We start from the raw sequence: 57,671 nt of genomic DNA on the forward strand, positions 1-57,671 counted from the left end.
CGTCGCGCCCTGCTTCATTTCTGGATCTTTTTTCTCCAGGCTGTCATTGGGAACCACCACATCTATGTTACCCACACATTCCAGCAATGCCGGAATGCCATCCAGGCTCAAACTGCTGGTTCCCTGAATCGGAATTCCATAAAACAGTCTGCTCACCGCTTCCTCTACCAGCCTGCAGCTTTCATAACCTCCATCGCCATACGCATAAGCCAGGCTGATGTGATCCTCGGTCAGCCCCAGGCTCCCGCCGGCTTTATCAAAAACTTCTATCTGCGTCATGGTATCGCGCGGAATAGAGATAAGCTTTACGCTCTTTTCTACCCGGTCATAACTGACAAGATACAGCGCGTCAGACTGTCCGGCGTCTGCCTGTCCGGTTCTGGTCTCCATGCGTTCCCTTGTATCGATTCCTAGAAAAAGGAAATTGCTCAGGTGATCATTGTATTGATACTGCTCCCCCTGCCAGATAACCGCGCCGTCCGCCGCTGCCTCTTCTTCCGCAATCTCCTGGGGCTCTGTCTCTTCTGCATTTTCCTGCTGTTCTGCTTTTCCGCAGCCCGCCGCAAGCACCAGAGCCAGCAAAAAGCCGCCGGCTGCCTTTTTATATTGTTTACGCATTTTCTGTCTTATCATAATCGTATTTATAATATCCGTAATGCTTGTAATACTTGTCCTGTTCCAGATCCACTTTATTCAGCACGGCGCCCAGAATTTTACAATTTGTCTGCTCCAGCTGCCGCTTTACGCGCTGAAGGACCTTATAGCTGACACGCTTGTTCTCAATAACCAGAATGACGCCATCGCACCATTTCGCGGCAATCAGGGCGTCGCTGACGCTTCCCAGCGGCGGCGCGTCCAGGATAATACAGTCGTACTCGCCCCGGAGCTGCTGAATCATCTGACCAAAGGCTTCATCCTCCAGGAGTTCGGAAGGATTCGGCACACAGGGACCTGCAAATACCACATCCATGTCCGGAAAATTCGTCTCATAGCAGACTTCTTCCATATCCGCCTGCCCGCAAAGGTAATTGGATAACCCCTTCAGATTCTTTCCTTTTACCCGATAACGGCTGACAAAGGTGGATTTGCGGATATCCGCATCCAGAAGCAATACCTTTTTGCCCATATTGCCCATCTCCCTGGTCAGCTGAAAAGCTATATTGCTCTTTCCCTCATTGGGGAAACAGCTTGATATCAGAATGACACGGATACCTCTTCCCGCAAACTGCAGGTTGGTACGCAATGTCTTAATCGCTTCTTCATAAAAGCTGTCCGGCTTTTTTGGATCCGTCATAACTATGCTCTGTTTCATTTTTTCACCTTTTTTACTTTTTTCTTTTTCGGTTTCTGTTTATCGGACTTCCTCTTATTATTCAGGAAATCTTTTCGATCCGGTACAACCGCCAGAGTAGGAATACCCAGATAATGTTCCACATCCTCCTCCGACTTAATCGTATCGTCCATCAGCGTCAGAATCACAACAATACCGCAGCTTACCATCACCCCAAGCAGAATGCCCAGTGCTATGTTCTTTTTCATGCTGGGACTGGAGGGATATTCGGCTACCTGTCCCTCATCGATGATCTTCGGCGGAATTCCTTCCATCTTATCACCGATAAATTCCGATGTCACAGAAGCCACTTCATCCACGATCCGTTTCGCTTCCACCGCATTCGGATAGCTAATTGTAATTTCCATGATCCGGCTGTCTCCCGGATTGTTAATATTCAGATCCGCAACCAGCTCATCGTAGGTAATATCCAGCTTCAGATTCTCAATGACCTTGTCCACTACCTGATGGCTTGTGGTCAGAATCTCATAGTCCTTGGTCAGCTGCGTCCCCATCTGCAGATCCGCCAGGGAAGCCAGCGTTGTCTCCTTGGTAAGCACCAGCATGGTGGTGGTAGACTGATACATCGGTTTGAGCACCAGCCTGGTATACCCAAAGGCTGCCGCTCCACATATCATTCCTGCCAGACAGATCCAGATCAGCTTTCTCCGGAGCGCGTATAAAAGCTCTACCAGATCGATCTCTATTTCGTCATCGTACTCTTTTTCCATAACCAAACCCCTCAGTCTATCAGTATCTCTTCCGCGTTTTTCCAGAGCAGCTCCTGTATCGTATCCTCTTCCAGATGACGGAGCATCCAGCTTTCCGCGGCTTCTGTCACAGGCGGCCGATGCGCGGTACTGTGCATATCGGTTCCCAGGAACGAAATATTGCCTTTTTTCAACTGCTTTTTACACCAGCGCGCCGTCTCGTCCGTCCATCCGCCGCCTACGCTTCTGTAATTCAGCTGTACCCGGATATCCGAATCCAGCAGTTCTTCTATATAATCCTGTTTTCTTAGAACCGGATACCGCTCCGCATGTGCCAGAACCGGCACATACCCGCAAAGACGTACATTCCGTAACCCCCGGTACATTTCCGACCAGCTTATATGCGGTCCGAACTCTATCAATACATATTCACTGTCGGCCAGACTCAGAAGCTTACCTTTTTCCAGCTTCTCCGGCACTGCTTCTGTGTAGAAAATCTCCTGTCCCAGATATAATTTCATCTCCGGAAGCTCTTTTTGGATCTTTTCTTTCAGTTTCTGAAATAAATCCTTCAGTTTTTCCGGATCCTCATTGGGAAACTGCAGCGAACCATGCGGCGTGGCAATCAGTTTCCGAAAGCCCTGCTCTGCCGCCATTCTGACCAGCGCCAGACTTTCTTCCTCACTTTTCGCCCCATCATCTACTCCCGGTAAGATATGACAGTGGATATCTGTCTTTTCCATTTCTCAACACCCTGTTTCCCACAAATTTGTCAATTTGTGTAACATCTCAAAAACTACGGTCATTCTACCACTTTTATTATAGCTCAACAAGGTTTTTTTACACATTTTCACTTTTTAACCATTTTTCTACATAATGAGCAAAATAGGGGGCTTTTTCCAAAAAAAACGCAGGCATATTTCAACCTGCGTTTTTCCTGTTTCCTATCTTCTGGAATTATTTGTCATTTTCCGGCAGATCCTTGATGGAGAAGCTGAAGCGTCCCATCTTGTCCTTGCCCAGGCAGATAACCTTTACCACGTCGCCCAGTGTCAGCACATCTTCTACATGGTTGATACGCTGCTTTGCGATCTTGGAGATGTGTACCATGCCCTCTTTACCCGGAGCGAACTCCAGGAATGCGCCGAACTCCTTGATGCTGACTACCTTACCGGTAAGGATCATACCCTCTTCAAAATCGGTTACGATAGTCTGAATCAGCTCGATGGCCTTATCCATAGCAGCCTTGTCTGTTCCGCATACGGATACAGCGCCATTGTCGTCGATGTCGATCTTCACGCCGGTCTGCTCGATGATGGCATTGATAGTCTTTCCTCTCTGACCAACCACATCGCCGATCTTCTGCGGATCAATCTGGATCTGTACGATCTTCGGTGCATACTGGCCAACCTCTTTGCGCGGCTCGCTGATGCAGGGCTTCATACAGTTATCCATGATAAAGAGACGGGCCTCACGGCAGCGGGCGATAGCGCCCTCTACGATAGGACGGGTCAGGCCGTGAATCTTGATATCCATCTGGATCGCTGTGATTCCCTCGGTGGTACCTGTTACCTTGAAGTCCATATCACCGAAGAAGTCCTCCAGACCCTGGATATCGGTCAGAAGTACGAAATCCTCATCGGTCTCGCCTGTTACCAGACCACAGGAGATACCTGCTACCATCTTCTTAATCGGTACGCCTGCTGCCATCAGGGACATACAGGAAGCACAGGTAGACGCCATAGAGGTAGAACCGTTGGACTCGAAGGTCTCGGATACGGTACGGATTGCATAGGGGAACTCTTCCTCAGAGGGAAGTACCGGCAGCAGCGCACGCTCAGCCAGCGCTCCATGTCCAATCTCACGACGTCCCGGTCCACGGCTGGGCTTAGTCTCTCCTACGGAGTAGCTGGGGAAGTTATAGTGGTGCATATAACGCTTGCTTGTCTCATTTTCATCCAGGCCGTCCAGACGCTGTGCCTCAGACAGCGGAGCCAAGGTACAGATGTTGCAGATCTGAGTCTGTCCTCTGGTGAACATAGCGGAGCCATGTACCCGGGGAATCAGGTCTACCTCTGCGGACAGTGGACGGATCTGGGTAAGCTCACGGCCATCCGGACGCTTGTGATCCTTCAGAATCATCTTACGGACTGTCTTCTTCTGGTACTGGTATACGGCCTCGCCCAGAACCTCCAGCCACTCTTCCTTATCTGCAAACGCCTCTTCCAGACGGGCGGTAATCTCACGGATATTCTCCTCACGCTTCTGCTTCTCGTCTGTAAATACAGCCTCTTCCATCTCTGCGGGAGGTACGATCTCCTTGATAGCCGCGAACAGCTCTTCCGGTACCGCGCAGCTGGTGTAGCTGTGCTTTTCCTTGCCGCACTCTGCTACGATCTGATCGATAAAGGCGATAACCTGCTGGTTTACCTCATGAGCCTTGTAGATAGCCTCGATCATCTTTGCCTCGGGGATCTCATTGGCTCCTGCCTCGATCATGATGACCTTTTCTCTGGTGGAAGCTACAGTCAGCTTCAGGTCAGATACCTTATACTCTGCCTGTCCCGGGTTTACGATGAACTCGCCGTCGATCATACCGATCTGGGTGGTCGCGCAGGGACCTGCAAAGGGGATATCGGAAATCGCGGTTGCGATAGCGGATCCCAGCATAGCAGTCAGCTCCGGGCTGCAGGTGGGATCTACGGACAGAACCAGGTTGTTCAGGGTTACGTCATTGCGGTAATCCTTCGGGAACAGCGGACGCATGGGACGGTCGATGACACGGGAGGTCAGGATCGCGTTCTCGGACGCCTTACCCTCACGCTTATTGAAGCCACCCGGGATCTTACCTACGGAATACAGCTTCTCCTCATACTCTACGCTTAAGGGGAAGAAGTCGATGCCCTCACGGGGCTTGTCGGATGCGGTTGCTGTGGAAAGTACGGTCGTATCGCCGTAGTGCATGAACGCTGCGCCGTTTGCCTGCTTTGCTACACGTCCCACATCTACTGTCAGGGTACGTCCGGCCAGCTCCATAGAAAAACTCTTGTACATAATATTCTCCTTGTTTGATTAGAGGTAGGAGCTTCGCTACTATCCGCTTGCACAGAGAACAGTAACGGAGAAACCGAAACTACTGATCCGGCTACGATGGGCTCATATCCGCATCAGTGGTCTCGGAACATTTCTCCTACCGTGAATGGGTTACACAAAAACCGGGCGAAAGAACCCTGGGATTCCTCCGCCCTTTTGGAAACTTATTTTCTCAGTCCTAATCTCTCAATCAGGCTACGATATCTCTCGATATCCATCTTCTTCAGGTATGCAAGCATATTACGTCTCTGACCTACCATCTTCAGAAGTCCTCTTCTGGAGTGATGATCCTTCGGGTTAGCCTGCAGATGAGCAGTCAACTCCTGGATACGTGCGGTCAGGATAGCTACCTGTACCTCCGGTGAACCGGTGTCTCCCTCTTTTAAACCGTACTCTGCAATAATAGCCTGCTTCTTGTCCTTTGCGATCATGATGTTTCCTCCTTAAAATTTTTTATACGCTGGGTATCAAGCAATGGTCGGAGTGTCCAATAACCGGATACCAGCAAACTCATACTATAATAAGATACCATAGGGGTTTTATGGTGTCAAGGGTGATTTTTCAAAATCAGTCCTTCAGGATCCGCGCCGCGCTCACCGGGCTTCTGTAGTACATATTGGAAATGGTGATACCGGTTCTCGCGTTGCTGGCATGTACGACCCGGCCGCCGCCAATGTACATGGCCACATGGTTGATACGCTTGCCGCTGCCGTAGAAAATCAGATCGCCCGGCTTCACATCTCCCACCTTGATCTTCGTTCCGCAGTTGGCCTGGGCTCTGGAGGAATGGGGCAGGGAAACGCCGAAATTCCGGTATACCGCCAGGGTAAAGCCGGAGCAGTCCGCTCCCTTGGTCAGGCTGGTGCCGCCCCATACGTAGCGGTTGCCCACATACTGCTTGGCAAAATCACAGATGGCAATCCGCACGTCGGTAACGCCCTCGCCGTACAGCGCCTCAGACAGGGTCATAGCCGTATCCAGCTCGCTTTTCACATCCACGTACTCAGAGGCCACATAGCCGTCCTCGCCGTCGATATCTACCTTAATCCAGTCTCCCTGATCCTCGAGTACCTGCAGCTCTTCACCCGCCGGAACCTTGGTCCAGTAATCCGCGTCTGTGCTGGGCTCCATGCGCACATAAAGGGAATCGGTATTTACCTTCGCCATAGTCTGTCCCAGATCAAAGGCCAGATCGATAGCTTCCTGTCCGGTGTACAGGTATTCCGCTTTCACGTACCCCTCTACCTCGCCGGACTTGATATGAGCCCACTCTCCGTCCATATCCAGCACCTCGCAGGCGCCGTTTTTACGAAGCTTTCCCACCAGGGAGCTATCGCCATCCGCGCTCTGGCGGATATTCAGGCTGTCCTCCACTCTGGCGATGGCAATATTTACATAGCCCTCCAGGGGAGTTCCGGTCCATACCACCTCTGCGGTGGCCTGAGTCTGCTCCTCCGTATCCGTGGTCTGATCAAAATTCGTCGCGATTCCTTCTCCCAGGCTTCCGCTAAGCGGCGCGGCCTGCACCTGCATGCCGGTCATCGCCATCAGAATCGCTCCTATCATAAATCCTGCTTTATATCTTCGAAACATAAAATCCTCCGTCAGATTTTGAATTATTACAAAAATGTTAAGAACCTTTTACACTTTATATCAATCCCACGGATTTGTCAAGCCATTCTTCTGTTTTTTCGGTTATTTTTGCGGGATTTTGTGGATTTTTTTACCATACGGTTCAGTTCCTCCCGATCCCACAGTTCCACGCCGATTTCGTCCGCCAGCTCCTCTGCAGACGGGGTGAAATAGCTGTTGGTGACCACCACCGGCACGTCGCAGCCGTAAAACTCTGCTCCTGCATAGGCCTCCTGAACTGCTTTATTGCTGATCTTCGCCTGGTAATGCTTACACTGAATCGCGTAGGAAACCCCATCCCGCTCCGCCAGCACGTCCACGCCCTGATCCCCGCTTCCCCGGGTGACCTCCACATGGATATAGCCGTCCTTTACCAGAAGCTCTCCCACATATTCCTCAAATTCCCAGCCGTCCATGTCGTCGTAATCGGCCCGGCGGAACCGTCTCCGTTCTTTTCTCCAGCGGTGCAGCCATCCGGCACAGCGCAAAACTGTCCGGAAAGGCCAGAACAGCACCCGCAGAAGAAATAATGCAGGTGCTGCTATCAAATAATAAAAAAGTCTCATATTTTATACTCCGGCAAAATATTCTCTGCCCCAGATCACATCCAGCTGAATCCGCTCCTTCAGAGCCTCCAGCGAATCAAATTTCTGCTCCGGACGCTCATAGCCGTAGAAGCTCACAGTCAGGATTTCCCCGTACAGGTTCCGGTCCAGATCAAACAGGAAAGTCTCCACACCCGGCCGGGTCTCTCCGCCAATGGTAGGCTTGTAGCCGATATTGGTGATCCCCTCGAAGATCTCGCCGGCAATTTTCGTCCGGGTGGCGTAGACGCCGTTTGGGGGCAATAGCTTTGTAAGCTCCGGCTGCTGATTGACCGTAGGAAGCCCTAAGGTCCGTCCTATCTGATGTCCGTACAGCACCTCTCCGGTGACGGAAAAGGTATAGCCCAGAAGCTGGTTGACCAGTTCCATATTGCCCCGCTCCAGCTCCTTCCGGATCCGGGTGCTGCTGATCTCCTCGCCGCCGTAGCAGGCCTTCTCTATCACTTCCACCTGAAAACCGCACTCCTCCTGCATATCCAGGAGAAGCTGATAGCTGCCCTTCCGGTTGTGCCCGAAATGGAAATCCGTTCCCACGGCCAGATACTTTACATGCAGCCGTCTGACCAGAATCTCCCGGACAAAATCCTCTGCCTCCATGTGAATCAGTTCTTCCACGAAAGGACATTCCACCAGGTAATCCACGCCCCATTTTTCCAGAAGGGCTCTGCGCTCCTCCGGAAGCAGAAGCTGGGGCCGGTCTCCGAAATCAAAGGTAAAAATCAGGCTTTTTAAGCCCTCCTTCTTCTTTTTTAAAATGCGTTCCACCAGAAGCTGATGACCCATATGAAGCCCGTCAAATTTTCCCAGGGAAATGGCCGTGGGCTCCGTGATCTCAAATTCTGTCGTTCCGGTTATTACTCTCATCGTAAGTCCTTATCCTAAAAACATTTTCTCTGGCTTATAGCGCTTCCCGCCCTGCTCCCGCCGGTACAGGCCCATAAAGCCGCCCCGGGAATTGTATACACGAACGCAGGTCCGCTCAAGCTCTGTCCCCTCTGCCGGAATCTCTCCGGTATGCTCCGCAACATCCTCCCGGGTAAAGGGATTGCCGTTCTGAATCAGCCGGTCGCTCTCCGGGCGGATCCTCACAGCCGGGCAGGCCGCGAACACCTGATCCACCGGAAGCAGCACCTCTTCGATCCGTCCCCCGCGCATCAGCTCCTCCAGCTCGGAAAGCTTATAACTCTCGGAAAGCCCGAACCGATCTACCTGAGTCCGCAGCAGACTTTTCATACAGCCGCCGCAGCCCAGCTTCTCTCCTATATCCTGACAGAGGGTCCGGATATAGGTGCCGCTGCTGCAGGTCACCGTAAACGTAACCTCCGGCAGACGGATCTCCTGAATCTCTATCTCCAGAATCCGCACCCGTCTGGCCTGCCGCTCCACCTCTTTGCCCTCCCGGGCCAGCTCGTAGAGCTTTTTGCCATTGACCTTCAGAGCCGAATACATCGGCGGGATCTGATCGTAATCCCCAAGGAAGCTTACGATCGCCTCACGCACCTCTGCCTCATTCGCCGTCACAGCCGCCTCTGTCAGCACCTTTCCCGAGGTATCCTGGGTATCGGTGGTCTGTCCCAGCAAAAGAACGGCTCTGTACGTCTTCTCCTTTTCTGTCAGAAGTCCGCAGAGCTTTGTGGCATTTCCCAGACATACAGGAAGAACTCCCTCCGCATCCGGATCGAGAGTTCCCGTATGGCCTATCTTTTTCTGTTTTACAATTCCGCGGAGCTTCGCCACCACATCGTGGGAGGTGAAGCCCGCTTCTTTATAGACGTTGATTACACCATTCATGTTCGTTTATATATCCTGTGTTTGGTTGAGCTGCTGCTCAATATGCAGGGTCAGATTGTTGATTACATCGTAAATCGTACCATGCATGGTACAGCCGGCCGCCTTCACATGTCCGCCGCCGCCAAAGTAAGCGCAGATCGCACTCACATCCACCGGCCCGTTGGAACGGAGACTGACCTTATACTCGTGGTTGCCTGTCTCATAGAGGAAAATAGCTACCTCCACGCCCTCGGTGACCTGAAGCTGGCTGACGATGCCATCCAGATCTGCCGGAGTAGCTCCGTAGAATTCCATGTCCTTTTCCCGAAGCCGCCCTGCAATCACCCGACCGTCCAGCAGGAGAATACTCTCTACCAGCGCCCGGCCCAGAATCTGATTCTGGACATAAGTCTTCTTATTGAAGGTATCGTCCACGATGCGGCTGAAATCAATGCCCTTGGCAATGAGACTTCCCGCTATCTGCATGGTCTCGGGCGAGGTGTTGGAATACTGGAAGACGCCGGTGTCATGGGCAATGCCCATATACAGCGCCTCCGCCGTATGTTTGGAAATCTTTTCCTCTTCCATGGTTTTCCATACCAGCTCCGACGTACTGCTGGCGTCAGCTACAATCCAGTTTACCTCCGCAAAGCCCCCGTTGGTAATATGATGATCGATACATACCGTATGCTTTGCCGTATCCAGATATTTCACAGCCGCTCCCAGCCGCTCCTTATCACTGGCGTCCAGGGAAAGGAACAAATCGTAGGTTTTCTCTGCGCTGCAGTCCGTCTTCACCTGATCCGCCCCGTTCAGGAAGCGGAACTTGGGAACTACCTGCTCCAGGTATACGTCTGCCTCAATCTCCGGATAGTGCTCCCGGAGATAGTTCCACACGCCCAGACAGGAACCCACACAGTCCCCGTCCGGACGGATATGTCCGGCAATCGCCACGGTTTTCACATTTGCCAGCTCATCCTTAAGTCTGATCATCCTCTTCATCCTCTTCTTTACTGCTGCCCTGATTTACATCATCAATAAGCTTAGACATATGGACGCCATACTCGATGGACTGATCCATAACAAAACGGATCTCCGGCGTATTGCGAAGGTTGATGGACTTGGCCAGGGCGCGGCGGATATAGCCCTCCGCGCTCTTAAGGCCCGCCAGGGTATCCTTCTGGGCCTCGGCGTCGCCCAAGACACTGATATAGGCCTTTGCAGTCTTCAGGTCCGGAGCAACCTCCACCTCTACGACCGAAGTCATGGGGCAGATACGCGGGTCCTTGATCTCATTTAAAATGATATTACTCAGCTCCCGGCGTACCTCGCCGTTGATTCTTGTATTCTTAATACTGTTCTTTCTCATCTATCATTCACCTCAGCTTGTGCCTATCTGGGCACCTCTACCATGGTGTAAGCCTCTACGATATCCAGCTCCTTGATGTCGTTGAACTTCTCGAAGACCAGACCGCACTCGTAGCCAGCCTTTACTTCCTTCACATCGTCCTTGAAACGCTTCAGGGAAGCCAGCGGGCCCTCAAAGATCTGCTCGCCCTCGCGGGTGATACGGCACTTGCAGCCTCTCTGGAATACACCGTCCAGTACATAGGAGCCTGCGATATTGCCCACGCCGGAGGCCTTGAAGATCTGGCGTACCTCTGCGTGACCGATGACCTTCTCCTCGAAGATCGGATCCAGCATACCCTTCATGGCTGCTTCCACGTCGTTGATCGCGTCGTAGATGACACGGTACAGACGCAGATCCACCTTCTCGCGTTCCGCGGTTTCCTTGGCTGTGGCGTCAGGACGCACATTGAAGCCGATGATGATCGCATTGGACGCTGCCGCCAGGCTCACGTCGGACTCGTTGATAGCGCCTACGCCGCCATGGATAATCTTTACTACAACCTCTTCGTTGGAAAGCTTCAGGAGACTCTGCTTTACAGCCTCCACAGAACCCTGTACATCGGCCTTTACGATGATATTCAGCTCCTTTAAGCTGCCGGACTGAATCTGGGAATACAGATCGTCCAGAGACATCTTCAGCTTAGTATCCTCGATCAGCTTCTCTCTGCTTTCCTTTACATAGGTCTCGGCAAAAGCTCTTGCCTCTTTATCTGTCTCCGGAGATACGAAGATCTCTCCGGCGTTCGGTACGTCGTTCAGACCCAGAATCTCAACGGGCTTGGAGGGACCTGCCTCCTTCACACGACGGCCGTTGTCGTCCATCATGGCGCGGACCTTACCATGGCAGGATCCTACGGCAATGGGGTCGCCCACATGCAGGGTACCCTTCTGTACCAGTACGGTAGCAACCGGGCCCTTACCCTTGTCAAGCTCTGCCTCGATGACCAGACCTCTCGCGCGGCGGTTCGGGTTGGCTTTCAGCTCCAGAACCTCGCTGGTCAGAAGAATCATCTCCAGCAGGTTGTCGATACCCTCATGGGTATGAGCAGATACCGGACAGAAGATGGTGCTGCCGCCCCAGTCCTCGGGGATCAGTTCGTACTCGGTCAGCTCCTGCTTTACACGCTCGATATTAGCGCTGGGCTTATCGATCTTATTGATGGCAACGATGATCTCGATGCCTGCGGCCTTGGCATGGTTGATGGCCTCGATGGTCTGGGGCATTACACCGTCGTCGGCTGCCACTACCAGGATGGCAATATCAGTGGAGTTAGCTCCACGCATACGCATGGCAGTGAACGCCTCATGTCCCGGTGTATCCAGGAAGGTAATCTTCTGGCCGTTGATGCTGACCACGTAAGCACCGATGTGCTGGGTAATGCCGCCTGCCTCCCGGTCGATGACATGGGTATCACGGATCGCGTCCAGAAGGGAAGTCTTACCATGGTCTACATGACCCATAACGCAGACTACCGGCGGACGGGAAACCAGGGTCTCCTCGCTGTCCTCTGTATCCTCCAGCATCTTCGCGATAACGTCCTCTTTCTCCTCCGGAACCGGATCAAAGTTCATCTCCATAGCCAGCTCGCCTGCTGCCTCGAAATCCAGCTCAGAGTTTACGGTTACCATCTTGCCCTCCAGGAACAGCTTCTTGATGATCACAGACGGCTGAATCTTCATCTTCTCCGCCAGATCATGGATGCTGATCATCTCCGGAAGCTCGATTACCTTAGGTGTGTTGTCTTCCTTCTTGGGTGCCGGTGCCGGCTGATGATTCTGCACAGCGCCCTTGCCTCCCTTGCCGCCCTTCTGATTCGGGCGATTGCCTCCCTGGTTCGGACGACGTCCGCCCTGAGACGGCTTACCGTTCCAGTTATCATTGAACTTGGTGTTCTTGTCTTTCTTCGTATCATCATTCCGGTTTCTATTCTCCGCTCTGCGGTTCTCGGTCTTGCGAAGCTCTGTAGGCGCTGCCGGGATATCCATGGAAGAAGAACGGCGATTGTCTCTTCCCTGGCCTCCTCTGTTCTGACCGTCGCGGTTCTGGTAGCCGCCTCTCTGGCCGTCACGGTTCTGATAGCCGCCCTGACCATCTCTTCTCTGGCCGTCACGGTTCTGATAGCCGCCCTGACCGTCTCTTCTCTGACCGTCGCGGTTCTGGTAACCGCCCTGGCCGTCTCTTCTCTGGCCGTCGCGGTTCTGGTAGCCGCCTCTCTGGCCGTCACGGTTCTGATAGCCGCCCTGGCCATCTCTTCTCTGACCGTCACGGTTCTGATAGCCGCCCTGGCCGTCTCTTCTCTGGCCGTCACGGTTCTGATAGCCGCCCTGGCCGTCTCTTCTCTGACCGTCGCGGTTCTGGGGACGGGTCTGGGGAGCTGCCGGTGCTGCTGCCGGAGCCGGTTTTACCTCCGGCTGGGGAGCTGCAGCAGTAGTTGCCGCAGGCTTCACAGGCGCTGCCGCAGGCTTCGCGGGAGCTGCCGTGGGCTTTGCTGCCGGACGCGCCGGAGCGGTCTTGGCTGCCTGCTTCTTTTCAGCTCTCGGATCCTTGATTCCTGTCTTACTGTTGTGGGTATTGTATACAGCAATGATTTTTTTCTTCTTCTTTACTTCCTGTTGTTCTTCTCCATTTGTATTCATATGGCTGTTTCCCTCCAAAATCTCTACCTCCGTTAAAGTTTTAGATTTTTCTCTATACTCTTTGCAAGTCCCTCATCCAGAATCGCCAGAGACGCGCGGAATTCCTTTCCCATCGCGTGACCCAGCTCTTCCTTTCCACCATAGAAATACACGGGTACTTCGTAGTAGTCACACATATTTTGGAACTTTTTCTTTGTATTATCGGACGATTCATCCGACACAATGACAAGCGCCGCCTTTCCGGCCTTGACCGCGTGCTCGGTGGCGAATTCGCCGCTGGCGGTCTTTCCTGCCTTCTGGGCCAGGCTTATCAGGGATAATACTCTATTCTGTGCCAAGCTCATCCAACTCCTTTTCCAGGCTGTCATATACGGCGGGAGGAATATTCATCTTCAGAGAACGCTCCAGGCCCTTATTCTTTCTGGCCTTTGCCAGGCATTCCCTGGAAAAGCAAAGGTACGCGCCCCGGCCGTTCTTCCGGCCTGTGGCGTCCAGTACAATCTCATCCTTCGCGGTCCTAAGGACCCGGAGCAGCTCTTTCTTGCTCTTCATCTCCTGACAGCCGACACACTGGCGCATGGGTACTTTTTTATTCATCCTGACTCTCTTCCTCTGTCACGGCTTCGCCTTCCGCAGCCTCTGCCGCTTCTGCTGCTTCTGCCTCTTCCTGAGCCTGGGATTCCTTATACTCCTCGAAATCCTCGTACTCCTCATACTCCTCGTCTACGTCCAGCCAGCCCTCGATCTCTCTTGCCTGGGTCTCACTCTTAATGTCGATCTTGAAGCCGGTCAGTCTCGCTGCCAGTCTTGCGTTCTGGCCTTCCTTACCGATAGCCAGGGACAGCTGATAATCCGGAACAACCACCTTGGCCGTCTTATCCTCGGGATCTGCCAGGACAGCGATTACCTTCGCCGGGCTCAGCGCGTTCTCAATCAGAAGCGCCGGGTTCTCATTCCAGTTGATGATATCAATCTTCTCGCCCCGCAGCTCATTGACAATGGCGTTGACGCGGGCTCCGTTCATGCCGACGCAGGCGCCTACCGGATCTACGTCCGGATCGTTGGACCATACGGCAATCTTGGTTCTGGATCCTGCCTCGCGGGCGATACATTTAATCTCTACGATACCGTCCCGTACCTCGGTTACCTCAGACTCAAACAGACGCTTTACCAGCTCCGGATGCGTTCTGGACAGCAGAATCCGCGGTCCCTTGGTGGTATCCTTTACTTCCAGGATATAGACCTTGATACGCTCGGTGGGCTTAAATACCTCGCCCCTTACCATCTCATTTTCATTGAGAATCGCGTCTACTTTACCCAGGTTTACGCTGACGTTGCGGCCTAAGTATCTCTGGACAACTCCGGTCACAACCTCCTTCTCCATGCTGTAATACTGGTTAAACAGAACCTTACGCTCCTCCTCGCGGATCTTCTGCAGGATCACGTTCTTCGCGTTCTGTGTGGCGATACGTCCGAACTCCTTGGACTTCACCTCCACATTTACCACATCGCCCAGCTCATACTTCGGGTCGATCATCTTGGCGTTGGCCAGGCTGATCTCCGTGGTATCGTCCTCCACATTCTCTACTACCTTCTTCTCCGCAAGCACGGAAAACTGGCAGGTTACCGGGTCGATATTCACCTTGATGTTATCGGCTTTGCCAAAGTGCGCCTCGCAGGCTTTCAGCAGAGAATTCTCGATGGCCTCCAGCATGGTCTCCTTGCTGATATCCTTTTCCTTCTCCAAAAGCTCCAGCGCTTCCAGCAGTTCTGTGTTCATTCTTTTCTTTCCTCCTGATATTTTATACGTTTATGGGATTCTGCGGGTGATTCCGCGAATCAAAAGTCAAAAGCCAGACGAATCAGCGCAATGTTGTCGCGGTCAAATACCCGCTCCTGTCCGTCCTCCTGCTCAATCGTTACGGTGTCCTTATCCCAGGCCTTCAAAAAACCCCGGAATTCCTTCTGCTTCTCAACCATGCGATAAGTGCGGATCTCCACCTCTTCGCCCTCGCTCCGGACAAAATCCCGCTCTTTCTTCAGCGGCCGGCCCAATCCCGGGGAACTGACCTCCAGAATATAGGAGTCATCGATGAAATCGTCCCGGTCCAGCAGATCGCCAAGCTCCCGGTTCACAACCTCACAGTCATCCACCGTGATTCCGCCCGGCTTATCGATATAAGCGCGCAGATACCAGTTCCCGGCTTCCTTTACATACTCCACGTCCACCAGTTCGAAGTTATTCTTCTCGATGATGGGTAAGAGGAGCTGCTCCGTCTTCTGTTCATACTCTTCTCTTTTTGTCATATCTTTCCTTTCACCTGGGGCGGTCTGTTGCATGCTTTTCTTCAAAAACAAAGAGTGAACTTTCGTTCACTCTTTTCGGCCGCGCATTTATTCTATATCAATGTATCACATTTTCTCAGTAAATGCAAGGGGTTTATACGTTAATTTCCGCTTTTTCTCCCAGAATATCACTGTATTTCGCAAGAATCGGACGAACCACCTGGGAAAGGAAGGCGTCTACCTGCTCCGGGGCGCGTCCCACGTAACGGGAGGGCTCCATGGTCTTCTTCAGATCCTCCAGGGAAAGTCCGAAGGCCGGATCTGCTGCAATCAGCTCCAACAGGTTATTCTCCTGACCGTTTACCTTCACGTTTCTGCCTGCTTCCATGGAAAGCTCACGGATACGCTCATGCAGCTCCTGACGGTCGCCGCCTGCCTTTACCGCATCCATCATAATATTCTCTGTCGCCATGAAGGGCAGCTCTGCCATCATGTGCTTCCGGATAACCTTCGGGTATACCACCAGACCGTCTACCACGTTCAGGCACAGATCCAGGATACCGTCGATGGCCAGGAAGCCCTCGGGAATGGACAGACGCTTGTTGGCGGAATCGTCCAGGGTTCTCTCAAACCACTGGGTCGCGCTGGTGATAGCCGGATTCAGGGCGTCCACGATCACATAGCGGGACAGGGAAGCGATACGCTCGCTGCGCATGGGATTCCGCTTGTACGCCATAGCAGAGGATCCAATCTGGGATTTCTCAAAGGGCTCCTCTACCTCCTTCAGGTGCTGTAAGAGACGGATATCGTTGGACATCTTGTGGGCGCTGGCCGCAATTCCCGCCAGTACGTTCAGCACACGGGTATCTACCTTACGGGAATAGGTCTGTCCGGATACCGGATAGCACTCCTTAAAGCCCATCTTCTCCGCAATCATGGGATCAATTTTATTAATCTTCTCCTCGTCGCCCTCAAAGAGCTCCTTGAAGCTGGCCTGGGTACCTGTGGTTCCCTTGGATCCCAGAAGCTTCATGGTGGAAATCACATGCTCCAGATCCTCCAGATCCAGGCAGAACTCCTGCAGCCACAGGGTAGCGCGCTTTCCGACGGTGGTCGGCTGTGCCGGCTGGAAATGGGTAAACGCCAGGGTCGGCAGATCCTTATACTTATCCGCGAAATCTGCCAGCTCATTTAACACATTCACCAGCTTCTTATGAACCAGCTTCAGGGCCTCGGTCATGACAATGATGTCTGTATTGTCTCCTACGTAGCAGGAGGTTGCTCCCAGATGGATAATGCCCTTGGCCTTCGGACACTGGCAGCCGTATGCGTATACATGGGACATAACGTCGTGGCGGACCTCCTTCTCCCGTGCCTTCGCCACATCGTAATTGATATCGTCCTGATGAGCCTTCAGCTCGTCGATCTGCTCCTGGGTAATGGGCAGGCCCAGCTCCATCTCTGTCTCCGCCAGGGCAATCCACAGCTTTCTCCAGGTGCGGAACTTCTTATCCGGGGAAAAGATGTACTGCATCTCCTTGCTGGCGTAACGCTCAGATAAAGGGCTTACGTATCTGTTTGTACTCATGGTATTCTCTCCTCTTATTGATCTTTTTGCTTCTAAAAAAGGGGAAGCCTTTCTGATAGAAGCCGCTCTTCTTTCATTCTACTATATTTAGAGCTATATCTCAATCCTATTTTTCAAAGCTGCCGCGGATATCCTCGGTGGGCGGCGCAATGGGATACTTCCCGGTAAAGCAGGCCGTACAGTGTCCAAGCCCCCCGACCATCTCGCCCAGACGCTCCTTGCGCAGATAAGCCAGGGAATCGGCTCCGATAAGACGGCACACCTCCTCCACTGTCCGGTTGTGGGCAATCAGCTGATCCTCTGCCGGTACGTCCGTACCGAAGTAGCAGGGGTGCAGGAAGGGCGGAGAGCTGACGCGCATATGAACCTCTCGGGCTCCCGCCTCCCGGAGCATCTTCACGATCCGGTCGCTGGTGGTGCCCCGGACGATGGAATCATCGATCATGATAACCCTCTTGCCGTTCACCGCCTCCCGGAGCACATTCAGCTTTACCCGGACGCTGGATTCCCGGCTGCTCTGTCCCGGCTTGATAAAGGTTCGTCCCACATAGCCATTCTTTACAAAAGCAGTTCCGTAGGGAATTCCGGACTGCAGGGAATATCCCAGGGCCGCCGCATTGCCAGACTCGGGCACACCCACTACCAGATCTGCCTCCACCGGGCTGTCCATAGCCAGGAATCTTCCCGAACGAATCCGCGCCTGATAGACGCTGACACCGTCGAAATGGGTATCCGGCCGGGCGAAATAAATATATTCAAAGATACAGCGGGCCTCCTGATCCTTGGGCAGGCAATGGCTCCGGTCGGATTCCACGCCCTTTCCCGGCGTAATGGTCACGATCTCGCCGGGCTCCACGTCCCGCACAAACGTGGCACCGATGGTATCCAGGGCGCAGGTCTCGCTGGCCAGGATATAAGCGTTGTCACGCTTGCCGATACACAGGGGCCGGAAGCCGTAGGGGTCTCTCGCCCCGATCAGCTTTCTGGGGGACATGACAATCAGGGAATAGGCTCCCTTAATCTTGTCCATAGCCCGGGACACCGCCTCCTCCACGCTGGCGGAATGAATCCGCTCTCTGGCGATATGGTAGGCAATCACCTCAGAATCAATGGTCGTCTGGAAAATCGCTCCCGTATACTCCAGCTCCCGCCGAAGCTCCGGCGCATTGACCAAGTTGCCGTTGTGGGCTAACCCTAAGGTTCCTTTTACATAATTCAATACCAGGGGCTGGGCGTTCTCCCGGGTGCTGCTGCCAGCCGTACTGTAACGGGTGTGTCCCACGCCGATATCGCCCTTCAGGGCGTCCAGCTGCTCCGGAGCAAACACTTCATTTACCAGTCCCATGCCCTTATGGCTCTTCACCACGCCTTTGGGTCCCTTCGTATCGCTGACCGCGATACCGCAGCTCTCCTGTCCTCTGTGCTGCAGGGCAAATAAGCCGTAATAAATCGTAGAGGCTACGTCGTTGCCGTCGAAATCATAGATTCCGAATACGCCGCATTCCTCCCGCAGCTTCTCCTCTTCTTCGTATTGTTCATGGATCATCTCATTATTCATAAGGTACCTCCCGCTGTCCTGGCTTCTTGTCATTTAGTACGTAAGAAAGTATAAACCATGATTTTTTGAATTGCAAGAACGGATCCGGCCCCGATTATTACTTATTCTAATGGATTTTTTCCCCACTTTCTTATAAAAACAGTCAAAAAAAGCCGCCGCCTTTTCCTTTTTCGGAAGAAGACGCCGGCTTCTGAAATGTTTTTGGTTTTATGCTTCGCCAAGGAAATATTTTCCGTACCGGTCTGCAGCCAGGATAGCCGCATAAACGGACTCCGGCGTTACCTCAAAGGGCATATTGTGCAGAGTATCATTTTCCGCGCAGGCAGCCTCGGCAACCGCCATCAGCTTCTCCTTCGTGGGATTCTCAATTCCAAGCTCCTTCAGGGTCACAGGCAGACCCAGCTCGATACACCAGTCGATGATATCCTCCAGCTCGTCTGCCGGAATATTCTCCAGCACCAGCTGGGTAATGGTACCGAAGGCAACCTTCTCGCCATGGTACATATGATGGCACTCCTCCAGAACGGTAAAGCCGTTGTGGATAGCGTGGGCTCCGGCCAGACCGCCGCTCTCGAAACCGATGCCGCTGAGCAGGGTATTGGCCTCGATCACCTTCTCTACTGCCTCGGTGCAGGCTCCCGCCTCCAGAGCCAGCTTCGCCTTTACGCCCTCATCCATCAGGGTATCAAAGCACAGCTTAGCCAGAGCCATCGCCGCTCCCGTCACCTTGCCGCCTGCGCAGGTCATTGCCCCGCTGGTCTTGCAGGCACGCGCCTCAAAATACGTCGCCAGCGCGTCGCCCATACCGGACACGGTCAGACGAACCGGGGACTTGGCGATGATTTCCGTATCCATCAGAACCATATTCGGGTTCGCCGGAAGGAACAGATACTCCTCAAATACCCCTGCGTCCGTATAAATCACAGACAGTGCGCTGCAGGGAGCGTCTGTGGACGCGATGGTCGGGCAGATCAGCACCGGCGCCTTCTCATAATAAGCTACCGCCTTGGCTGTATCCAGAATCTTACCGCCGCCGACGCCAATCACCAGGTCGCAGCCGTTCTTCTTCATTACCTCCATCAGACGGTTGATCTCTGTCTTGCTGCACTCTCCGTTGAAATAATCCAGAACCGGTTCGCAGCCGGAATCCCGGAATGAATCCTCCAGGATCGTTCCCAGTCTCTTATGACCGGACGCTGTCACCAGCACCAGAGCCTTCTTTCCATAGGTCTTTGCGTAGGTACCAAGCTTCTTCAGTTCGCCTGCTCCCTGTACATACTTGCCGGGGCTTGTCAAAATCTTTGCCATGATAAAAATCCTCCTGTCATATGATTGCTTTCCATTTATAGTTACCAGATAGCAGCATCACCATACGGCCTGCAGCGTTGATCTGTTATCTTTCCAAGGAGTATTTTAACGCTGGCAGGTGAGATTGTCAATATTTTAACAGTTTTTTTGTGAGCGTTTCGGGTTATATATGTTTTCCGTCTTACGATTTTCTCCAGACCATCTTATCCACGACTCCCGTGTAGCTCTGAATAATCTTCACAACCTTTGTACTTACATTTTCTTCCACATAATCCGGAACCGGAATACCGTAATCATGCTCCTGATTCAGTTCTACCGCTGTATCCACCGCCTGCAGAAGGCTCTTTTCATCAATACCGGCCAGAATAAAGCAGGCCTTATCCAGAGCCTCCGGACGCTCTGTACTGGTACGGATGCAGACCGCCGGAAACGGACGTCCTACAGAAGTAAAAAAGCTGCTCTCCTCCGGCAGGGTGCCGCTGTCCGATACCACCGCAAAAGCGTTCATCTGCAGATGATTATAATCATGGAAGCCCAGCGGCTCATGCTGAATCACCCGCTTATCCAGCTGGAAACCACTGGCCTCCAGACGTTTTCTGGAACGGGGATGACAGGAATAGAGAATCGGCATATCGTATTTCTCAGCCAGCCTGTTGATAGCTGTAAACAGGGAAAGGAAATTCTTCTCTGTATCAATATTCTCCTCCCTGTGGGCAGACAGCAGGATATACTTCTGCGGTTCCAGGCCCAGCTTCTCCAAAATATCCGACTTCTCAATCTCAGCCAGATTCTGGTGCAATACCTCCGCCATAGGAGAACCCGTCACATAGACCCGCTCCTTCGGCAGCCCGCACTCATGAAGATACTTTCTGGCGTGCTCTGAATAAGCAAGATTCACGTCGGAAATGATATCCACGATTCTCCGGTTCGTCTCCTCCGGTAGACATTCATCCTTACAGCGGTTTCCTGCTTCCATGTGAAAAATCGGGATATGCAGGCGCTTCGCCGCAATGGCAGACAGGCAGCTGTTGGTGTCGCCCAGGATCAAAAGCGCATCCGGCCTGATCTGATTCATCAGCTTATAAGAACAGTTGATAATATTCCCAACCGTCGCGCCCAGATCATCGCCAACTGCATCCATATAAACCTCCGGACTGGCAATCTTCAGGTTTTCAAAGAAAATGCCATTCAGATTGTAATCATAATTCTGTCCCGTATGGGCCAGAACCACATCAAAATACTTCCGGCACTTGTTAATCACAGCCGCCAGACGGATAATCTCCGGCCTGGTCCCCACAATAATCAGAAGCTTCAGCTTCCCGTTTTCCTTAAAATGCACATCGGAATAATCCGTTCTGATCTCCATTACGCTTTTTCCTCCACAGGTTCAAAAAAAGTATCCGGATGCTCCGGATCAAAGGATTCATTGGCCCACATGACTGTCACCAGGTTCTCTGTCTCCGACAAGTTGATAATATTGTGAGTATATCCCGGCAGCATATGCACTGCCTCAATCTTCTCCCCGGACACTTCAAAATTCCGTACCGGATAGGGCTGTCCGTTTTCATCCACGCCGATTTTACGCTCCTGAATCAGCCCATGTCCCGATACTACGATAAAAAACTCCCACTTGGAATGATGCCAGTGCTGTCCCTTCGTAATTCCCGGCTTACTGATATTCACAGAAAACTGTCCGCATTTCTCTGTCTTTAAAAGCTCTGTAAAGCTGCCTCTGGCGTCACAGTTCATCTTCAACGGAATTTTCGTTTTCTCCTCCGGTAAATAAGACAGGTACGTCGAATACAGCTTCTTCACGAAGGAAGCCTGCGGAATCTCCGGCAGCATCAGCGACTGGGGCTGCAACTGAAAGCTCTTCAAGAGCTCCACGATCTCCCCCAGCGTCACCTTATGGGTCGTCGGAGCAAAGCAATACCGTCCCTCTGTCCGTTCCACTGCGTCCACACCATCGAATTCACAGTGATGCTCCCTTCCTTCCAGCGCATCCAGCATCTCTGTCACCAAATCGTCAATGTACAGAAGCTCCAGCTCTACTTTCGGATCGCTGACCTGGATCGGCAGATCGTTAGCTATATTATTACAGAAAGTGGCTACTGCGGAATTATAGTTGGGACGGCACCATTTTCCAAAGAGATTGGGGAAACGATACACCAGCACCTTCGCCCCGGTTTCCGACCCATAGCTGAAAAACAATTCTTCCCCGGCCAGCTTCGACTTTCCATAATCAGAGCCTGCATAACGGCCCAGAAGCGTAGCCTGAATCGACGAAGAAAGCATCACCGGACAGGTGTTCCCATGCTTTTTCAGGGTTTCCAGCAGGGTCGTGGCAAAACCGAAATTTCCCGCCATAAACTCCGCATTGTCCTTCGGCCGGTTCACACCGGCCAGGTTGAACACAAAATCCGCCTTCGCGCAATATTCCTCCAGGAGTGCCGGATCCGTCTGGATATCATATTCATAAATCTCATCCACACTCAACTCCGGGCGGGTACGGTCCTTTCCATCCCGGATATTTTTCAAGGACGCAACCAGATTCTTACCTACAAAACCAGCTGCGCCAGTTACTAAAACCTTCATCTCATCTCTCTCCTATTTCTTCCAATTTTCAAGAGCTTCCTTTACATAGTCCGTAGTCAGAATCTTCCTTACGGTTCCCTCCACATCCAGGCGCTGCGTATTGTGGCTGGTATAAGCTTCATTTGCCATGGTCTGAACCTGTCCCTTTACAAAGAACTTATCATAATTCAGATCCCTGCCGTCCGGAAGTACCCGGTAATAATCGCCCATGTCCACGCTGCGCATGCACTCCTCATTGGTCATCAGTGTCTCAAACAGCTTCTCTCCATGGCGTGTTCCAATGATATGCGTACCCGTATCGCCAAAGAGCTGCTGTACCGCCTTCGCCAGATCTCCGATGGTGCTGGCGTCCGATTTCTGTACGAAGAGATCGCCCGGTTCCCCATGCTCAAAAGCAAACATAACCAATGCCACTGCCTCATCCAGATTCATCAGGAAACGGGTCATGTTCGGATCTGTGATGGTCAGCGGATTACCTGCCTTAATCTGATCGATAAAGAGCGGAATTACCGAACCGCGGCTGCACATGACATTCCCGTAACGGGTACAGCAAATCGTGGTTTTTCCTGCTGCCACGCGGGCATTGGCTCCGATCACCTTCTCCATCATAGCCTTGGAAATACCCATGGCGTTGATTGGATAAGCAGCCTTGTCCGTGGACAGACACACGATACGCTGAACCCCCGCGTCAATGGCTGCGTGAAGCACATTATCGGTACCCTCCACATTGGTGCGGACTGCCTCCATGGGGAAAAACTCACAGGAGGGCACCTGCTTCAGGGCTGCCGCATGGAAAATATAGTCTACGCCGGGCATCGCGTCCTGTACGGAACGCATATTTCTCACATCTCCGATATAAAACTTTACCTTGCCTGCCAGTTCCGGATGCTTTGCCTGCAATTCATGCCGCATATCGTCCTGCTTCTTCTCATCGCGGGAAAAGATACGGATTTCCTTCAGAGCCGAATCCAGGAAATGCTTTAATACGGTAGAGCCAAAAGAACCGGTACCTCCGGTAATCATCAGGGTTTTGTCTTTAAAAAATTTTGAAGTTGCCATACTACAATCTCCTTTATTATAACATTTTAATTTATAAAAACGCGCACGAAAAAAGGACCTGACGGCCCTTTTCGCACACATATTTCCACATTCTTAAATTTCTCATTGAAAAAACATCGACGGATTATATGATATACATATAGGATTCATTCCTGTCTGACCAATCACCTTACGAAAGATACGCCTCTTGAGCAGCTCGGTCTGGCCTATAAAGCTCATGAGGACGACCCGTTATATCAGACCTTCTTAAATGCGGTAATCCGCGCCAATTCTATAAAAGAAGGAGATGAACAGCTTATGTGTGAAGCATTGGAAGAATTATTTGCTGGGAGGTTGGAAGCTCAGAAACAGCTTGGTATACAACTCGGCGTACAAAAGGGAGCTCAGGAAGCTTTATCTAAAATGTCTTCTCTCATCAACAAGCTTCTTAGCTGTAACCGCATCAATGATGCCAAACGTGCTACAGAAGATCCCGCTTATCGAGATACTTTGATGGCAGAATTCAAATTGTAGGGTTGAAGAGAGCCCCGCCGGATGGCGGGGCTCTCTTCATATTTCAAAATAATTCTAATCATACATTAATATACGAAATCTTTCCTCAACTTCACTTAGAAATCAATCATTAACATAACCATTATTTTCAAGACATCTATGCCCTCATTTTCCCTTAAGAATCGCAATTGTATGCTCAGCCCCTTCTTTCATTGAAAACAACCCTTCCCAACCTAATTTTTCGAGCTTATCTGACTTCAGGCTTGAATTTACCATCATATTATATCCTTCTTTCTCTGCATTTGATGGTATACTATATACTATTTTGCCTTTCCCTGCTTCAGTAAACATCTCCGCCATTTCCTTTATAGTTACAATGGAATTTTTATTAGAAATATTATATGCCTCTCCTGAAATTCCATTTATCAATACAGTCAGTATTGCAGATGCACAATCCAAAACATAACAATAAGACCTAATCTGCTCTCCTTTACTTTTCATATTAATTATTCCTGTATTCAAAATATCTTTGGGAAATTGTGACGAAGCTCTTGTGTCACTTTCAGACATCGTTGGGCCATAAATATGACCAGGTCGTACAATTACTGTGTCTACCTTGTATTCCTTTTCATATGCAATACATAAGGTCTCACCTGCTTGTTTTGAAATTGGATAGCATGCACGTGCATTCAACAAATCAATGTACCCGTAATCATTCTCCGAATATGGCATATTATCTTTTTTGTTTCCATACACCTCGCTTGAAGAAATGTATAATACTCTTCCTTTTTTTTGCTTTACTGCATGTTGAAGTAGTCCATTTATCCCATTTATATTGGTCAACATTGTCTCTACAGGTTCTTCCACATATTTTGCCGGATTAGCATTACTTGCTCCACAAATTATATAATCAAATTGAATTTCTGAACAAAATTCTTGATTTGCGTCATATGAAATAAAATGAAATTCTTCTTTGTCCATATATTCAAAGAATCTATTTTTTAATGATTCTTCTTTCCTTGCTGCTGCATATACTTGAACCTTATCGTTATCATAAAGATTTTTATTCATTATGATATCAACAAGTGCAGAACCTATCATCCCAGTTGCTCCTGTAATCAGGACCTTTGTATTGTTTAATTCTTCAATATTTCTTATATTTTTTTGAGCTTTAAGTAAGTCCTGCTCATATGTATTACTGTAAATCATACACAGCCTCTTTCTACTTGATCCATGATTCCTGTTTTGTATGTAACAATGCTTTAAATATTTTTAGGTCGTCTAATGTTGTAATTTTCAAATTTTCTTCTGATCCTTTCGAAAAATAACTTTCTCGTCCCAGTTCTTTCATCAACATACATGACGCTGCTGTATTTTCTATTCCCTTTTTTTCTGCCTCTAAATGTGCATGGTATAGATCGAAAAAATTGTAAGTATGTGGTGTCTGTGTTCTAAACAATTTTTCTCTGTTTGTTGATACGCATGATGAAATCTTATTGTCGCTCTCAAATACTACCTCTGTACAAGGAATAACTGCAACAGCATTTCCATATTTTGCATACGTAGCTAAGCTATCTGAAATTACTTCTGCTGAAACCATAGGTCTATTTCCATCATGAATCATAATAACATCTTTTTCACCCATTCGATCCTTAATTGCTTCCAAGCCATTTCTGATTGATTCCTGTCCTGTCTTTCCTCCCGGAACAACTGTCTTTAATTTTGTAATGTTGAACTGCTTTGCATATGCCATTAAAACTTCCGTCCACGACTCCAGTGTTACAACTACAATTTCATCAATTCCCGGATGATTTTGGAATGCTTCCATCGTATAAATAATAACTGGTTTATTATCTACATGAATAAATTGCTTTGGTATATCCTGGTGCATTCTTGTTCCATTTCCAGCTGCTGTTAATAACGCAATGTTCATTTTTTTTGCACAGTATTTTTTACTGTGCTCCTCCTTTCTTTTACACTATTGCCATATTTGCTTTATCTTACAAATAACACGGCAAATTTTCTGATATTTTTCATTTTTTTACATCCGGTTAGTTTCTGTTTTATCATATTATGAAAACATTTTTTCACTCGTCATAACCAAACCTGATAATGATTTATGTGTTCCATCAAATATAAATCTTATTATCTGTCTACAGTTATCTGACAAAACACAATTTCGAACATCACTATTGGGAATTTAAAATTGATTTATGATACCAATAATATAACTCTGTTCTTCATCAGTCATGCCATTGTACATGGGCAGGGAAAGCACCTGTGAAGCATACTGCTCGGTAATCGGCAGATCACCCTTCTTATGTCCCAGATACTGATATGCCTCGGACAGATGGGGCGGAATCGGATAATGGATAATCGTTCCAATCTCCTTTTCTGCCAGATACTGCATCAGCTTATCCCTCGCCTCGCTTCTTACCACAAACTGATGCCATACAGCGGTCGCTCCCTGCTGCACCTCCGGCAGAATCAGCTTGTCGTTATGGATCTCAGACAGATAACGGGCCGCGATCCGGCAGCGCTCCTCCTCGCACTCCTCCACATGGCGCAGACGCACACGCAGAAGTCCTGCCTGCAGCTCGTCCAGACGGGAATTGGCTCCGACCACTTTATTATAATAGCGCTTCTCGCTTCCGTAATTGCGGAATACACGGAAATCCTCCGCCAGGCCCGCATCCTTTACCACCACGCCGCCGCCGTCGCCGAAGGCTCCGATGTTCTTGGAGGGATAGAAGGAAAAGCAGCCCACATCTCCGAAGGTACCGGTCATCTGGCCGTCGAAGCAGGCTCCATGGGACTGGGCGCAGTCCTCCACCAGCTTCAGATTGTACTTTTCTGTCAGCTTCTTCACCTCTGCCATATTGGAGGCCTGACCGTAAAGATGAACCACCAGAATCGCTTTTGTGCGCTCGGTAATCTTCTCCTCAATCTTCGATACATCAATGTTGTAATATGCATTCGGCTCTACGAAAACCGGAGTGGCGCCGTTCATGGTAATTCCCATCACGCTGGCAATGTAGGTATTGCCCTGGACGATGACCTCGTCGCCTTTGCCGATCCCCAGCAGCCGGAAGGCAATCCACAGCGCGTCCAGGCCGCTTGCCAGACCTACGCAGTGATTGCCGCCTGTATAGGCCGCAAATTCTTCCTCAAAGCTCTTTACCTCGTTACCCAGCACATACCAGCCGGAACGGAGCACCTCCAGAGCCTTTGTCTCAAACTCCTCCTGATACCGGAAGAAGCCTCTATCCATACGATTTGCCATAATCTTCATCAAATTATCTTCTCCTTGTGTAATATAGCCTTTTAGATTTTATAGTCTGAATTATTTTATATATTTCTTGCCTGTTAGTGATTAACCAAACACCTCCCACAAACACTAATACAGCGCATTGTATATATATACTGCTTCTTGCGTATGCCATTAACGTACCAATTATCTCTATTACAATTACTCCTAGACATTTGATGCTTATATCAAGTTTTATATCTTTTATGCAAAACGCATATCTACAAATCGCTGCTACCGCAAACCCTATCATCAATGCTATATTTGAGCCTTGCAAACCAATCCTGCTAATTATAAGATTTGCTATAATTACATTACTGGCTGCTCCAATAATCGTTGATATTAACGTTTGCATAGTTTTTTTATTCACAGCAATGACAATACTAAATAACCCTGATATTTCAGATATTAAAGTTGCTCCAATTGCTAATGGGATAAAAATTCCCGCATTTATATATTCTTTCCCACCCAATATTGGAATAGTAAAATAAGAAGCCATAATAAATACTGGTACACCTAATCCTATTACATTAAAGAATTTATTAATATAAAAAGAATAACTTTCCGCTCTTGTTTCCTGTGAAGCTTTCTGGAAAGCAACTTCTTGCCATGCAAGAGAATATACCGAGATTATTATTGACAATATCGCTGAATATTTTAATGCAAATGCATAATATCCACTTGCCATTTCCCCCAGTTCTCTTAAAACGATATTTTTGTTATAAGTTCCCAAAAACAAAAATGAAAATGAATTTATCATAAGCGGAAAGCAATATAACAGCATTTCTTCTTTTTTTTGCTTATCTGTTATTTCTTTCATTCCATTCAATATTGAATGTGTTTTTATTTCAACATATAATACCGCAAATAAGAATCCAACTATTTCTGATAAAATCAGAAAAGATACTCCTTTATGCAGAACAACTATTCCATATATATTCATTCCGCACGAAACAATTGTTCTAATTACTCCAGACACAATATAATCTACATTTTTCCCCAATCCTCTGCAAATATTGTTAAAGCAATTAAACATCATATATGATATTCCATATATGACAGTCAGTATTGGATATCTGATTTCCATTATAAAAGATAATAAAATTACCCCTATTGCATAAAATATCATTAATATGGGTAATAACTCTATACAGGTCTTTATTGTTTTATAGGGTGACGTATCTGCCTCAAACATAAACCTGATAATTCCTGACCAAATTTCAATAAAAGAAATAGAAACTAGCATTTGCATATTTGAAATTAAAACATCATAATATCCATAATCTGTAGTTTCCAAAAATCTGGTATATATAGGAATCATGCAAAACACAAGAACTTTTGAGAAAAAGATTCCTATTCCATATATCACAATTTTCTTTTTCATATAGTAAGTGCTCCATTCATTGATCTAAATTAAATATATATGATATGGTACAATTCCTCCTGCATTTGTTATTAAGTAATAATAATAAAATAAAAGACTCATTCCCCAAACTGTAATTTCAGCTACCGCTTTATTTGTTCCGGTACTCGGAATTATTTCAGGGATAAATAGAAGTAAAAAATAGTCAAAATAATATCCCAGTCTAAAAATATGTGGTATATATTTTCCTAAAATTCCCACATATACTGAAAATATTACCATCAATGACAATAAAACTATTTTTCTACTATGATATCTTTTATTAGCATATACATAAATTACCATGGCTATTTCTATAATTATAAGTAACCATCTCAATTTTCCTATTGCCATATTTCCAAGCTCTTCTTGGGAAAAATAAATTCTATATTTAGGAAGATATTTTAATATACACTGTACAATTACTTCTATTACCGGTATACACAATAGCAAAAGCGTACTTATTCTAAGTATATTTTTATATGTATAGCTAATAAAATACATAATTATAAGCATCATGCTACAAATTATAGACGTTTTATGGAACAATACCCCTGTCAACACTACTACCATAGCTTTTTTATATTCCTTTTTTAAAAGCAATGGATATAACCATACCACTATCCCCATTGCTATATACTGTCGCCAGGCCGTCATAGAATTTGTAAAAAAATTCAATCCAACAAATAAAACCATGCTGAGCCAAACATTCTTTGAATTTGCATTTAAAAACCATAAATGTAAGCCTAATATTAATATACTAACAATTACTAATAAAATTCTTGGATTCTGTGTAAATTCAGCTATCAAAAGATTTAGTACTTTATATCCTATCTCAACATCTCTAGTTGGATGATATAAACTATTGGTCCAACCAGCTTTACTGTAATCTATAAACCAATTTATATAATTTATCGTATCTTCACCTATTGTAAAATCACGCAAGCACTCTATTGTACCAAATATTATTAAATTGAAAGTCAAAAATATTATTTTATAATTTTTTGAAATTCCTTTATTAAATATTATCTTTCCGTAAAAAGACATCATTATAAACACTGCTAAATAAATATGCATCTTCTACTTTTCCTTATTTCTGTATCCAGGCAATACAATCATGTCCTTTTCTTTCCCCAATCGGCGGCAGCTTCATATAATCGCCATATAAAGAGCTTAAATATATTTCTGGATTATTATATGTTGAAAATTCTCGTCCACAAAATTCTATTTTTCCGTCTAAGAGATAATCTTCTTTCTTTAAAACTTCTTTCATACCACTTCCCGTAACTACCGCTGCATATTGGCTGTTTTCATATGAATATTTCTTTGAAATTTTATCTAATTTTGTTATTAAAAACTCTGAAACATACGATGTATTTATTAGACATAATATTTTTGATATACATCTCACTATTCTTTTTTTATCTTCAATTCTATACTGCCCTCTTTTAATATACGCCCTTAACAATTGCCAGAAATGTACGCTCTTTAAATGTTGCTCTTGTTTCTTTCTTATATCTGGCATTCCATCTACCGGAAATATGTCAATATATACATGCGTATGTATTTTCTTTGTCTCTGGAAATTCAATCATAGTTGTTTCCATATCCACCACTTTTATATATTCATAGATATAATTTTTATCCGCATGAGGTGTTAATATTTTATACCTTTTGGGGCTTTCTTTAGAAAAAATCCCTATGAATTTTTCATAATCTCCCCTCGGCATTACAATATCTATATCATCGTCCCACGGTATAAATTCCCCATGCCTGACAGCTCCTAATAATGTTCCTCCTGCTAAAGAGTAATTCAAATTGTTTTTTTCACATATATCAGCGGTAACACATAAAATATCAAACTCTACCTTTTGTAACTCTTGCAAGGATAATTTTTTCATTATTTTCTCACCTAATAGCCTTTTCAATATTTTGATAATATACTTCCGACATATTTTCTAACGAATATACATTTGCAACTTTTAAACTTTCCTGCCCCATTTTTTTACACAGTTCTGGATTTTCCAACAAATATTTCATTTTTTCTGCTGCCGTTGATGCATCTTCGTTTCTTACAATATATCCATTTTCCCCATTTTCAACCATTTCCGTTGCTGCAATACATGTATCTGTTGATATTATCGGCAACCCCATAGCGCAAGCCTCATTTATAACCAATCCCCATATATCCTCTCGAGTTAATAAAACAAATATATCTGCCGCTTTCAGATACTCCATTATCTTTTCTCTATTTAAAAATGAAATAAAATGCACATTATTCAGCCTGTTGCATTCAACAAATTCCTTTAACTCTTGATATGGATCTCCTCCAATCAGATAATAACCAATATCATCAGTATTAATAATTTGAACTGCCTGTAATAAAACATCAAATCCTTTTCTTGGAATCATTTGTCCTATAGAAACAACAACTCTTCTTTCCTTAATCTGCAATCTTTCTCTATAATATGTTTTATCTGGCAACGCATCCAAAATTTCTTTTTTCCACACTGATGTAAATGGATATTTTATAATTTTTTTCTTGTCTGCACCATAAAATTTTAAGTATTTAGATGTTTCCTCTCCAGAGCTAAAATATATGCTTGCAGAGGATATTAAAAATTTTTTTATTTTTCTTTTAAATTTGTTTTCATCGAAATTAATAATTCCTCCATCTGCATGAATTGCAAAAGGAATTCGTTTACTCTTTAAAAATAACAATGCTAAGATACCCGTCGGTGAGGAATAATTTCCCAAAATATACATATCACTTTCTTTTCTCAACTGCCCGATAACCTGTGGGCAAAAAGCCATGTCATTTGAAACTGATAATCCTCTTAAAAAAATCCCTTTAAAATTTTTATATTCTCGCTTTAACCAACTGTTTTCTCTATCTTTTGCCCTGCTTCTCTCAAACACAACCGTTAATTCACACTTTTTTCCTATTAACTCAAAAAAATCAATTGTGTATGGTGCTGGAATATTTGTTAAAAACATTATTTTCATAGCCACTTTAATCTTTCAATTTTTTTAAATTTACAATGTCGCCAAAAGCTCTTAATCTATAAGGCATTATATTCCTTTGAATAAATGCCTTGACTACATTACTTGAATAACTTTTTTTACTTGAAAATACCAATCCATATCTTTCTTTCAGCATTTTTCTTATGCTTTCTATTTCTGTTAAATACGGTTTATATATTTTCATTTTCATTTCTTGGTCATTACACTGTGAATTGATATTAACAAAATCCTTGTTAATATATTTCACATTTTGAAAGTGGTAAAATACTAATTTAGTTTCCGATTTCTCTTCCTTATGTACCAAATAAATATTATTATCTTTTGTATTTTTCCCAAGCGAATATTGTTTCAAATTCCAAGGAGCAACTCCAGCCCCCAGATTTTCAAATACATGAACATTTGAAAATCTAAGTGGAAATTGCTCCAGATATTTTTGATCTCCATATTTTTCAATATCATTTACATCTGCTGGTTCGTACCTACTATAGCACCATTTAAAGCATTCCTCTTTCCACCATTTCAGTACATTTTGAGCATTTATCGAATTATCAAAATAATTATATTCGACGCAATATTTTCCTGCTCTGCGATATTTTTCCTTTTTCCAATCGCTCTCAGCAAATCTATGTTCCATAATTCCAACCTGAGCGTTTTCTTTTTTTATTTCATTCATTAACACAATAGGGTCTGAATAAAAATAAAGATCTGTATCAATATATGTGCAATTATCTAATTTAAATCTCTGCATCATATACTCTATTGATGCAGCAGTACATGTCCAACAATATTCCGGCCTATTTCTTTCAGCCTTTAATTTAAGTAACTCTGTTGTTTCAAATTCGTTTAAACGTACTGTTCTAAGATTATTCAAATGTAAATCTTCAAGAATTTGATATGTTTTTTCATCCATGCATAATACATACAGCATGTACTCAGATGCATTCCGCTCCAGGGAATAATAAAGAGCCAGCCCCTTGTCGATATATTTGCTATCAAATAATGTACAATAGTTTTGCATTATTTTATAACCTCTTCTAAATACTTTTGATAATCTCTTATGTATTCTGTTCCATCATAATGGGTACTTGCCAATACCAGCAAAACTGAATCCTTAGAAAAATCATACATATCCTTCCAGATCATTTTAGGTATATATAATCCCATCATTGGTTTATCCAATGAAATTATCATCTCTTCTTTCCCATCTGTAACCCTTACTTTAGATGTTCCACTGACATTTATTAATACAAATTCTGATTCTCGGTTTGCATGTTCGCCTCGAACTACACTGGAATCAGAATCATAAATATAAAAAACACGTTCAATTTTAAAGGGGATCGCTTGCTCTCCTTCTACAACTACCAACTTTCCTCTTTCGTCGCCCAAATCATTAAAATATAATATTTTACATTTTTCTCCTATACTCATACTTTTTTCTCCCTGTCTTTTACAACTTGCATTATTATGTTATAACCGTTTTCTGCAGAATACTCTTTGTTTAATTTTTGAAATTGCGGGGTTTTAATTTCCAATACATCTTTTATAGCTAGATTAAAATGCTCGACACTGTTACTCTCACACCAACAACCACATTCATTTTCAACAATAATTTTTCCCACATCTGTGTTAGGATCTGTAACTGCTAGAACAGGAATTTTAGCCTGCATATAACTCAAGAGTCTGCTTGGAAAATTTGGAATTGTAAACCTATGATCAAGAAAAATCATGCCCACATCGCAAGCCCCCACCATAGCGTCATAATCTTCCTTCGGAAGGCGTTTCATAAGCTTAAGATTTTTCTGTTTTAAACTTTCTACATAAGCTTCAAGCTTTCCAAATTCAGTACCATCTCCCACTACTAAGAAATAAAGGTCATCATTATCCTTCTGACTTGCCAGACACTTAATCAAAAAATCTATCCCCTGTGGTTTTCCCAAATTTCCACCATATATGAATACTTTTTTCCCCAATGGAATTCCGTATTTTCTTCTCATTATTTCACGTTCTTCCAATGAAACACTTTTATCCATTACTTCTACACTGTTGGGACAAATTTCTAACTTTTCCTTTGGTATTTCCGGATTATGCTTCAATACATAATCTACATTAGCCTGTGACATACAACCAATTTTATCTGATATCCCATACAAACGTTTCTCTTTATTTCTAAAGTATCTGTATAAAACTCCTTTTACTCCTGTTTTTTTCAAGAGCCCCAGATCAACTGCATTCTGTGGAAAAATATCTTTGAGCATTAAATATGTTTGCGCTTTGTCCCTTTTTTTTACGTATGATACTACTCTCTGAAATGTAATAGGCGGTGTAGAATATAAGACCAAATCAAATTTAACATCTGAAAAATATTTTTTTATTGCTCCTAAAAAAAGGGATTCTACTGTCAATGTAGAAATCCCTTTTTCGATACAATTGGTCTTTTGCATATTTCCAATCTTCAACTTAAGAATAGTTGCATTCTGCTCTTTTATAAGCTTTGTTATCTGTTTTTTTCTTCTTTCAACCGGTGATATTGCATATACCTGATTGTCACGTTTTGCAAACTCACGTAATAAATCTGTGTAAATATTATGTTCATCTATTGAATTAAAATCTAGCAGTGTGAGAAATAAAACATTCATTTCGTAAACTCCCTCTCTCTTATCTTCTTTACCGGAATTCCCACATATGTTCCTGCTTCTTCGATATTCTTTACTACAACTCCTCCTGCGCCTATCATGCAATCTCCACAAATAGAAAGATTATTACCGACTGCTGCTCCTATCCCTATCCAGCTTCTTCTTCCTATGTGTACAGTCCCTGCCAGTTTTGCACCTACAGATATATGAACAAAATCTTCCAGAATGTTATCATGCTCCACAACTGCTTCTGTATTGATAATGCAATGCTTTCCTATCTTTGCTCCCGCATTAATTACTGCGTTAGCCATAACAACGCTTCCTTCTCCGATTTCCGTATCTATTTGGGAAATAACTGCTCTTGGATGAATGGCCGTATACCATTCCGTTCCCTGCATTTGTTTTGCTATTCTCTCCCGAATTTTCGCATTACCGATAGCAATTACATATTTCGCATTCAGATAATCCTTATAACTTTCCACTGTTCCTAAAATAGGAATCCCAATAAACGCTTCCCCTATATCCGGAGCGTCATCCAGAAATCCTTTTACTTTATCTCCAGAGCACTCTACAATATCAGCCACAACCTTACCGTGACCACTTGCTCCAATGATAATTACTGTTTCATTCACCTTTAAATTCCTCCATCGTCATCGATGTTTCAGAAGAAATTCCTTCTTTTTTTAATACCGTTTTTACAGTATCTAAAATAATTCTCAAATCTCCTAAAAATGTAATATGCTGTACATACCACACATCCATTTCAAATTTCTTTTCCCATGACACATGATTTCTCCCATGTACCTGAGCATACCCGGTAAGCCCAGGTCGCACATCGTGACGATGATGCTGATATTCAGTATATAAAGGCAGATATTTTACCAATAACGGTCTTGGACCTATCAACGCTAAATCCCCTGTGAGAATATTCCACAATTCTGGAATTTCATCCAAACTGGTGCTGCGCAAAAATTTTCCATATTTTGTTAATCTCTGATCATCTGGCAGCAATTTCCCTTCCTTATCCTTCTTATTTGTCATGGTCCGGAATTTAACCAGTTTGAAAATTTTTTCATCCTTTCCTGGGCGCTCCTGGATAAAAAAGGGATTTCCTTGCATTTCTATAGCTCCGATAATAATCAGCACCAAAAATAATGGTGATAAAATAATCAATCCTGCACATGCCAACGCCGCATCCAAACATCGCTTAATAACTCTTGCATAAATTCCATATTGGGGATTCTCAAAAGCTTTTTCCATCACTCAAAACACTTTCTAATAATCTCTATAATCACATCCTGCTGCTCCACCGTCATCTTATTATCACTGGGCAGGCACAGGCCTCTCTGGAAGATGTCCATTCCCACATCCAGCGGTCTGCCGTCTTTGCCTTTTGCTCCGCCTGCGATATAAGCATTTGTTTTGGCTCTTCCATTTCCCTCTCTGGTCACAAAACCATTCATCCGGTAAATCGGCTGCATATGCATCGGTTTCCAGATGGGACGACCCTCTGCGTTATATTTTGCAATCATTTCCAGGATTTCTGTAGGACAGCTTTTTCCATGCTCCGGCACATACAGAGCCTCGCATTCGCCTCTGACCTGACGGCACATAGCTCCTTCATCAATCATCAGACAGCTCAGCCAGAAGTTCGGTTCAGAATTCTCCCCATCAAAGGGATTCATGCTGACCGGAAGCCCCTTCAGGCCTTCCTTGTACCGTTCATAAATAGCCTTTTTCTGCGCGATATGCTCTTCCAGATACCCAAACTGTCCACGGACTACGCCTGCGATTACATTACTCATACGGTAGTTGTAGCCTAACTCCTCGTGCTGATACCAGGGAGCATTTTCCCGGGACTGGGTAGACCATTTTCTCACTTTTTCAGCATCCTCTTTGCTGTCGGTGAGAAGCATTCCGCCCGAAGAACCGGTAATGATCTTATTTCCATTAAAAGAAATAGCACTTACATCTCCGAAAGTGCCTGTCTGTCTCCCTTTATAACTGGCTCCCAGCGATTCTGCTGCATCCTCCACAATCACCGCGCCATGTTTATCACAAATACTTCTGATCTCTTCCACTTTTCCCGGTGTTCCATAAAGGTGCGCTACTACGACCACCTTCACTTCCGGGTAGATCTCAAAGGCTTTTTCCAGAGCCATCGGATCCATATTCCAGGTGTCGTACTCCGTATCGATGAACACCGGGACACCGCCTTCATAAACTACCGGATTGACTGTTGCGTCAAATGTCATATCGGAGCAGAATACCTTGTCTCCCGGCTTAATACCTGCCAGCTTCATAGCCAGATGAAGAGCCGCAGTTCCGGCGGACAGGGCTACCGCATACTTGCAGCCAATTTTTTCTGCTGCAAGGCGCTCTACTTCATTGATATTTTTTCCTACGGTAGACATCCAGTTTGTCTCGTAGGCCTCTTTTACATATTCCAGTTCCGAACCATGCATGGTTGGGGATGAAAGCCATACCTTGGATTCAAATGCTTTTAAATCATGATTTTCCTTAAACATAATTCTGCTTCCTTTATTTCTATATTTTTCTCACAATCTCCAGCCCCGCCTTCAGTCTCCGCGCCTCTCCCAGCAGCTTCACCTTCAGCCAGGCAATCCGCTTATGCCGGTCCGCCCGGCATATCAGATGTTCCAGCCCCTTTAACGGGCCTTCCGTTACATAGATTCTGCCATCCATCTGATATCCCCGGGACATTTTCAAAAGCCGCTCCTGTCCGGATAAAAGCTCCAGCAGCAAGATGTCTTCTTTCGGAAGAGACGTCCATCTTTCGCCTGTGCCAAGCAGCCTTGTGAGCCTTGGAATGCGTTTCAATGTCTCGTAGAGCAATTCCGGCGTCTCTGTGATGACAAAGAGATAACCCGGGAAAATGACACCTGTAAGCTCTTTCCATTCTCCCTGTATCTTTTTCTGATTTTCCCAGTGTGGGGTAAAGATTTCTATCAGATACTTCGTCACCTCATACCTTTTTGCCTCTTCTATGATTTGTTCTTCCTGTCCCGTGGGAACCTGAATGACATACCACATAACTTCCTCCAAATGGGTGCGCTTCGCCACTCCGCGCGCAGCCCGGATTGTATTTTATGGATGACCGCCTGGATACAGAACGCGGCAATGCGACGATTCTGTACGTCAGGTTTCTTGTTAAAAATTAAATATCCTATACCAGAACTCTTCTTTCGAAGGTCTTCTGCTCTGCGGCGTTTGCAGGAAACCGAAGTAACGCTGCCTTTTCCCGTTTTTGCAGAAGCTTTTCTCCTTTACGGAGGTTGGCCCGCTCCAAGACCCTATAGAAATACGCCGGGATTTTCCCGACATGATTATCACAAATTTGTCAACCTGCTGCCTGCAGATATTCGGTCTGCAATTCCAGAAAACCGGCGTAATCCAGCCTGCAGGCCTCCTGGTCAAAATGCTTTAAATCCTCTGACACATGCCCCAGTAAAAAGGCGCTGTACAGCTTTTTATCCACCCGCTGCCCCTCTACGATGCGCCAGCTCTTCCGCAAGGGCATGTTTTGATAGGTTCCTGTGTGATGGTTGAAGCCTGCGGCCTTCAAAATGAACGGCTGTATGAAAATCAGTTCCTTATCCTGCTGCGTTAGCTTCTGCTCCAATACGGTCCGGAACCTGGCCGGGCTGTAGCTCTGTGCGTATCTGCCGTTGGGTTTTCTCCTCCGCAGCTTTGTGTACTGGATCGCTTCTATATAAAATTCGGTTCCGCTTGCCGCGATTGCTTCTGCCAGCCGGAACTGTTCTTCCTTCTGCAGCGCTCTCTGCTTTCTGCAAAGCTCCCGATAGCGTTTTCTTGCTCTCCGGTATCTGGCAGAGAGTTTCCACTCGCAGCTTCCCTTTCGAAGCGTCCCGTTTGCCTCGTAGTTGTCTGGATTCTGTGCCTTCCGGCTTCGCTCCATATATGCGGATAATTTCTTTTTTTCTGCTTCCAGCTTCTGTGCTTTTCCCGGAAGCGGATAGATAACTGCTTTTTCCCGGCTGACTACCGCGATTTGACGAAATCCCAGAGTCAGGCCAACCTTTTGAGCCTTCCTGCTCTGCAGATGTTTTACCGGAGGCTTTCCTTTCAGCACCAGTTCCGCAAAGTATCGTTTTTTTCCACGGATTTCTTCCCGCTTGATCCGACAGAACCGAAGTTCGTTTTTTAACGCTTCCGTTTCGTATGCATTGTGTTTCAGCCCTGCCGGAAGCTCTAAATTTTTCCACAGAAGCGTACCGTTCCGATACTTTATCGAGGTCTGATTGGTTTTCCCGGAAAGACTGTGTAATTCTTTCTTTTCCCAAACCTGCTCTGCCTGGCCTTTTACCAACGCATCCATGGCTCTCCATACGTCAGCCGCCAGGTTCTGTGTGATCGGGCTGTCTGTATGCTCTTTGTAATGGCGGCGATAGCTGGTCGCGTCTCTGCAGATATCTGCCCGGGTCAGCCGGTACTGTTTTACCAGCTGGTCCCTTTCCCTCAGCAGTTCTTTTCGCGCTTCTTTTTCTTCCTCTACCGCCAGCTGCTGACAGATTCTCCGATATGCTTTGGTCTGCGCCATTTGTCTGTATCGCCTGTATGCTTTTGAAAGCAGCGCATTGTATATCTGCCTGTTAATTTCAAACCGTTTTTCCAGAAGATGCTGCTGCCGGATATCCGGCTTTAAGGGCAATGTCAGCACAAAATACTGTTCTGATATCATCTGCCTACCTCATTTCTGAATTGTAACTGTGTGATTTCCATGGAGATTTCGTAGAGTAACATACTTCACGAAAAAAAAGAGAATATAGAAGGTAAATAGAAGTCGTTTGTTGCATAAATTATGGGATGTTTTTCCAAAGAATGTATGGAATCAAGAAAAGGGTTTACCTTTTTTGGAAATTGTGCTATCATAGACAAGAAAATTGGAGAAATAGCGGTTTTTATTTTCGTGAAGTATGTTACTTCACGAAATTTTTTGATTTTTTTCTATTTATACAGGTTCTTCTATACTGCTGTCACTTGTTCTTGACTTTCCTTCCCCCGCCCCCTATTCTATAAGTAATCTTACGTTTACAGAAAATCCGTTTTTTAGAAAGGAGTTTTTATGAATCCGCTTCGTATCGGCATTTTAAGTACCGCCTCTATCGTTCCGCGTTTTGTGGGCGCGGCCGGCACCCTGGAGGACTGTGTAATCACAGCCCTTGCTTCCCGAAACCTTGCCCGGGCAGAGGAGAAGGCTGCGCTTTTAAGTATCCCGCAGGCTTTTGGCAGCTTCGAAGATCTGCTCGCCTCCGATGAGGTTGATATCGTCTATATCGCCACAATCAACAGTGAGCATGCTTCCTGTGCCCGTCTGGCATTGGAGCATGGAAAGCACGTATTATGTGAAAAGCCATTTGCGCTAAAGCCCAACGAGATCCGGGATCTTTTCTCCCTGGCCCGGGCAAAAGGACTTTTTGTGATGGAGATGCAGAAGTGCGTCTTTCTCCCGGTGATACAGGAGCTGAAAAAGCGCATCCGGGCCGGGGAATTTGGCCGGATTACTATGGCAGATTTTTCCAGTTCCTTCGACGCAGGCTATAACAGTTGGATGTTTGACGCATCCAAGGGCGGCGGTCCGCTGTTCAGCAATGCCAGCTACAGTCTACAGCTGATGCAATATCTCTTTGATTCCTTTGCCGTGGAACAGACCGGGCTCTGCACCTGCGCGGACAGTCCTGTAGAAAATCAGTTCGCGGCTGTCATGCGCATGGACAATGGAATCCTCTTTACCAATAAGACCAGTACGGCCTCTGAAACCATTCACATGGGTTATCTCTACGGGGAAAAGGGCTATATTGAGCTTCCGGATTACTGGAAGGCGCGAAGGGCGGTTCTTCATTTTAAAGGCCAGGATCCGATAGAGCTTACCTGTCCCTGTGAGTTTGAGCTGCGCTATGAGCTGGAGCATGCCCTTGCCTGTATCCGCAAGGGGCTCAGTGAAAGCCCTGTTATGACGGAGGAAATGTCCTTCCGGGCTATGGAGACTCTGGACGCCCTGCACCGGATGTGGAATCCTGCGATGCGATCTCCGGAAGGTTTTTTATAGAATAGGGAATTCTAACGAAATTTCATATTCCATATTAAAAATGCATGCTATGTGGAAGCGGTATTCTCGCTTCCGTATAGCATGCAGCTAAAATTATACAGTATTAACCTCTATCCGCGTATCTCCTACATCTCTATCAGCTCATACTCCCTGCTTCCCAGGCCTATCTCTTCGCCATGCTCCAGGCAGCTTTTGTACTCGGAATCTACCGTCGTATTTTCGAAATGGTCGTGATGATCGCAGAAGTCTGCTTTCTTCATGTTGTCGGAAAGTACGCTGTTGGGAAGGGGCTGCTGCTTTAAGCACAGATCCGCGCAGGCCTGGTCAAGGGCCAACGGGTCGAAGGAGGCCAGCATTCCCACGTTGGGCAATATCGGTGCGTCATTTTCCCCATGGCAGTCGCAGTAAGGAGACACATCCACAATCAGGGAAATATGGAAATTGGGACGACCGTCTACCACCGCTTTGGCGTATTCTGCCATACGGCAGTTCAGCTCCTTTGTAGCCGCGTCGTTGGCAAACTGGATAGCGTCGAAGTTGCAGGCGCCCAGGCACCGGCCGCAGCCCACACAGTTTTCCGCGTTTACGTGCATTTTTTTCGTGGTTTCATCGAACTCCAGACCCTGGTTCGCGCATTCCCGCATACAGCGTTTGCAGCCACGACAGACCTCCGGGTCGATGGACGGCTTTCCATTGGAGTGCTGATCCTTCTTGCCGGCCCGGGAGCCGCAGCCCATGCCGATGTTTTTGATGGTACCGCCGAAGCCGGTGGTCTCATGGCCCTTAAAATGTGTCAGGCTGATGAAAATGTCCGCATCCATGATGGTACGGCCGATTTTCGCTTCTTTGATGTAGGTACCGCCCTTGACCGGAACCGCGATGTCGTCGGTTCCCTTAAGACCGTCTCCGATGATCACCGGACAGCCTACCGTCATAGGCGTAAATCCGTTTTCCCAGGCGCAGTACATATGCTCGATGGCGTTCTTACGACTGCCCGGATACAGGGTATTGCAGTCGGTCAGGAATGGGATTCCGCCAGCCTCCTTTACCATGTCTGCCACCGCCTTGGCGTAATTGGGACGCAGATAGCTGATATTTCCCAACTCGCCAAAATGCATTTTGATGGCTACGAATTTTCCTTCCATGTCCATGGAGTCAAAGCCGGCTTTTTTCATCAGCCGTTTCAGCTTCGTCGGAAGTCCTTCCCCGAGACGTGCCCGGAAGTCTGTAAAATATACCTTTGATTTTTCCATTTTTATCCTCTCCTTTACATTTGATGTCTTACAATCCGATACTCGTCCCCGTACTGGAAATAGGGACAGCTGTGAAAGCTTCCCTGGATAAAGAGACGCATTTCGTCCTCATCCAAATCCATTTCGCAGACATAATATCCATAATCGTCGTCGTACACATAGTTTCCACACATTTCACAGTTGGTTGCCTTTGGTTTTTTCTTCGTCATTGTTCTCTCCTCACCGCACCGGCGCCAGCACCTTCTGCATGTTCCGCTTCATTTTTTCAGACAGGCGGGCATACTGAATCAGGTCTTCCTCCTCGAAGCCTGCAAATCTGGCCTCGTCGTAATCCTGCTGCACCGCTGTCAGCTCCTTAAGGATCGGCTCTGCTTCCGGCTGGAAGATGACGCGGATCCGCTTTTCCGGCGTCTTCTTTGCTGCCCCGTCCTTTTCCGCACCCTTCTCCTTCTTCGGTCGCTCAGGCTTCGGATTGGGGATATCCTCTGTCCGGATCAGCCCCCGCAGCGCCAGCTTCTGAAGCTGCATGGCCAGGGCGCTCCGGGATATCCCGGCAAAGTCTGCCAGATCCTTTTTGCTTACATTTTCTCCCAGATGATTGATGCACAGAAGTAGATAGGCCTCCGCGGCAGTCAGATCACTTTTCAGGGCCGCCACCTCCAGATACCTCTGCATCAGCTTCCGCTCCCGGTACTGATCAGAAAGCATGCCTTCCCCGGCCAGAGCCGCCACGCTGACGCCGGTCCGCTCGTCCCCCAGCTTCTTGGTGCCCGGCAACAGCGGAATTCCCACCATGCCGTCACCGGCGGCGTCCACCAGAAACCGATACACCTGAAGCCGGTTCTTCTCATACTCTTCCTCGTCCAGCACATGCTTGTAGAAGTTATGATAGTATTCGAACACAGACAGCTTCATCTGTATGGTTTTCGTCAGGCTGGAGCCCTGGCTGACCAGAGAGCCCTTCCGCTTCACATAATAATAGATGGGAGCCCGAAGCGCCTGAATCCGCTCCGCGAAGCGGATATACTCCAGATTGAACATAAAGTCCTCGCACCAGCTGATTTCCGCATTCATCCGAAGCCCATGGGCTTCGATAATGGAACGGCGGTACAGCTTATTCCAGAGAACCCCATAATAAAAATCCGCCGGATTTTCCATCATATGGGCTGCAAAGGCTTCCTGGCTCATCACGCCCTCTTCCTCGATGTCACCCTTCCGGGACACCCGTTCTCCTACCACCCGGTAGAAATCCGCTATCACCAGATCGCAGTCGCCCTCTTCCGCTGCCCGCATCAGAAGTTTGGTGGAATCCGGCGTCATCCAGTCGTCGCTGTCCAGAAACTGGATATAGGATCCCCTTGCCTCTGACAGCGCCTGATTCCGGGCTGCGGAAACGCCCGCATTTTCCTTATGGAAAACCCGCACCCGGGAATCCGCCGCCGCGTAAGCGTCGCACATGGCTCCGGATCCGTCCCTGCTTCCGTCGTCGATAAGAAGCAGCTCAAAATCTGTATATTCCTGTCCCAGCACACTGTCCACACAACGGGCCAGATACTTTTCCGCGTTATATACCGGAATGATAATGGAAACCGTCGGTTTTCCTGCCTCCACAGCACCCTCCTCCTTTTTACACAATTCTCTTAAATTTTTTCTCGATTTCCTGCTTTGTCATGGCGATAATCGTAGGCCGTCCATGAGGGCAGTTATAGGGATTATCCAGGGTCAGCAGCTCCTCGATGAGCTCCCGGGCCTCCGCCGTGGACAGCCGCTGGTTTCCCTTGACGGCTGCCTTACAGGACATGGAAGCGATTTTATCCAGAATCATCTCTGTATTTTTGCCTCCGGCGTACTCCAGGTTGTCCAGAAGCTCCCTAAATAAATCCTGCTCCGCCAGGCCGTACAGGTTGGCCGGAACTGCGCTGACCGCGTATTCCTTTCCGCCGAAGGGTTCGATCTCAAAGCCCAGCTCCTTAAAATAATCCTGGTATTCCATAAGTCTGGCCGCCTCCTGCATATTCAGGGTCAGGATCAGCGGCGGGCTCACCATCTGGGAGATGATTTCCTTCTTCTCCAGAGCTTTCACCGTCCGCTCATAGAGCACCTTCTCATGAGCCGCGTGTTGGTCGATCAGATAAAATTTATCTTCAAACTGCACCAGCCAGTAGGTGTCAAACAGCTGGCCGATCAGGATTATATCGGATTTCGTCTTCGGGTTCAGCAAGCGGTGCTCAAAAAGATCCAGCTGGTACGCGCCCTCTTCCCGCAGAAGCTCCGGCTTCTGTTCCGGCTTCTGTTCCGGTTCCGGCTTCGCCTTCCGCTCCGGCGCCGCCTTTTTCTCCTCGTATTCCGCGTTTACCCGCTTCTTCATCTGCGTCATAAAGTACTCCAGGTTCCGTTCCTGAGGCGTAGGCGCGGGCGGGGGCGCTATCGGCTTTTCCTGCGGAGGCTTATCTTCCTGAGATTCTGCCTTCGGAGGTTCTGCTTTCGGCAGCTCTACCTCCGGAATCAGCTCCCGTCCCATCAGTCCCTGGTGAACCGTATCCTTCACAAACCGGTAAAGCTGCTCCTGGTTGGAGAAGCGCAGCTCCATCTTGGTGGGATGCACATTGACGTCCAGAAGGTCTCCGTCTATGGCAAAATGCAGCGCCGTAAAGGGGTACTTGTGCTGCATTAGAAAGGTCCGGTACCCTTCCTCTATTCCTCTTGCGATGACATTGCTCTTGATATACCGGCCATTGATGAAATAATTCTCATAGGCCCGGTTTCCTCTGGAAATCACCGGTTTTCCGATGAAGCCGGTCATATGCACCGGCCCCTGCACCGCGTCGATCTCTGCCAGGTTGGCCGCGATCTCACGACCGTAAATATGGTAAATCACATCCTTCAGGCTGTGATTGCCCGAAGTATGCAGCTTTGTCTGTCCATTGTTGATAAACTGGAAAGAAATGTCAGGATGGGACAGGGCCAGGCGCTCCATCAGATCGCTGATATATCCCGCCTCGGTCATGGGAGATTTTAAGAACTTCCGCCGGGCCGGCGTGTTATAAAAGAGGCTGCGCACCAGAAAGGTAGTTCCCTCCGGCGCTGCCATCTCCTCCAGTTTCTTCTCTACGCCGCCCTCGATGACGTACCGGACGCCCGCGTCCGCCTCCCTTGTCTTCGTAATCAGTTCCACCATGGCGATGGACGCAATGCTGGAAAGAGCCTCCCCGCGAAAGCCCAGGGAAACCACGTGAAAGAGATCCTCCACTGCCCGGATTTTGCTGGTGGAATGGCGCAAAAAGGCAACCGACACCTGATCGCGGTCGATCCCGCTTCCATTGTCAGTCACCCGGATAAAGGAGGTGCCGCCGTCACGGATTTCCACCGTCACAGCCGTCGCTCCCGCGTCTATGGAATTTTCCACAAGCTCCTTGACCACGGAGGAGGGCCGCTCTATGACCTCTCCCGCCGCGATCTGATCGATTGTTTTCTGATCCAGTACCTGAATATCCGCCATTCGATCACCACCTGTTCTTTATCTTATTCTGCAGCCGGTAAATGGTATTCAATGCATCCAAGGGCGTCATATTTCCCAGATCCATATCCCGGAGCTCTGTAATGATGTCATCGTCCTTCACGGTATCAAACAGGGAAATCTGCTCGGATTCCATGTTCATTTCCACTGGAAGCGCCTTCGGCTTCAGGGAGATATCCGCCGCACTTAACTCCTCCACCAGCTCCCTGGCCCTTGCAATCACCGGATCCGGCACGCCTGCCAGCTTCGCTACCTGGATGCCGTAACTCTTGTCTGCGCCGCCCCGGATGATTTTACGCAGAAATACAATATCATCGCCCTTCTCTTTGACGGCGATACAATAATTGTTGACGCCTGCCAGGGAGCCCTCCAGCTCAGTCAGCTCATGGTAATGGGTGGCAAAGAGCGTCTTGGCTCCGAGAATCTTCGGATTGCTGATATATTCTATAACAGCCCAGGCAATGGCCAGTCCGTCAAAGGTACTGGTTCCCCTTCCGATCTCATCGAGAATCAGAAGACTGTTGCCGGTAGCGTTTCGCAGAATATTGGCCACCTCTGTCATCTCCACCATAAAGGTACTCTGTCCGGAAGCCAGATCGTCAGAGGCTCCCACCCGGGTGAAGATCCGGTCTACGATACCGATTTTCGCGCTGTCCGCCGGAACAAAGCTTCCCACCTGGGCCATCAGCACAATGAGCGCCGCCTGGCGCATATAGGTGGATTTTCCAGCCATGTTCGGCCCGGTGATAATGGAAATCCGCTTGGAATTATTATCCAGATAGGTATCGTTGGGGATAAACATGTCATTTTCAATCATCTGCTCCACCACCGGATGGCGGCCGCCTTTGATATCGATGACGCCCTTTTCATTCATCTTCGGACGCACAAAATGGTTCCGCTCTGCCACGAAGGCCAGGGAGGCAAACACGTCTACCAGGGCCACCGCCTTAGCCGTCTTCTGGATCCGCAGCACCTGGGCGGCAATGCTGTCCCGGAGCTCGCAGAACAGGCCGTATTCCAGGGCTGTCAGCTTCTCCTCCGCCCCAAGAATCGTATCCTCCAGCTCCTTCAGCTCCGGCGTAATATAACGCTCCGCGTTGGTCAGGGTCTGCTTGCGCATCCAGGTCTCCGGTACCATGTCCTTATAGGAATTGGTGACCTCCAGGTAATAACCGAATACTTTATTATATTTGATTTTCAGGTTTTTGATTCCGGTCTTATCCCGTTCCTGGGCTTCCAGCCTGGCCAGCCAGCTCTTTCCCTCCGTTTTGGCCTTCCGGAACCGATCCACGTCCTCATGGTATCCGTCCTTGATGATATCGCCGTCCCGGATGGAGATGGGCGGATCCTCCTGAATGGCCTGCTCTATCATAGCCTGCAGATCCGACAGGGTGTCCAGATCCTCCCGGAGCTCACAGAGCAAAGGAGAGGAAAAATCTTCCAGGAGCGTATGGATATGGGGCAGCATTTCCAGGGAAGTCCGGAAAGCAATCAAATCTCTTGGGTTGGCGGTCTTGTAGCTGATGCGTCCGATAAGACGCTCCAGATCGTAAATAGGATTTAAGTATTCCCGCAGCTCCTCCCGGTTAATCGCGTTCTGATTCAGCTCTTCAATGGCCCCATGACGCTTCTCGATCTCCGCCCGGTCAATCAGGGGCTGCTCCACCATGGTCCGCAGGGCTCTGGCGCCCATGGCGGTCCTGGTCTTATCCAGTACCCACAGAAGGGAACCCCGCTTCTGCTTTTCCCGCAGGGTTTCCGTCAGCTCCAAGTTTCTCCGGCTGGAGCTGTCGATGATCATATATTTCCCGATGGTATAGGACTGCAGATGGGTCATATGGGTCAGGGGTTGCTTCTGCGTCTCGTAAAGATATTTCAGCAGAGCGCCCGCCGCAATCATACCGCAGCCAAAATCTGTAAGTCCCAGCCCCTGCAGACTGGCGATCTGAAAATGATCCAGCAGGGTCTTCTTACAGAGTTCGTCGTCAAAATACCAGGACTCCAGGGGATAGAGGGCGATATTCAGCCGGAATCTTAAGTCCTCCAGATCTACGCCGCTCATGGAAAAGGCCTCGTTGCAGATGATCTCCGCCGGGGCAAACTTATTGATCTCGTCCAGGAGCTTCCGCTCGGAATCCACCTCCGTAACCAGGTAATCTCCGGTGGTAATGTCTGCCGTAGAGATCCCGTACCGATCGGACAGATATACAATACACATGAGGTAATTGTTCTTTGTCTCATCTGCGGTACTCAGGTTCGTACCCGGCGTTACGATTCGCACTACTTCCCGGGCTACCAGCCCTTTGGCTTCCTTCGGGTCCTCCACCTGATCACAGATAGCCACCTTATAGCCTCTGGATACCAGCCGGTTCAGATACCCCTCTACAGCATGATAAGGAACGCCACACATAGGTGCGCGTTCCTCCAATCCACAGCTTTTTCCGGTTAAGGTTAATTCCAGTTCCTTCGACGCTATTTTTGCGTCGTCAAAGAACATCTCATAAAAATCGCCCAGACGATAGAATAAAATGCAGTCCTTGTATTGCTCCTTTGTCTTCAGGTACTGCTGCATCATGGGTGTCATTTCCGCCATGAAACTTCCTCCTAGCTGTTGCTGGAAACGGTTCCTGTCTCCGCGTCTACCTGCACAACAGCTCCATTCTTCAGTATTTCCGTCGCGTTGACTGCGCCTACAATGACCGGAATATCCAGGGTCAGACCTACGATAGCCGCATGGGAATTACAGCCTCCCTGCTCCGCGATTACCGCCTTGGCGCTCCTGATTTCAGAGAGCATTTCGTTGGTGGTCTCCGGCACTACGATGATATCGCCTGCAACAAAGCTCTTTTTAAGCTCTGCCGCATCGGCTGCCACACAGATGGGGCCGCAGACCTTTTTCTTGGTATAGCCCTTGCCCTTCACCAGGATTTTTCCTGCTACCTGAACCTTGATCAGGTTTGTGGTTCCGGTAACGCCCAGGGGTACGCCTGCAGTCAGAACCGTCAGATCCCCTCTGGATACCAGGCCGGCGTCCTCGGCTGCGGTTACTGCGCTGTTGAACAGTGCCTCCGCGTCCTCCTCCTTGGCAAGAAGCAGCGGCTGTACGCCCCAGTACAGGTTCAGCTGTCTGCATACATAATCGTCCATACAGCAGCCGATGATCATGCAGCCCGGATGGTGCTTGGCTACCATACCTACGGTACGGCCGGACTTGGTTACGGTAATAATAGCCGCTGCCTGCAGGTCTACCGCTGTAGTACAGGTCGCATGGGATACCGCATTGGTAATATCCGTACGATCCTCGATGCTCCGGCGCTTGAACCGGGCGTCATAATCGATATCCGCTTCGGTACGCAGGGCAATCTTCACCATGGTCTTCAGCGCCTCTACCGGATACTGGCCGGAAGCCGTCTCTCCGGACAGCATGATAGCGCTGGTTCCCTGATAGATAGCGTTGGCCACGTCTGTGGTCTCCGCACGGGTCGGACGGGGATTCTTCATCATGGAATCCAGCATCTGGGTTGCGGTGATGATCGGCTTTCCGGACTCAAAGGCCTTACGAATCAGCTTTTTCTGAATGCTCGGCACTTCCTCCAACGGAATCTCCACGCCCATGTCTCCGCGGGCAATCATGACTCCGTCGGCTACCCGCAGGATTTCGTCCACATTTTTAATACCCTGATCATTTTCCACCTTGGCAATGATCTTGATATAATTGCAGTTATTCTCCTCCAGAATCCGGCGGATCTCCAGAATGTCATCGGCGGTTCTGGTGAAGGACGCGGCAATATAATCAAAGCCCTCCTTCACGGCGAAAAGGATATCTTCTTTATCTTTTTTGCTGATAAAGGGCATTTTCAACTCTACGCCGGGCACGTTGATACCTTTTTTATTGGAAATGGTTCCTCCGTTTTCTACGGTACAGATAATCTCCTTCTCGGTCAGCTTTGTAACCTTCAGGCCGATCAGACCGTCGTCGATCAGAATGGAATCTCCTTCTTTTACATCTTTTATCAGATTTTTATAAGTGATGGAGACCATTCCTTCGTTTCCCATCACATCTTCGGTGGTCAGCACGAAGGTCTGTCCCTTCTTCAGCTCTACTTTTCCTTTTTCAAATTCACCGGTCCGGATCTCCGGGCCCTTTGTATCCAGAAGCAGTGCAACAGGCAGTCCCAGCTCCGCGCGGACCTTCTTTACCCGTTCCAGCTTTCCTCTCTGCTCCTCATGGGTTCCATGGGAGAAATTCAGTCTTGCTACGTTCATGCCTGCCAGCATCAGTTCGCGAATCACTTCTTCGGATTCGGAGGCAGGTCCCAGAGTACAGATAATTTTTGTTTTTCTAAGTTGCTTATTCATCTTCTTCTCACTCCATTTTTCTTTTCTTTTCCTACTTATTTACCCGCCCATTATAACACCGAAAAAGAAGCGCCGTCAAGAAACGGCGCTGTAAATTTTATGTATAAAGTTGTAATCTCTTATATCATCTGGAGAAGTACGCGTAATTGGAAATGGCGTTGGTATAATCTCCTTCCACCGTTCCATCCGGATTCACCAGATACGCCCCGTCCCCGCCTACAAGCCGCGCCTGGATACAATTATACTTTCCTTTTCCCCTGAGAACCGAATCCGGTATTTCAAATACTGCTTTTCCGGATTCCAGAGGCTGCATGTAAAACCAGAGGCCGTTGACCTGCAGGGAGATCCCGGTACACTCCGGTACCTCCGTTTCTACGGTAACAACTATATTTTTCCGAACAGAGGACAGATCCACATCCGATATCCAGACCAGACTGGTGTTTGCGTAATATCCCGTAGATTGCCGGAAGCTTTCTATCGACGCGAACTGCTCGTCCAGCCATTCAAACCGCAGACGGATAAATTCCTTCAGCTGCTTTATCCCCTCGTCGAAGGTCTGACCCTTATAGGTTCCCATGCAGCCGCCCCACCGGGCGTCGTTGGCTTTAGCCGCGGGACGTAAGAATTCCGCGTACTGATCAATCTTCCCACCGTCCCGGATCAGTTCCTCCAGCACCGGTTCCCGAATCTCCCGGTATTTTTCCCAGGCCAGCACCAGAAAATACGGATCCCGGATCAGATAGCGGTTCCACTGGACGCTCTGATAATAGGTCTCATAGGTGTAATAATCGTTGGTCGTCTGCCAGTCGTCCCAGATCCAGGTATCCACGTTATTCAGGCTGTTGCCCCAGGCCCAGTCAAAATCCCAGGCCGGCGATAACAGATACTTTCCGTCCACATCCTTGTATACAAAAAGACTGTGTTTCATGCTGTCCCAGTTCATGGTCAGTTCACAGACAAAGAAATTTACCAGCAGGGAATTCTCATCTAAAAGCTCTGTGTAATGACAGCCATCGTATTCTGCCGCGGAAAACTCTCTTTCTCCATAGACCACCTGCTCCCGGGCAAAGGCATGCTCGAAATTGCAGGTGCCCTCCTCTTTGGTTTCATAATGGCTCCCGTCCTCATGATACAGAAAATCCGTACTGTGCAGGGCGTATTCTGCCGCCTGCAGGCTGCTCTGGATATTCTGATACAGGGTCGGGTAAGTCTCCCCTGCCACAGGACTGACAAAATAAAAGGGCATATGGTAGGCCGTTGTCAGCGGCCTCTCTGTTTCCGCGTCATCCATCTCCAGCAGGACTCCGCCGGTGGCCGCCGGAAGCTTTTCATAATCCACATACTGTTCCATGAAAAAGGTATCCGGTATGGTACGGTTATGGGCTGCTCCCCAATCTTTCAAGGCTTCCGAACGGAAGCTCCCGGTTTCCAGCCATTCCAGATTTTCTGTCAGTTCTTCCTCCAGAAGCGCCGTAACTTCCGTCTGCTCATTTTTTTCAATCAGACCCTGGCTTTTTAAGGAAGCCGCTATCTTCCGGGCTGCCTCTGAAGCTGTCTTATCCCAGTCATAGACATTGACCCGTTTTTCTTCCACCCGTACCTGCTCGCTGAGCTGGTAGACGCCATAATATTCTCCATTGTAAATAAGGCTTATCTGTCTGGAATCTATCTCGCAGGGGGCTCCCAGTTCTGCAGCCAGCTCGTTCACCAGCTGGTTCCGGAGCAGCGTGGAGTCAATGGCATTGGCCAGCAGCACCCAGTGACGGCTTTCCTCCATTCCCAGAAGGGAGGCTTTTTTCTCCAGCCGGAGCTTAAAGGGACGCTTGGGAAAGCCTGAGGTACTGTTGCCTCGCAGATGAATGGCTGCAGCTCCCTGATACAGCTCGTTTGCTCCATAGCCCGTTCCGGCAAGCGTCGCCTGCACCTCTGTATTTTCGTCTTTTTTTACCTGTTTATAGTCGGTCTCACTGTCCAGGTACAGCACCGGAAGCACGCTCAGATAACGGGAATCCGTAAATACCGTCCCGTCGTCCAGCGACACCTCTACCCGGATAAACTGCTCCAGATCTTCTTCCTTGGGCGTATAGCTGCAAAGTCTTCCGCTCCGTCCGGCCTCCCGGTCTCCCACGTACCAGACGCAGCTTACAATCTTTTTTTCTCCCAGGCCTCCGGCCTTCAGCCGTATCTTCTTTCCGCAGCTTATATCGTTCCCCAGAATGTGGATCCTGATCTCGCCTTTTGTATGTCCATGCAGGCGGACGCCGCCCCACACAGCCAGCAGGCAGACGGACATCAAAAGCACGGCGCCCCATCTGCAGACGGCTTTTCTTTTCTCCCCCATGTACTCTGTTACCCTTCCTCGTAAAATAACCTCTTACTCTACAGAATAACACAGATAGGCGGAAATTGCATTAACATAATTTTCTTCTTCGGTTCCCTCTGGGTTCTGAAGCCAGTTGCCCTCTGCATCCAGAAGCCGCGCCTGAAGCAGGTTTTCTTCCTCCCGCAGGGCCTCTGCCGGTACAGAAAAACAGGCCTCGCCCTCCTGCAGTGCTTCTGTGACCGTCCAGGTTCCGTTGACCTGCAGGGAGACTGCCGCCGCCTCTGTAAGTCCGGTCGCGGCAGCTGCTTTCACGCTGCCGTCCGATTCTGTTTCTGCCGAAAGCTGCACCTGATCGGAGGTTACGCAAGATCCAATCGACTGCCGAAGATCCTCCAGCGTCTCAAACTGCTTATCCAGCCAGCTTACCCGCTCCCGCATAAAGCGTTTCAGTTCCCGGACGCCTTCTTCGAAAAGCTGTCCCTCATAGGTGCCCATGCTGCCGCCCCACCGGGCGTCATTGGCCTCGGCTGCGGGGCGGATGCTTTCCACGTACTGATCCAGCTTTCCGCCGTCCCGGATGAGTTCCTTAAGTTCCGTCTCCCGGATGCTTCTGTATTTTTCCCTCGCCAGCATCAGAAAATACGGATCCCGCACCAGATACCGGTTCCACTGAACGGTCTGGCTGTAGGACTCGTTGGCAAAATAATCGCTGGTGGTCTGCCATATATCGGTCAGAAAGGTATCCTGGGTATACATGCTGTTTCCCCAGCCCCAGTCGTAGTCCCAGGCCGGGGACAGATACCAGAGCCCTTCGATATCCTTATAGAGGTAGACGCTGTTTTTCATGGCGTCCCAGTTGACTGTAAACTCGCACAAAAGGAAATTATTTACAAGAGAGTCCATGTCGATGATCTGGGAATAATGCTTTCCGTCCAGCAGCGGCTCCTGAAAATCCGCCTCCTCATACTGTACTTCCACCCGGGCAAACTGATCCCCGTAATCACACCAGCCCTCGTCGGTGGTCCGGTAATGGGGCGAATCCTTATGATAAATAAAATCCGTCTCATGAAGGGCGTATTCCAGAGACTGTATGCCTGTCTGCACGTAGGTATACAGGGACTCGCAGGTCTTTCCCGACGCCGGGCTTACAAAGTGCAGCGGCTGCAGGTAAGCCGTCAGCATAGCGTTCCGCTCATCTCGCAGGTCCATTTCCAGCAGAACCCCTCCGGTCCGCTCCGGAAGCGCTTTCCATTCCGGAAAATCCGTCAATCCGATTTCCGTCGGAAAATCGGTTCCGTTTTCTTCATTCCAGGCTTCCAGAGATTCGGATTGAAATACTCCGGTATCCAGCCAGGACAGATCTGTCTCCAATTCGTTCTGAATCGCCTGGCTGAAGATGGCCTGATAGGGACATGCCTCTTCATTTTCCTCCGCCAGACGGGTAACGATAGCGTCGGCAAAAAGCTCCGCCTGTTTCTCCCAGTCATAGACAGCCACCCGGTTCTCTGCCACGCGGATCTGCTCGCAGAGCTGATACACGCCGCAGTATTCCCCATTGTAAATCAGGGTCACCTGACGGGAATCCATATAGCATTCTGCCCCCAGATCCCGGGAAAGCTCATAGGCCAGCTGATTTCGAAGAAGCGTCGCGTCAATGGCATTGGCCAGCAGCACCCAGTGTCTGCTTTTTCCCATGCCCAGAAGCCCGGCCTTTTCCTCCAGCTTTAGCTTAAAGGGACGTTTGGAAAGCTCTGCTGTACTGTTGCCCCTCAGATGGATCCGGGCTCCGCCCCGGTACAATTCTTTGACACTGTAACCTTCTGCCTCCAGACGCATGGAAACGGTACTTTCCTCTTCCTTTGTCACTGCGTCATAGGCTGTATCACCGTCCAGGTAAAGCACCGGCAGAACGCTGAAATAGCGGGACGCCTCATAGCTTTCCCCGCTTTTCAGAAGAACCCGGACCCGGATCATCTGCTCCTGATCCGCTTCCGTAGGTGTATAATTGCAAAAATGTTCCGCGCTGATTCTTTCTTCCTCTCCCACGTACCAGCTACAGCGTGCCACCTCCCATGTTCGGATCATGGTCTGATCCCACTGAATGGTCTGTCCTGCCGCAATATAAGGGGCTGTGATGGCAATGCTTCTGTCATTTTCCCGGCTGTATAAGTTCCAGAATATCAGCATCAGGATACCGGTCACCGCCAGCAGCGCTGCGTAACGGAGCATACGAAAGGGCGATCGCAGCCATTTTCCGGTCCGAATCTCCATAGTAACCTCCGACCCTTTCCTTTATCTGGTCAGATTTTTGATGATATCAAAGCAGTCAAAAGTGGCAAAATAATCCTTCGGCGTCTCCGCGCGGCGGATAAGCTTCGCTGTACCGTCTTCCTTTAAAAGAAGCTCGGCGGATTTCAGCTTGCCGTTGTAATTATAACCCATGGCAAAGCCGTGAGCTCCCGTATCGTGAATCACCAACAGATCGCCCTTATCTACCTTCGGCAGCGGACGGTCGATGGCAAATTTATCATTATTTTCACACAGGGATCCGGTTACATCGTAGATGTGGTCGCAGGGCTCCTGTTCCTTTCCCATGACAGTAATGTGATGGTAAGCGCCGTACATAGCCGGGCGCATCAGATTTACCGCGCAGGCGTCTACGCCGATATATTCCTTATAGGTATGCTTCTCATGAATCGCCTTGGTTACCAGGCAGCCATAGGGACCCATCATAAAGCGGCCCAGCTCTGTATAGATGGCCACATCGCCCATACCGGCCGGAACCATTACCTCCTCGTATACTCTGCGGACGCCCTCTCCGATAACCCGGATATCATTGGGCTCCTGATCCGGACGGTACGGAATTCCGATACCACCGGACAGATTGATGAAACGGATATCCGCGCCGGTCTCCTTCTTCAGCCGCACGGCCAGCTCGAAAAGCACCTTCGCCAGCATCGGATAATATTCATTGGTTACGGTATTGCTTGCCAGGAAAGCATGAATACCGAAGTGCTTTGCTCCCTTCTGCTGCAGCACGCGATAGGCGTCAAAAAGCTGCTCCTCGGTCATACCATACTTGGCGTCGCCCGGATTGTCCATGATATCGTTGCTGATCTGGAAGATTCCGCCCGGGTTGAAACGACAGCTGATGGTTTCCGGAATATAGCCGATAGTCTTCTCCAGAAAATCGATATGGGTATAATCGTCCAGATTGATGATTGCGCCGATTTTTGCCGCATATTCAAATTCCTCCGCCGGCGTGTCGTTGGAGGAAAACATAATATCCTCTCCCTTTACGCCAAGCTCGTTGGCCAGCATCAGTTCTGTCATCGAGGAGCAGTCACAGCCGCAGCCATACTCCCGGAGAATATTGATCAGAAACGGATTCGGCGTAGCCTTTACCGCAAAATACTCCTTGTATCCTTTATTCCAGGAAAATGCTTCCTTCAAAGCCTTTGCGTTTTCACGGATTCCCTTTTCGTCATAAAGGTGAAAGGGAGTAGGATAAGTTTTGGTGATCTCCTGTAATTGTTCCAGTGTTACAAACGGTTCTTTTTTCATTGGTGACGCTCCTTTTATCTTACTTTTATTGTGAAATCTGTATGGTTTTCCATGTTATTCTTGACTATTATAACCTTATTCCGTATCATTTGTATATCAAATAATATTGATTATTATAATTCGTTTTTTCGATTATAGGAGGTATTATGGACACCCAGAATCTCAAAACCTTTCTGACCCTGGCCGGTGTGAAGAATTTCACCCGGACCGCGGAGCTTCTCTACATCGCCCAGTCTACGGTGACAAACCGGATCGCGGAGCTGGAACGGGAGGTGGGAAAACCGCTTTTTATCCGGAACAAGAAAAATATTTCCCTGACTCGGGAGGGCCTGATTTTCCAGGACTACGCAAGACGTATCCTGGATCTGGAGGAGCGCTCTATTCTGGAGCTGAACTCCCCTGCCTTTTCCCGGACGGCGCTCCGTATCGGCACCACCAATACCATTTATGAATGCTATCTGGCTCCGGCCCTGCTCCGGCTTCTCAGCGAGGATAACGGCTACGCCATCAATCTGACCATCAGTCATTCGGTCAGCCTCCTGAAGGATCTGCAGGACGGCCTTCTGGATTTGGCGTTCACCTACCAGCCCTTACAGAAATCCGGCTTCTGTTGCCGCCTTTTCCAGACCGAAGAGCTGCTCCTGGTGGCCTCTCCCTCTAACCCCCGCTGCCGGGACGCTGTTCGGAAGGAGGATCTGCCCTCCCTCAATTATCTGTTCTGTAATTTTGCCCTTCAGGAGGTCGGCCAGTTTATCCGGGAGCTGTTCCCCCCTTTTTACCAGTTTCCTTTTGAAATCGACAACAGCACCAAGCTGACCGACTATCTTCTCGCCGGAATCGGTTGCAGCTTTCTCCCCACCGGGCTGGTGAAGCCCCTGGTAGAGCGGGGTGATTTATGCGTCCTGCAGCTATTGGATTTCGAAGCCCCACGGATCAACTGCTATGAATGCTTTCCGGAGGGAAGGGAGCCTGTGAAGCTGGTGTGACAGCTGTTTTTTTTCGCTCCGCACATTCCTTCTGCTTTTTTCATAAGATATCTGGAATAGTTTTATAGGAAGGAAGCTGTGATGGCTGATTACAGAAATCAGAATTCCATGCGCTGCTCCTGTATGCGGGATCCCATGCGCGGTTTTGCGCTAGCTATCGCTTACATCCCCTGGCAGCACTGGGATCAGACCTATGAGCTGGATAAAGCTCTTCAATGGGGAACCATATTTCCCGAACTGAACAAACCATTTTCCGGAAAGCGGGGTGGATGCAGATGATGGTAAGAACCAATTGCCCACAGCCAAGAACAAACGCTGCCTGCCAGCCCGCTCCCGCCGCGCCCATGCCGGGCCCCGGACCCGTCCGGCCGGAACCTGGCTGTTCCTTAAGCGGTCTCTCCAGGGAACAGCTACTTTGCCGCATTGCCACCACGGGTTTTGCCTGTATCGACGCCAATCTCTACCTGGATACCCATCCGGAGGACAGCGAAGCGATCGCTTACTTTGAGAAAAATAACCAAAGCTATCAGGAAGCTCTCCATGCGTACGCCAGGACCTACGGCCCTTTGACCCTGTCCCATGCCTATCATCCGAAGGATTACTGGAACTGGGTGGATCAGCCGTGGCCGTGGCAATAGAAGGGAGGGAATCGGCATATGTTTAGCTATGAAAAACGACTGGAATATCCCATTCACATTAAAGAAACCAACCCGAAGCTGGCGAAGGCGATTATAAGTCAGTATGGAGGCCCCAACGGGGAACTCGGTGCTTCCATGCGCTATCTGTCCCAGCGGTACACCATGCCTTATAAGGAATGCTCCGCTCTTCTGACGGATATTGGTACGGAGGAATTATCCCACTTCGAAATGATTGCCACCATCGTTCATCAGCTGACCCGGAATATGTCCATGGAGGATCTGAAGGCTTCCGGCTTCGAAGATTATTATGTGGATCACACGCTGGCACTCTGGCCCCAGGCTGCCTCCGGTACGCCCTTTACAGCAGCTATGTTCCAATCTGTAGGCGATCCGATTACCGATTTGACGGAGGATCTGGCTGCGGAAGAAAAGGCCCGCACTACCTATGACAACATCCTGCGTCTCTGCGTAGATTCCCCGGATGTAACGGACGCCATCCGCT

Annotated in this window: 53 protein-coding genes (2 of these 53 only partly in view); 6 read left to right on the forward strand and 47 right to left on the reverse strand. The window is 48.4% G+C overall.

Translation table 11 applies throughout. The features are described from left to right. The 23 genes from ACTNCH_RS08000 to ACTNCH_RS08110 form a co-directional block, all read right to left on the reverse strand. Positions 1-618, reverse strand: partial view of an LCP family protein gene (locus ACTNCH_RS08000; protein ID WP_441017685.1) — the 5' portion only. 372 nt of this gene lie to the left of the window's left edge; the window shows 618 of its 990 coding nt (coding positions 1-618); it begins with the start codon at positions 616-618; the stop codon falls past the left edge of the window. Then, positions 611-1,312: a CpsD/CapB family tyrosine-protein kinase gene (locus ACTNCH_RS08005; protein WP_441017687.1), complete on the reverse strand. Its 702-nt coding sequence runs from the start codon at positions 1,310-1,312 to the stop codon at positions 611-613. Before ACTNCH_RS08005 ends, ACTNCH_RS08000 begins: the two co-directional genes overlap by 8 nt. Beyond that, positions 1,309-2,061: a YveK family protein gene (locus tag ACTNCH_RS08010; RefSeq protein ID WP_441017689.1), complete on the reverse strand. Its 753-nt coding sequence runs from the start codon at positions 2,059-2,061 to the stop codon at positions 1,309-1,311. The genes ACTNCH_RS08005 and ACTNCH_RS08010 overlap by 4 nt, the downstream gene beginning before the upstream one ends. Positions 2,062-2,072: 11 nt before the next feature. Continuing rightward, complete coding sequence (locus ACTNCH_RS08015) at positions 2,073-2,783, reverse strand: CpsB/CapC family capsule biosynthesis tyrosine phosphatase (protein WP_441017691.1); 711 nt, start codon at positions 2,781-2,783, stop codon at positions 2,073-2,075. 214 nt (positions 2,784-2,997) lie between these two features. After that, positions 2,998-5,094: a polyribonucleotide nucleotidyltransferase gene (locus ACTNCH_RS08020; protein ID WP_441017693.1), complete on the reverse strand. Its 2,097-nt coding sequence runs from the start codon at positions 5,092-5,094 to the stop codon at positions 2,998-3,000. Between the two features lie 203 nt (positions 5,095-5,297). Further along, positions 5,298-5,564 carry a 30S ribosomal protein S15 gene (gene rpsO / locus ACTNCH_RS08025; RefSeq protein ID WP_158361885.1) on the reverse strand — a complete coding sequence of 89 codons (267 nt, stop codon included), beginning with the start codon at positions 5,562-5,564 and terminating at the stop codon, positions 5,298-5,300. 136 nt (positions 5,565-5,700) lie between these two features. Further along, complete coding sequence (locus ACTNCH_RS08030) at positions 5,701-6,726, reverse strand: C40 family peptidase (RefSeq protein ID WP_441017696.1); 1,026 nt, start codon at positions 6,724-6,726, stop codon at positions 5,701-5,703. A gap of 77 nt (positions 6,727-6,803) precedes the next feature. After that, the gene (locus ACTNCH_RS08035) at positions 6,804-7,331 is read right to left on the reverse strand and encodes a restriction endonuclease (RefSeq protein WP_441017698.1); all 528 of its coding nucleotides are present in this window, start codon (positions 7,329-7,331) and stop codon (positions 6,804-6,806) included. A gap of 3 nt (positions 7,332-7,334) precedes the next feature. Then, a complete protein-coding gene (locus ACTNCH_RS08040) occupies positions 7,335-8,234 on the reverse strand; it encodes a bifunctional riboflavin kinase/FAD synthetase (RefSeq protein ID WP_441017700.1) in 900 nt (299 codons plus the stop codon). A 9-nt stretch (positions 8,235-8,243) separates the two neighbouring features. Then, a complete protein-coding gene (gene truB, locus ACTNCH_RS08045; RefSeq protein WP_441017702.1) occupies positions 8,244-9,161 on the reverse strand; it encodes a tRNA pseudouridine(55) synthase TruB in 918 nt (305 codons plus the stop codon). A 6-nt stretch (positions 9,162-9,167) separates the two neighbouring features. Then, positions 9,168-10,133, reverse strand: a complete 966-nt coding sequence (locus ACTNCH_RS08050) for a DHH family phosphoesterase (protein ID WP_441017704.1) — start codon at positions 10,131-10,133, stop codon at positions 9,168-9,170. Continuing rightward, on the reverse strand, positions 10,120-10,509 hold the full coding sequence (rbfA, locus tag ACTNCH_RS08055) for a 30S ribosome-binding factor RbfA (RefSeq protein WP_441017706.1): 390 nt from the start codon (positions 10,507-10,509) through the stop codon (positions 10,120-10,122). The genes ACTNCH_RS08050 and rbfA overlap by 14 nt, the downstream gene beginning before the upstream one ends. Before the next feature lie 23 nt (positions 10,510-10,532). Then, entirely contained in the window at positions 10,533-13,187 is a 2,655-nt protein-coding gene (gene infB, locus ACTNCH_RS08060) for a translation initiation factor IF-2 (RefSeq protein ID WP_441017708.1), read from the reverse strand. Between the two features lie 32 nt (positions 13,188-13,219). Further along, on the reverse strand, positions 13,220-13,525 hold the full coding sequence (locus ACTNCH_RS08065) for a L7Ae/L30e/S12e/Gadd45 family ribosomal protein (RefSeq protein WP_441017710.1): 306 nt from the start codon (positions 13,523-13,525) through the stop codon (positions 13,220-13,222). Next, positions 13,512-13,784, reverse strand: coding sequence for an RNase P modulator RnpM (gene rnpM, locus ACTNCH_RS08070; RefSeq protein ID WP_441017712.1), 273 nt, complete (start codon positions 13,782-13,784; stop codon positions 13,512-13,514). Before rnpM ends, ACTNCH_RS08065 begins: the two co-directional genes overlap by 14 nt. After that, complete coding sequence (gene nusA, locus ACTNCH_RS08075; protein ID WP_441017714.1) at positions 13,777-14,967, reverse strand: transcription termination factor NusA; 1,191 nt, start codon at positions 14,965-14,967, stop codon at positions 13,777-13,779. Before nusA ends, rnpM begins: the two co-directional genes overlap by 8 nt. Before the next feature lie 59 nt (positions 14,968-15,026). Continuing rightward, a complete protein-coding gene (gene rimP, locus ACTNCH_RS08080; protein WP_441017716.1) occupies positions 15,027-15,494 on the reverse strand; it encodes a ribosome maturation factor RimP in 468 nt (155 codons plus the stop codon). 133 nt (positions 15,495-15,627) lie between these two features. After that, a complete protein-coding gene (gene purB, locus ACTNCH_RS08085) occupies positions 15,628-17,061 on the reverse strand; it encodes an adenylosuccinate lyase (RefSeq protein ID WP_441017718.1) in 1,434 nt (477 codons plus the stop codon). Between the two features lie 106 nt (positions 17,062-17,167). Further along, positions 17,168-18,619, reverse strand: a complete 1,452-nt coding sequence (gene purF, locus ACTNCH_RS08090; RefSeq protein WP_441017720.1) for an amidophosphoribosyltransferase — start codon at positions 18,617-18,619, stop codon at positions 17,168-17,170. Between the two features lie 207 nt (positions 18,620-18,826). Then, a complete protein-coding gene (locus ACTNCH_RS08095) occupies positions 18,827-19,927 on the reverse strand; it encodes a glycerol dehydrogenase (RefSeq protein ID WP_441017722.1) in 1,101 nt (366 codons plus the stop codon). A gap of 181 nt (positions 19,928-20,108) precedes the next feature. Beyond that, positions 20,109-21,293, reverse strand: coding sequence for a non-hydrolyzing UDP-N-acetylglucosamine 2-epimerase (gene wecB / locus ACTNCH_RS08100; RefSeq protein ID WP_441017724.1), 1,185 nt, complete (start codon positions 21,291-21,293; stop codon positions 20,109-20,111). Then, complete coding sequence (locus ACTNCH_RS08105) at positions 21,293-22,522, reverse strand: capsular polysaccharide biosynthesis protein CapF (protein ID WP_441017726.1); 1,230 nt, start codon at positions 22,520-22,522, stop codon at positions 21,293-21,295. Before ACTNCH_RS08105 ends, wecB begins: the two co-directional genes overlap by 1 nt. Positions 22,523-22,534: 12 nt before the next feature. Next, the gene (locus ACTNCH_RS08110) at positions 22,535-23,581 is read right to left on the reverse strand and encodes a polysaccharide biosynthesis protein (RefSeq protein ID WP_441017728.1); all 1,047 of its coding nucleotides are present in this window, start codon (positions 23,579-23,581) and stop codon (positions 22,535-22,537) included. A gap of 297 nt (positions 23,582-23,878) precedes the next feature. Between ACTNCH_RS08110 and ACTNCH_RS08115 the strand changes: the two genes are divergently transcribed. Further along, positions 23,879-24,094 carry a hypothetical protein gene (locus ACTNCH_RS08115; RefSeq protein WP_441017730.1) on the forward strand — a complete coding sequence of 72 codons (216 nt, stop codon included), beginning with the start codon at positions 23,879-23,881 and terminating at the stop codon, positions 24,092-24,094. A gap of 144 nt (positions 24,095-24,238) precedes the next feature. Here ACTNCH_RS08115 and ACTNCH_RS08120 read toward each other — a convergent pair whose 3' ends face one another. The 15 genes from ACTNCH_RS08120 to ACTNCH_RS08190 form a co-directional block, all read right to left on the reverse strand. Beyond that, the gene (locus tag ACTNCH_RS08120; RefSeq protein ID WP_441017732.1) at positions 24,239-25,282 is read right to left on the reverse strand and encodes an NAD-dependent epimerase/dehydratase family protein; all 1,044 of its coding nucleotides are present in this window, start codon (positions 25,280-25,282) and stop codon (positions 24,239-24,241) included. A gap of 13 nt (positions 25,283-25,295) precedes the next feature. Further along, positions 25,296-26,006: an IspD/TarI family cytidylyltransferase gene (locus ACTNCH_RS08125; protein ID WP_441017734.1), complete on the reverse strand. Its 711-nt coding sequence runs from the start codon at positions 26,004-26,006 to the stop codon at positions 25,296-25,298. Positions 26,007-26,273: 267 nt separating this feature from the next. Continuing rightward, positions 26,274-27,365 (reverse strand): DegT/DnrJ/EryC1/StrS family aminotransferase, encoded by a 1,092-nt coding sequence (locus tag ACTNCH_RS08130; RefSeq protein ID WP_441017736.1) that lies wholly within the window; start codon positions 27,363-27,365, stop codon positions 26,274-26,276. Positions 27,366-27,369: 4 nt separating this feature from the next. After that, positions 27,370-28,764: a lipopolysaccharide biosynthesis protein gene (locus ACTNCH_RS08135; RefSeq protein ID WP_441017738.1), complete on the reverse strand. Its 1,395-nt coding sequence runs from the start codon at positions 28,762-28,764 to the stop codon at positions 27,370-27,372. Between the two features lie 24 nt (positions 28,765-28,788). Further along, on the reverse strand, positions 28,789-29,859 hold the full coding sequence (locus ACTNCH_RS08140) for an EpsG family protein (protein WP_441017740.1): 1,071 nt from the start codon (positions 29,857-29,859) through the stop codon (positions 28,789-28,791). A 13-nt stretch (positions 29,860-29,872) separates the two neighbouring features. Further along, on the reverse strand, positions 29,873-30,682 hold the full coding sequence (locus tag ACTNCH_RS08145) for a LicD family protein (protein WP_441017742.1): 810 nt from the start codon (positions 30,680-30,682) through the stop codon (positions 29,873-29,875). 7 nt (positions 30,683-30,689) lie between these two features. Beyond that, positions 30,690-31,787, reverse strand: a complete 1,098-nt coding sequence (locus ACTNCH_RS08150) for a glycosyltransferase family 4 protein (RefSeq protein WP_441017744.1) — start codon at positions 31,785-31,787, stop codon at positions 30,690-30,692. 7 nt (positions 31,788-31,794) lie between these two features. Next, positions 31,795-32,823 carry a hypothetical protein gene (locus ACTNCH_RS08155; RefSeq protein WP_441038331.1) on the reverse strand — a complete coding sequence of 343 codons (1,029 nt, stop codon included), beginning with the start codon at positions 32,821-32,823 and terminating at the stop codon, positions 31,795-31,797. Further along, positions 32,823-33,233: a sugar 3,4-ketoisomerase gene (locus tag ACTNCH_RS08160; RefSeq protein ID WP_441017748.1), complete on the reverse strand. Its 411-nt coding sequence runs from the start codon at positions 33,231-33,233 to the stop codon at positions 32,823-32,825. Before ACTNCH_RS08160 ends, ACTNCH_RS08155 begins: the two co-directional genes overlap by 1 nt. Next, positions 33,230-34,441: a glycosyltransferase family 4 protein gene (locus tag ACTNCH_RS08165; RefSeq protein WP_441017750.1), complete on the reverse strand. Its 1,212-nt coding sequence runs from the start codon at positions 34,439-34,441 to the stop codon at positions 33,230-33,232. Before ACTNCH_RS08165 ends, ACTNCH_RS08160 begins: the two co-directional genes overlap by 4 nt. Then, positions 34,438-35,070: an acetyltransferase gene (locus ACTNCH_RS08170; protein ID WP_441017752.1), complete on the reverse strand. Its 633-nt coding sequence runs from the start codon at positions 35,068-35,070 to the stop codon at positions 34,438-34,440. The genes ACTNCH_RS08165 and ACTNCH_RS08170 overlap by 4 nt, the downstream gene beginning before the upstream one ends. Continuing rightward, positions 35,063-35,698, reverse strand: coding sequence for a sugar transferase (locus ACTNCH_RS08175; protein ID WP_441017836.1), 636 nt, complete (start codon positions 35,696-35,698; stop codon positions 35,063-35,065). Before ACTNCH_RS08175 ends, ACTNCH_RS08170 begins: the two co-directional genes overlap by 8 nt. Then, positions 35,698-36,966: a DegT/DnrJ/EryC1/StrS family aminotransferase gene (locus ACTNCH_RS08180; protein ID WP_441017754.1), complete on the reverse strand. Its 1,269-nt coding sequence runs from the start codon at positions 36,964-36,966 to the stop codon at positions 35,698-35,700. Before ACTNCH_RS08180 ends, ACTNCH_RS08175 begins: the two co-directional genes overlap by 1 nt. 19 nt (positions 36,967-36,985) lie before the next feature. Further along, positions 36,986-37,492: an antiterminator LoaP gene (loaP, locus tag ACTNCH_RS08185; RefSeq protein WP_441017756.1), complete on the reverse strand. Its 507-nt coding sequence runs from the start codon at positions 37,490-37,492 to the stop codon at positions 36,986-36,988. A gap of 307 nt (positions 37,493-37,799) precedes the next feature. Next, positions 37,800-39,161, reverse strand: a complete 1,362-nt coding sequence (locus tag ACTNCH_RS08190) for a hypothetical protein (protein WP_441017758.1) — start codon at positions 39,159-39,161, stop codon at positions 37,800-37,802. Positions 39,162-39,545: 384 nt separating this feature from the next. Here ACTNCH_RS08190 and ACTNCH_RS08195 point away from each other — a divergent pair, with 384 nt between their 5' ends. After that, complete coding sequence (locus ACTNCH_RS08195) at positions 39,546-40,529, forward strand: Gfo/Idh/MocA family protein (RefSeq protein ID WP_441017760.1); 984 nt, start codon at positions 39,546-39,548, stop codon at positions 40,527-40,529. 125 nt (positions 40,530-40,654) lie between these two features. Here the strand turns inward: ACTNCH_RS08195 and ACTNCH_RS08200 are convergent, their stop codons facing one another. The 9 genes from ACTNCH_RS08200 to ACTNCH_RS08240 all read right to left on the reverse strand — a co-directional run bounded on the left by ACTNCH_RS08200 (position 40,655) and on the right by ACTNCH_RS08240 (position 55,545). Then, positions 40,655-41,782 carry a DUF362 domain-containing protein gene (locus ACTNCH_RS08200; RefSeq protein WP_441017762.1) on the reverse strand — a complete coding sequence of 376 codons (1,128 nt, stop codon included), beginning with the start codon at positions 41,780-41,782 and terminating at the stop codon, positions 40,655-40,657. Positions 41,783-41,796: 14 nt separating this feature from the next. Beyond that, positions 41,797-41,991, reverse strand: a complete 195-nt coding sequence (locus ACTNCH_RS08205) for a DUF6472 family protein (RefSeq protein WP_440321477.1) — start codon at positions 41,989-41,991, stop codon at positions 41,797-41,799. A 10-nt stretch (positions 41,992-42,001) separates the two neighbouring features. Next, entirely contained in the window at positions 42,002-43,393 is a 1,392-nt protein-coding gene (locus ACTNCH_RS08210; protein ID WP_441017764.1) for a glycosyltransferase, read from the reverse strand. A gap of 16 nt (positions 43,394-43,409) precedes the next feature. Beyond that, positions 43,410-45,281 carry a DNA mismatch repair endonuclease MutL gene (gene mutL / locus ACTNCH_RS08215; protein WP_441017766.1) on the reverse strand — a complete coding sequence of 624 codons (1,872 nt, stop codon included), beginning with the start codon at positions 45,279-45,281 and terminating at the stop codon, positions 43,410-43,412. 4 nt (positions 45,282-45,285) lie between these two features. Then, a complete protein-coding gene (gene mutS / locus ACTNCH_RS08220; protein ID WP_441017768.1) occupies positions 45,286-47,892 on the reverse strand; it encodes a DNA mismatch repair protein MutS in 2,607 nt (868 codons plus the stop codon). Between the two features lie 11 nt (positions 47,893-47,903). Further along, complete coding sequence (pyk, locus tag ACTNCH_RS08225) at positions 47,904-49,658, reverse strand: pyruvate kinase (protein WP_441017770.1); 1,755 nt, start codon at positions 49,656-49,658, stop codon at positions 47,904-47,906. A gap of 124 nt (positions 49,659-49,782) precedes the next feature. Continuing rightward, the gene (locus ACTNCH_RS08230; RefSeq protein WP_441017772.1) at positions 49,783-51,999 is read right to left on the reverse strand and encodes a CotH kinase family protein; all 2,217 of its coding nucleotides are present in this window, start codon (positions 51,997-51,999) and stop codon (positions 49,783-49,785) included. A gap of 33 nt (positions 52,000-52,032) precedes the next feature. After that, entirely contained in the window at positions 52,033-54,252 is a 2,220-nt protein-coding gene (locus ACTNCH_RS08235; RefSeq protein WP_441017774.1) for a CotH kinase family protein, read from the reverse strand. Positions 54,253-54,273: 21 nt separating this feature from the next. Further along, on the reverse strand, positions 54,274-55,545 hold the full coding sequence (locus ACTNCH_RS08240; RefSeq protein WP_441017776.1) for a diaminopimelate decarboxylase: 1,272 nt from the start codon (positions 55,543-55,545) through the stop codon (positions 54,274-54,276). Between the two features lie 146 nt (positions 55,546-55,691). Between ACTNCH_RS08240 and ACTNCH_RS08245 the strand changes: the two genes are divergently transcribed. From ACTNCH_RS08245 to ACTNCH_RS08260, 4 genes are all read left to right on the forward strand, one after another. Further along, positions 55,692-56,531: a LysR family transcriptional regulator gene (locus ACTNCH_RS08245; RefSeq protein WP_441017778.1), complete on the forward strand. Its 840-nt coding sequence runs from the start codon at positions 55,692-55,694 to the stop codon at positions 56,529-56,531. An 81-nt stretch (positions 56,532-56,612) separates the two neighbouring features. Continuing rightward, positions 56,613-56,810: a spore coat associated protein CotJA gene (locus ACTNCH_RS08250; RefSeq protein WP_441017780.1), complete on the forward strand. Its 198-nt coding sequence runs from the start codon at positions 56,613-56,615 to the stop codon at positions 56,808-56,810. Beyond that, entirely contained in the window at positions 56,807-57,169 is a 363-nt protein-coding gene (locus tag ACTNCH_RS08255; RefSeq protein WP_441038333.1) for a spore coat protein CotJB, read from the forward strand. The genes ACTNCH_RS08250 and ACTNCH_RS08255 overlap by 4 nt, the downstream gene beginning before the upstream one ends. An 18-nt stretch (positions 57,170-57,187) precedes the next feature. Further along, positions 57,188-57,671: the 5' portion of a manganese catalase family protein gene (locus ACTNCH_RS08260; protein ID WP_441017784.1), read on the forward strand. It continues 143 nt past the right edge of the window; 484 of the gene's 627 nt are visible here — the first part of the coding sequence; its start codon is at positions 57,188-57,190; the stop codon falls past the right edge of the window.

The organism is Candidatus Merdisoma sp. HCP28S3_D10, assembly GCF_052065835.1.
Taxonomy (GTDB): Bacteria; Bacillota; Clostridia; order Lachnospirales; family Lachnospiraceae; genus Laedolimicola.

Coding starts and splice junctions, on each gene's coding strand:
- ACTNCH_RS08005 (WP_441017687.1), bottom strand. CDS start 1,312: ATGAAACAGAGCATAGTTATGACGGATCCAAAAAAGCCGGACAGCTTT.
- ACTNCH_RS08010 (WP_441017689.1), bottom strand. CDS start 2,061: ATGGAAAAAGAGTACGATGACGAAATAGAGATCGATCTGGTAGAGCTT.
- ACTNCH_RS08015 (WP_441017691.1), bottom strand. CDS start 2,783: ATGGAAAAGACAGATATCCACTGTCATATCTTACCGGGAGTAGATGAT.
- ACTNCH_RS08020 (WP_441017693.1), bottom strand. CDS start 5,094: ATGTACAAGAGTTTTTCTATGGAGCTGGCCGGACGTACCCTGACAGTA.
- rpsO (WP_158361885.1), bottom strand. CDS start 5,564: ATGATCGCAAAGGACAAGAAGCAGGCTATTATTGCAGAGTACGGTTTA.
- ACTNCH_RS08030 (WP_441017696.1), bottom strand. CDS start 6,726: ATGTTTCGAAGATATAAAGCAGGATTTATGATAGGAGCGATTCTGATG.
- ACTNCH_RS08035 (WP_441017698.1), bottom strand. CDS start 7,331: ATGAGACTTTTTTATTATTTGATAGCAGCACCTGCATTATTTCTTCTG.
- ACTNCH_RS08040 (WP_441017700.1), bottom strand. CDS start 8,234: ATGAGAGTAATAACCGGAACGACAGAATTTGAGATCACGGAGCCCACG.
- truB (WP_441017702.1), bottom strand. CDS start 9,161: ATGAATGGTGTAATCAACGTCTATAAAGAAGCGGGCTTCACCTCCCAC.
- ACTNCH_RS08050 (WP_441017704.1), bottom strand. CDS start 10,133: ATGATCAGACTTAAGGATGAGCTGGCAAATGTGAAAACCGTGGCGATT.
- rbfA (WP_441017706.1), bottom strand. CDS start 10,509: ATGAGAAAGAACAGTATTAAGAATACAAGAATCAACGGCGAGGTACGC.
- infB (WP_441017708.1), bottom strand. CDS start 13,187: ATGAATACAAATGGAGAAGAACAACAGGAAGTAAAGAAGAAGAAAAAA.
- rnpM (WP_441017712.1), bottom strand. CDS start 13,784: ATGAATAAAAAAGTACCCATGCGCCAGTGTGTCGGCTGTCAGGAGATG.
- nusA (WP_441017714.1), bottom strand. CDS start 14,967: ATGAACACAGAACTGCTGGAAGCGCTGGAGCTTTTGGAGAAGGAAAAG.
- rimP (WP_441017716.1), bottom strand. CDS start 15,494: ATGACAAAAAGAGAAGAGTATGAACAGAAGACGGAGCAGCTCCTCTTA.
- purB (WP_441017718.1), bottom strand. CDS start 17,061: ATGAGTACAAACAGATACGTAAGCCCTTTATCTGAGCGTTACGCCAGC.
- purF (WP_441017720.1), bottom strand. CDS start 18,619: ATGAATAATGAGATGATCCATGAACAATACGAAGAAGAGGAGAAGCTG.
- ACTNCH_RS08095 (WP_441017722.1), bottom strand. CDS start 19,927: ATGGCAAAGATTTTGACAAGCCCCGGCAAGTATGTACAGGGAGCAGGC.
- wecB (WP_441017724.1), bottom strand. CDS start 21,293: ATGGAGATCAGAACGGATTATTCCGATGTGCATTTTAAGGAAAACGGG.
- ACTNCH_RS08105 (WP_441017726.1), bottom strand. CDS start 22,522: ATGAAGGTTTTAGTAACTGGCGCAGCTGGTTTTGTAGGTAAGAATCTG.
- ACTNCH_RS08110 (WP_441017728.1), bottom strand. CDS start 23,581: ATGGCAACTTCAAAATTTTTTAAAGACAAAACCCTGATGATTACCGGA.
- ACTNCH_RS08115 (WP_441017730.1), top strand. CDS start 23,879: ATGTGTGAAGCATTGGAAGAATTATTTGCTGGGAGGTTGGAAGCTCAG.
- ACTNCH_RS08120 (WP_441017732.1), bottom strand. CDS start 25,282: ATGATTTACAGTAATACATATGAGCAGGACTTACTTAAAGCTCAAAAA.
- ACTNCH_RS08125 (WP_441017734.1), bottom strand. CDS start 26,006: ATGAACATTGCGTTATTAACAGCAGCTGGAAATGGAACAAGAATGCAC.
- ACTNCH_RS08130 (WP_441017736.1), bottom strand. CDS start 27,365: ATGAAGATTATGGCAAATCGTATGGATAGAGGCTTCTTCCGGTATCAG.
- ACTNCH_RS08135 (WP_441017738.1), bottom strand. CDS start 28,764: ATGAAAAAGAAAATTGTGATATATGGAATAGGAATCTTTTTCTCAAAA.
- ACTNCH_RS08140 (WP_441017740.1), bottom strand. CDS start 29,859: ATGCATATTTATTTAGCAGTGTTTATAATGATGTCTTTTTACGGAAAG.
- ACTNCH_RS08145 (WP_441017742.1), bottom strand. CDS start 30,682: ATGAAAAAATTATCCTTGCAAGAGTTACAAAAGGTAGAGTTTGATATT.
- ACTNCH_RS08150 (WP_441017744.1), bottom strand. CDS start 31,787: ATGAAAATAATGTTTTTAACAAATATTCCAGCACCATACACAATTGAT.
- ACTNCH_RS08155 (WP_441038331.1), bottom strand. CDS start 32,823: ATGCAAAACTATTGTACATTATTTGATAGCAAATATATCGACAAGGGG.
- ACTNCH_RS08160 (WP_441017748.1), bottom strand. CDS start 33,233: ATGAGTATAGGAGAAAAATGTAAAATATTATATTTTAATGATTTGGGC.
- ACTNCH_RS08165 (WP_441017750.1), bottom strand. CDS start 34,441: ATGAATGTTTTATTTCTCACACTGCTAGATTTTAATTCAATAGATGAA.
- ACTNCH_RS08175 (WP_441017836.1), bottom strand. CDS start 35,698: ATGGAAAAAGCTTTTGAGAATCCCCAATATGGAATTTATGCAAGAGTT.
- ACTNCH_RS08180 (WP_441017754.1), bottom strand. CDS start 36,966: ATGTTTAAGGAAAATCATGATTTAAAAGCATTTGAATCCAAGGTATGG.
- loaP (WP_441017756.1), bottom strand. CDS start 37,492: ATGTGGTATGTCATTCAGGTTCCCACGGGACAGGAAGAACAAATCATA.
- ACTNCH_RS08190 (WP_441017758.1), bottom strand. CDS start 39,161: ATGATATCAGAACAGTATTTTGTGCTGACATTGCCCTTAAAGCCGGAT.
- ACTNCH_RS08195 (WP_441017760.1), top strand. CDS start 39,546: ATGAATCCGCTTCGTATCGGCATTTTAAGTACCGCCTCTATCGTTCCG.
- ACTNCH_RS08200 (WP_441017762.1), bottom strand. CDS start 41,782: ATGGAAAAATCAAAGGTATATTTTACAGACTTCCGGGCACGTCTCGGG.
- ACTNCH_RS08205 (WP_440321477.1), bottom strand. CDS start 41,991: ATGACGAAGAAAAAACCAAAGGCAACCAACTGTGAAATGTGTGGAAAC.
- mutL (WP_441017766.1), bottom strand. CDS start 45,281: ATGGCGGATATTCAGGTACTGGATCAGAAAACAATCGATCAGATCGCG.
- mutS (WP_441017768.1), bottom strand. CDS start 47,892: ATGGCGGAAATGACACCCATGATGCAGCAGTACCTGAAGACAAAGGAG.
- pyk (WP_441017770.1), bottom strand. CDS start 49,658: ATGAATAAGCAACTTAGAAAAACAAAAATTATCTGTACTCTGGGACCT.
- ACTNCH_RS08230 (WP_441017772.1), bottom strand. CDS start 51,999: ATGGGGGAGAAAAGAAAAGCCGTCTGCAGATGGGGCGCCGTGCTTTTG.
- ACTNCH_RS08235 (WP_441017774.1), bottom strand. CDS start 54,252: ATGGAGATTCGGACCGGAAAATGGCTGCGATCGCCCTTTCGTATGCTC.
- ACTNCH_RS08240 (WP_441017776.1), bottom strand. CDS start 55,545: ATGAAAAAAGAACCGTTTGTAACACTGGAACAATTACAGGAGATCACC.
- ACTNCH_RS08245 (WP_441017778.1), top strand. CDS start 55,692: ATGGACACCCAGAATCTCAAAACCTTTCTGACCCTGGCCGGTGTGAAG.
- ACTNCH_RS08250 (WP_441017780.1), top strand. CDS start 56,613: ATGGCTGATTACAGAAATCAGAATTCCATGCGCTGCTCCTGTATGCGG.
- ACTNCH_RS08255 (WP_441038333.1), top strand. CDS start 56,807: ATGATGGTAAGAACCAATTGCCCACAGCCAAGAACAAACGCTGCCTGC.